Here is a 57,671-nt window from a genome sequence, read left to right as displayed (position 1 = left end):
GGGTCGACGTCGTCTTCGGCACCCACAACATCGGCTCGCTGCCGACGCTGCTCGAGCGGGCCCGGCACAACGAGACCGCCCAGGTCGAGATCCTCGAGGCGCTGGAGGTCTTCCCCTCGACGCTGCCGACGGCGCGCGACTCGGCCTACGCGGCCTGGGTCTCGATCAGCGTCGGCTGCAACAACACGTGCACCTTCTGCATCGTCCCGGCGCTGCGTGGCAGCGAGAAGGACCGCCGCCCCGGTGACGTCCTCGCCGAGGTCGAGGCGCTCGTTTCCGAGGGCGTCCTCGAGGTGACCCTGCTCGGCCAGAACGTCAACACGTACGGCGTCGAGTTCGGCGACCGCGGCGCCTTCGCCAAGCTGCTGCGGGCGTGCGGCGGCATCGAGGGGCTCGAGCGGGTCCGCTTCACGAGCCCGCACCCGGCCGCGTTCACCGACGACGTCATCGAGGCGATGGCCGCGACGCCCAACGTCATGCCGCAGCTGCACATGCCGCTGCAGTCCGGGTCGGACGCCGTCCTCAAGGCGATGCGCCGGTCGTACCGGTCGGAGAAGTTCCTCGGGATCCTCGACCGGGTCCGCGCCGCCATCCCGGACGCCGCGATCAGCACCGACATCATCGTCGGCTTCCCCGGCGAGACCGAGGACGACTTCCGGGCGACCCTCGACGTCGTCGCGAAGGCCCGGTTCGCCCAGGCGTTCACGTTCCAGTACTCCACGCGCCCCGGCACGCCCGCCGCCACGATGGGCGACCAGGTGCCCAAGGCCGTCGTCCAGGAGCGCTACGAGCGGCTCGTCGCCCTCCAGGAGCAGATCTCGTGGGAGGAGAACCGGGCCCTGGAGGGCCGGGTCCTCGACGTCCTCGTCGCGACCGGCGAGGGCCGCAAGGACGAGGCCACCCGGCGGCTGTCCGGCCGGGCCCGGGACAACCGGCTCGTGCACTTCGCCCTGCCGGCGGACGTCGAGCCCCGCACCGCGGCCGCCCCGCGCCCCGGCGACGTCGTCACCGTCGAGGTCACCTACGGCGCCCCGCACCACCTCGTCGCGGACGGCGTGCTGGCGGGCGGCCCGTTCGCCGTCCGGCGCACCCGGGCCGGCGACGCCTGGGAGCGCCGCGAGGCCGCGGCCACCGCCCCCGCGCCGTCCACCGCGCCGACCGCCCCGCCCGTCGTCACCCTCGGTATCCCCACCCTGCGCCCCTGACGGCCGTCAGGCGTCCAGGGACGTCATCGCGTGCAGGACGGCGCGGACGTGCGCGACCTCGTGCGTGCGGACGACGCCGACCCCGGCGAGCGCGGCGAAGACCGTGAAGAAGCCCTCGGCGGTGCGGAACTGGTCCTCGAAGAGGGCGAACGCGTGCGGCACCGACTGGCAGACCGGCAGCCCGAGCCGGCGCAGCCGTGACGAGCGCAGCAGCACCCGCATCTGGTGGTTCACCCGGACCGCGGGGTCGGTGAGGTTGCCGTAGTAGAAGCCCATCCCGGGGTCGAGGACGAGGTGCTCGACGCCGCAGGAGCGGGCGAGCGCGACCCGCCGCTCGAAGTGCCCGAGGATGCCCGGGAACGGGTCGTCGAGGTCGACGTCGGTGACCTCCCGGACGTCCGCGCCCGGTACGTAGCACAGGACGACGGTCGCCCCGGCAGCCGCGACGGCGCCGAAGACCTCCTCGTCGGCGGCGGAGCCGGTGTAGTTGACGACGGCGGCCCCGGCCGCGAGGGCCGCCTTGACGACGACCGGGTCGTAGGCCTCGGCGGAGACCGCGACCCCGGCCGCGACGAGGCCCTCGACGACGGGGACGAGCGTGTCGGCCTGCTCCTGCGGGTCGACCCGGGCGGCGCGGGCGGTGCTCGACTCGGCGCCGACGTCGACGAGGTCGGCGCCGTGCGCGGCGAGGACCCTGCCCTTGCGGACGGCGGCGTCGGTGCCCAGCGCGATGCTCTCGCGGTACGTCGAGTCCTTCGAGAGGTTGACGCAGCCCATGACGACCGGGGTCGCGTCGGTGTCGACGGTCCGGTCGCCGAGCCGCAGGGCGGCCACCGGGTGCCCGAGGTCCTCGCCGTGCGCCTGCGCGAGGGCCGCCAGCCCGCCGAGCGTGATCACCGGGTGAGCATAACTTCGAGGCCTCGGCGGCGGCCCGGCGGCGACGGTCCGTTCACACCCCGGCGGCGGTCGCGTCGTCGCGGCGCAGCATCCGGGTGAAGAGGAATCCGCCGTCCTCGAGCACGTGCGCGACGTCGAAGCCGACAGGAGCGGCGAACGGCGCGCCGGTGCCGATCTGCCCGCCTCCGACGTACAGCGGGGCGAGGGTGACGTCCGCCTCGTCCACGACGCCCGCGGCGACGAGCCGGGCGAGCAGCGTCGGCCCGCCCTCGCAGACCACCCGGTGCAGCCCGCGCGCGTGCAGCGCCGCGACGAGTGCGCGGGGGTCGAGGTCCGCGGAGCCGAGCACCTCGACGTCCGCGACCTCGCGCGCCCGGGCCAGCCGCGCCCCGTCCGCGGTGCGGGTCGTCACGACGAGCGGGGGCAGCGCCGACTCCCCGGCGAACATCGGCAGGTCCCAGGGCAGGTCGAGGGACGCGCTGACGACCGCGAGCACCGGGGCGTCGGCGAGGCCGAGCGCCCGGCGCTCCGCGACGGCGTCCGGCCGGGCCCGCATCGGCGAGTAGCGCTCGGCGCGCAGCGTGCCCGCCCCGATGAGGACGGCGTCCGCGAGCCGGCGGGTCTCGGCGAGCACGTCCCGGTCGGCCGGCGACGAGATCGACCGACTGTGCCCGTCCGGGCCGGCGAACGCTCCGTCGAGGGTGACGAGCATCANGCCGCCCGCGACGCGAGGTCACGGGCGGCCCGGGACGGTCGGCGGGGCCGACGGTCGAGGCGTCGGCGCTCAGTTGCCGATCGCGTCGTCGGCCTTCTGCGCGAAGCCGTCGATCTGGCTCGAGAACTTGCCGCCGGTCTTCTCGTCGGCGAGGTCCGCGGCCTTCTCGAGGATGTTGTCGCTGACGCCCTCGATCTTGTCGGGGTTGTCCTTGATGAAGTCCGTGGCCTTGTTCTTCAGCTCGTCGAACATGCTCATGGTGGTCTCTCCCAGGGTCCGCGGGCCCGCTGCGGCCCGCGACGGCGGTGCGTCGACGGGTCCCGCCGACGAGGTGATCGTATTCCGCCCGGCCGTGCGTGCGGGCACGTCCTGCGACCCGTCCGCATTCGTCCGATCCGGCGCCCTGCGAGACTTCCGACCGTGACCGTCCCGCCGCCGCGCCCCGTCGTCGCGGTCGTCGGCCCCACGGCGTCCGGAAAGTCCGACCTCGCCGTCGACCTCGCCCTGGCCCTGGCCGGCGAGGTGGTCAACACCGACGCGATGCAGCTCTACCGCGGCATGGACGTCGGCACCGCCAAGCTCCCGACCGCGCAGCGGCGCGGGGTGCCGCACCACCTGCTCGACGTCCTCGACGTCACGCAGGAGGCGAGCGTCGCGGCGTACCAGCGGGACGCGTCCGCCGTGGTGGACCGGCTGCTCGCGGCGGGCACGACCCCGGTGCTCGCGGGCGGGTCGGGGCTGTACGTCCGGGCGGCGCTCGACGTCCTCGACATCCCGCCGACCGACCCGGTGGTCCGGGCGCGGTGGGAGGAGCGCCTCGCGGCCGAGGGGGCGCCCGCGCTGCACGCCGTCCTCGCCGCCCGGGACCCGGTCGCGGCGGAGCGGATCCTGCCCACGAACGGACGGCGCGTCGTCCGCGCGCTCGAGGTCGTCGAGCTCACCGGTCGCCCGTTCAGCGCCACGATGCCGCGCGAGGAGTACGTCCGCCCCGCGGTCCAGGTCGGGCTCACGGTGCCCCGGGACGCCCTGGACGCCCGGATCGCGCTGCGGGTCGACCTCATGTGGCGCGACGGCCTCGTCGAGGAGACCGAGCGGCTCGTCGGGCAGGGGCTGCGCGAGGGCCGGACGGCGCCCCGCGCCCTCGGGTACGCCCAGGTCCTCGACCTCCTCGCGGGCCGCTGCACCGACGCCCAGGCCCGGGAGGAGACCGTCCGCGCGACCCGGCGCTTCGCCCGCCGCCAGGAGAGCTGGTTCCGGCGCGACCCGCGGATCGTCTGGCTGCCCCACGACGCCCCGGACCTGCTCGACCGGGCGCTGGCCGTCGTCCGCGCGGGTGCGGCGGGCACCCCGGCAGGGCCGACCCCTCAGCCGGCGGCCGACCACTCAGACCCGGGCCGCCGAACCCCTTAGGCCGCACCGCGCGGGCCGCGACGGGGACGGCGTGACCGCCCCATGCGCGCACCCCCGCCTCAGGACGACCGTGAGGTCATCACCTGAGGAGGATGCCGTGAACTGGAACAGTCACCTGACCTACGTCACCGCCCGCGCGCTCCACGAGGAGCGCGTCGAGCGCCTGCAGCGCTCGTGGGGCCCGAGCCTGACCGGCACGATCGGCGCGGCGCTGCGGCGGCGCAGCGCCCGCCGGGCCGCCGCCCGGGCGCGGGCCTACGACCTCGCCGCGTGAGCCCCGGTCCCCGAGCGCCGAGGTCGGCCCGGTGAGCCCGCAGACGCTGTCGGCGGTCGGTGCCACGATGGGGGACATGCCCCCGCTCGTCGCCGATGCCCCGTTCGTCGGCCGCGCCGAGCCGCTGCGCCGGCTCGCCGGGCTGCTCGACGGCGCCGCCGCCGGCCGCCCGGCGGCGGTCGTCGTCGGCGGCGACGCCGGGGTCGGCAAGACCCGGCTCGTCGCCGAGCTCGATGCGCTCGCCCGGGCGCGGGGCTTCGTCGTCGCGACCGGGCGCAGCGTCGACCTCGGCGCCGGCGGCCTGCCGTACCTGCCGTTCGTGGACGCCGTCCGCTCGCTGACCCGCACCGACGGCCCGGCGGCGGACGTCGTGCGGCACAGCACCGCGGAGTGGCCGGTCCTGCTCCACCTCGTCGGGCGCGCGGGCGACTCGCCCCGGCTCGACGACTCCGACCGGCTGCCGCTCTTCGACGCCGCGGCGTCCCTGCTCGCCCGGCTCGCCGAGGAGGTCGCGCCGCTCCTGCTCGTGCTCGAGGACGTGCACTGGGCCGACCCGTCGACCCGCGACCTGCTGCGGTTCCTGCTCTCCAGGCTGGGCTCCGAGCGGCTGCTCGTGACGTTGACCGTCCGCACCGACGACCTGCACCGCAGGCACCCGGTGCGGCCGCTGCTCGCCGAGCTCGTCCGGCTGCCCGGTGTCGAGCGGGTCGACCTGCAGCCCTTCGACGAGGCCGAGCTGGGCCGGCTGCTCACGTCGGTGGCGGGCGGGGCGGTCCCGGCCTCCCTCGTCGAGGACATCGCCCGGCGCTGCGGCGGCAACGCCTTCTTCGCCCTCGAGCTGCTCGCCGCGGCGGGCGCCGGGTCGGCGGCCGCCCCCGCAGACCTGCCGTGGGCGCTCTCCGACGTCCTCATGACCCGCGTCGAGGGCCTCTCGGCGCCGGCCGTGGAGGTCGTGCGGGCGGCGTCCGTCGCCGGCCGCTGCGTCACCGACCGGCTGCTGCGCGCCGTCGTCGCCGACGCCGCGCCGGGCACCGCGCCGGAGCCGGCGCTGCGCGAGGCCCTCGACTGGCACGTCCTCGTCGCGGACGGCGACGGCACGTTCTCCTTCCGGCACGCCCTGCTCCAGGAGGCCGTCTACTCCGACCTGCTGCCGGGCGAGCGGGTCCGGCTGCACGCCGCCTACGCCCGGGCGCTCGCCGCCGACCCGGGCGACGACGAGGAGGGCCGCTGGGCCGACCTCGCCGAGCACGCCCTGCGCAGCCACGACACCGCGGCGGCGCTCACCGCCTCCTGGCAGGCGGCGCTCGACGCCGTCGCCCGGCTCGCCCCGCTCGCGGCCCACGAGCACGCCGAGACCGCGCTGGGCCTGTGGGACGCCGTCCCGGCCGACCGCCGTCCGGACGGGCTCGACCACATCGCCCTGCTCGTGTTCGCCGCGACCGTGACGGGTCAGAGCGGCGACCGGCCCCGCGCCGTCGCCCTCGCGACCGCCGCCCGCGACGAGGCGCTCGCGACGGGGGACCGGCTGCGGGTCGCGCACGCCCGGCGGCACCTCGCGCGGCAGCTCTACGGCGCCGACCTCATCGACGCCTGCATCGAGGAGGCCTCCCTGGCCCGCGCGGCGCTGCTGGACCACCCGCCGTCGGAGGACCTCGTCTGGGCGACCGCGGTCCTCGCCAACGCCAAGTCGAACTTCGGGGACGGCGCGGTGACCGCGGACCTCGCGACGCAGGGCCTCCTCTGGGCCCGCGAGCTCGGGCTCGCCGCGGCCGAGGCGGACCTGCTCGTCACCCTGTCGCTCGTGCGGCCCGGCCCGTCCGACGGCACGGGCGCCGACGGCGGCGGGGCCGCCGCGGACGACGGGACCGCGTGGCTCCTGCGCGCACGCGAACGCGCCCGGGCCGCGGGCGAGCACTCGATCGAGCTCCGCGCGCTCTGGAACCTCGGCCGGGCCCGGCACGAGGTCGACGACCTGGCCGGTGCCGTGACGATCTACCGCGAGGTCCAGGAACGCGCCGCCCAGACCGGCCTCGGCGCGAGCCTGTACGCCGTCGAGGTGCGGCTGGCCCTCGTCGAGGTGCTCTTCCGCCGCGGGGAGTGGGACGAGGCGCTGCGGGTCGCCGCCGCGCCCGGGCTGCGGCTCGGCCGGCGCGACACGGCCTCGCTCCAGGTCGCCGCCCAGCGGGTCGTCGTCGAGCGGACCCCCGAGGCGTTCGCCGCCGTCGAGCAGCGGGTCCGCGCGGCCGGTCGGGACGAGACCGCAGCGCTCAACGCCTGGGCCGACATCTCCCTGCACGTCCACGGCGCGGTCGCGAGCACCTGGTGCGGCGCCCCGGACGCCGCCGTGGCGCACGTCGAGGCGGCGCTGGCCCGGCTGACCGCCGAGGACGACGAGCTGCACCTCGTGAGCATCCGGGCCGCCGCCCACGGTCTGGCGGCGCTCGCGCAGCAGGGTCACGCCGCCGACCCTGCCCGCGCCGACGCCTTCCTCGAGCGGGCCGAGCGCGCCTTCGCCGGCGCCCGCCCCCTGGCAGCCCGCGGCGTCGGTCCTGAGGCCGTCGCGTGGCTGACCCGGGCCCGCGTCGACCGGGCCCGCGTCGCCCGCGCCGGCCGCCCCGACGGCGCGGACGTCGAGCCCTGGCAGCAGGTGCTCGCGGTCGTCCCCGGCCAGCCCTACGAGGAAGCCCTCGCCCGCTACCGGCTCGCCGAGGCCCTCGTCGCGGCCGGGGACCGGGACGGCGCCGCGGCGCAGGCACTGCCCGCATACACGACCGCGGTGGCGTTCGGGGCCCGGCCGCTGCGCGCCGCCCTGGAGGCGCTCGGCCGCCGCGCCCGGCTCGACCTCGGGGCCGGTGTGCCGTCGTCCGACGGGCCGCTCACACCGCGCGAGGCGGAGGTGCTCCGGCTCGTCGCCGAAGGCCTGACGAACCGCGCGATCGGGGAGCGGCTGTTCATCAGCGAGAAGACGGCGAGCGTCCACGTCTCGAACCTCATGGCCAAGCTCGGGGCGTCCGGCCGGGCCGAGGCGGTCGCGATCGCCGGCCGTCGCGGGCTGCTCGCCGACGTGTAACGGCAGCACGACCTAGGCTGGGCCGGTGAGCACCCCGTCCGTCACCGGCCCCGCCGTCGACCTGCGCCCGGCCGGCGACCCGCTCGCCGGCCACCTGCCCGTCGCCAAGGGCCACGGCACGGAGAACGACTTCGTCCTCGTGCCGGACCCGGACGGCCGCGTCGACCTGCCGCCCGCCCTCGTCGCCGCGCTGTGCGACCGCCGCGCGGGCCTCGGCGGCGACGGGCTCATCCGCGTCGTCCGCTGCGCGGCGCTGCCCGAGGGGGTCGCGCTCGCCGGCGACGCCGAGTGGTTCATGGACTACCGCAACGGCGACGGCTCGGTCGCGGAGATGTGCGGCAACGGGATCCGGGTCTTCGTCCGCTACCTGCAGCACCTCGGCCTGGTCGACCTCGCGGACGGCGAGGTGCTCCCGATCGGCACCCGCGCCGGTCTGCTCTCGGTCCGCCGGGACGGCGACCTGCTCGCGGCCGACCTCGGCGCGTGGAAGGTCGTCGGCGGTGCGGCGGCCGTCGGGGCAGGCTCCGACGCGACCGTCGAGGTCCGCGGCATCGAGGCGACGGCACCGGACGGCACCCTCGGGACCGTCCCGCTGCCGGGGCTGTCGATCGACGTCGGCAACCCGCACACCGTCGTCGCGCTCGGCTCCCGCGACCTGCTGGCCGGCGCCGACCTGACCCGCGCCCCGCTCGTCGACCCGGTGCCGCCCGCGGGCACGAACGTCGAGATCACCGTGCCGCTCCACGAGTCCGGCTCGGACGTCGGGCACCTGCGGATGCGCGTCCACGAGCGCGGCGTCGGCGAGACCCGGTCCTGCGGCACCGGTGCCGCGGCCGCCGTCCTCGCGACCCGGGCCTGGGCCGGCCCGGCCGCGCCGCGGGTGTGGACCGTCGACGTCCCCGGCGGGCGGCTGCGCGTCACGGTCCCGGCGGACGACGTCCTCGCGGGCCCGGGTGTCGAGCTCGCCGGCCCGGCCAGGATCGTCGCCGAGGGCACCCTCGACCCGGCCTGGCTCGCCGCCGCCCGGGCCGCCTCGGCCTGACCCCGTCGGCCCGGGCCGCGTTACTCCCCGGTACGCCGCAAGGGGGACCCCCGCCCGACTCAAGTCGGAGCCCCCGGCGGGCGATATGGGTCTCACGAGGGACGCGGTATCACGGCGTCCACCGGTTGACTCTGTATCGCCAGGAGCAGCCGGACCGGCGCAGGGGAGGGACCGCACCATGGACCGCACGGCAACAGGTGCCACCGCACCGGCCAGCGACCGGCTCGTGCGCCGCGACCTGCTCATCCTCCGGCTCGAGGCCGGCCGGCGTCGCCGCAGCAGCGGCAACGGCCGGATGCGTCAGCGGGTGACCCGCAGCACCCGGTAGCCCTTCGCGCTGCCGGCCCGCGTGACGGTCCCGTCGAGGTTCTCCTGGAGCCAGGCGTGCAGGCTGTCCGCCCCGAGGTTGCGCTGCACCACGAGGTGCGCCGCGCCGTCGTCGGTCAGCCGGGGGAGCCAGCGCAGCAGCATCGCGTGCAGCTCGGCCTTGCCGACCCGGATCGGCGGGTTGGACCAGATCGCGGCGAACCGGACGTCGTCCGGGACGTCGTCCGGCCGCACGACGCGCACCCGGCCGAGCGTGAGCCGCGTCGCGTTGGCGGCCGTGAGCCCGAGCGCGTGGTCGTTGACGTCGACGGCCCACACGGTCGCCTCCGGCGACAGCAGCCCCAGCGTCAGGGCGAGCGGGCCCCAGCCGCAGCCGAGGTCGAGCAGGTCCCCGGTCGCCGGCGGCTCCGGGACCTCGCGCAGGAGCACCCGGGTGCCGAGGTCGAGGCGGTCGCCGCTGAAGACACCGCCCGCCGTCTCGACCTCGACGTCCTGCCCGGCGAGGGTGACGTGGATCGTGCGCGACCCGGTCGGGGCCCGCGGCGTCCGGAAGTAGTGCGCCTGGCCCTCGGTCATGAGCGTCAGGCTACCGGGGCGGGCCCGGCGCCCGGATCGTGCGGAATCCCGCTCGACCCCGCCTCGTTGGAATGGGAGTCTGGAGGCACATGACCGCGCACCGCGCACGACCCGGCACCCGCACGACCCAGGAGGACATCACGGAACCCATGACGCAGCCCCAGGACCAGCCCCTCACCACGAGCGGGCCGACCGACGGGGGCGACGGCGTCGTGGTTCCGCTGACCGGCTCCGCCGTCGTCTCCCGCATCCTGTCCCGCCATGCCGAGGCCACCTCCGGGGACGGCACGACCGTGCACCGGGACCAGGACGGCGACCAGCAGGACCTCTCCGACCGGCAGGCGCTGCGCAGGGTCGCAGGCCTGTCGACCGAGCTCGAGGACGTCACCGAGGTCGAGTACCGGCAGCTCCGGCTCGAGCGGGTCGTCCTCGCCGGGCTCTGGACGTCGGGCACCGCCGCGGACGCCGAGAACTCGCTGCGCGAGCTCGCCGCCCTCGCCGAGACCGCGGGCTCCGAGGTGCTGGACGGCGTCCTGCAGCGCCGCGACACCCCGGACCCTGGCACCTGGCTCGGCTCGGGCAAGGCCGAGGACCTGCGCGGGCTCGTCGCGAGCACGGGTGCGGACACCGTCGTCTGCGACGGCGACCTCTCGCCGTCCCAGCGGCGCAGCCTGGAGGACGTCGTCAAGGTCAAGGTCGTCGACCGGACGGCGATCATCCTCGACATCTTCGCCCAGCACGCGAAGTCCAAGGAGGGCAAGGCGCAGGTCGAGCTCGCCCAGCTCGAGTACCTGCTCCCGCGCCTGCGCGGCTGGGGCGAGTCGATGTCCCGGCAGGCCGGCGGCCGGGTGGCCGCCGGTGCGGGGATCGGGTCGCGCGGTCCCGGTGAGACGAAGATCGAGCTCGACCGGCGACGGATCCGCACCCGGATGGCCAAGCTCCGCCGCGAGATCAAGGAGATGAAGACGGCGCGCGTCACCAAGCGGGACAGCCGCAAGCGCAACGCCGTCCCGAGCGTCGTCATCGCCGGCTACACGAACGCCGGCAAGTCGAGCCTGCTCAACCGGCTCACCGGTGCGGGCGTGCTCGTCGAGAACGCCCTCTTCGCGACCCTCGACCCGACGGTGCGCCGCGCCGTCACCCCGGACGGCCGCCAGTTCACGCTCGCGGACACCGTCGGCTTCGTCCGGCACCTGCCGCACCAGCTCGTCGAGGCCTTCCGGTCGACGCTCGAGGAGTGCGCTGACGCGGACCTCGTGCTCCACGTCGTCGACGGCGCCCACCCGGACCCGGAGGGCCAGCTCTCCGCCGTCCGTCAGGTGCTCGGCGAGGTCGGTGCGGTCGACGTCCCCGAGCTCGTCGTCGTCAACAAGGCGGACGCGGCCGACCCCGAGGTCGTCGACCGGCTGCTGCGGCGCGAGAAGAACGCCGTCGCCGTCTCCGCGTGGACCGGCGCCGGGGTCGACGAGCTCGTGGCCCGGATCGCCGACGCGGTGCCGCGGCCGGACGTCGAGGTCGACGTCCTCGTCCCGTACAGCCGCGGCGACCTCGTGAACCGGGTCCACGTCGAGGGCGCCGTCCTCACCGAGGAGCACACGGGTGAGGGCACCCGGCTGCACGCCCGGGTCCGCCCGGGCCTCGCGGGCGAGCTCGCGCAGTTCCAGCCGGCGGCGCAGCACTGATCGACCGGACGACGGGGACGGGGTGACCCCCGCGGCGCACCGCCGCGGAGGTCACCCCGTCGCCGTCGTGACGGGTCAGACCCGCGACAGCAGGTCGGGCGGCGGCTCGGTGTCCTGGGGCCAGTCGGCGTAGACGCCCATCGTGCCGTCGGCGAGGCAGCGCAGCGCGAGGTGCACGTACGAGACGAGACCGCCCGCGCCGAGCGTGAACCCGACGGCGACGTCGAACACCTCGCCGCCGCAGGGGCAGGCCGCCTCGACCGGCCGGGCCGCGGCGGCGTGCACGTCGGAGTCGAGCATCCAGCGCCGGTCGCCGCAGCGCAGGCAGACCCGGCCCGCGACGCCCTCGGCGTCGTCGACGAGCACGTGGAAGGCGCCGTTGCCGCAGAGCGCGCAGACCGCGTGGACGATCCGGCTCAGCGTCTGCCGCTCGGAGCAGTAGTCGGCGAGGAACGCGTCCAGGTCTCGGGCCTCGGTGCCCTGCCAGGAGTCCTCGCCGCGTGCCGTCACCACCACGGCCCGGACTCTAGCCCGGTCCAGGCCCGCGGCCGGGCGTCGGGCGGGGGCGTCAGGCCCGGCGCGCCTGGCACGTGATGCAGCGGGTGGCCCACGGCAGCGCCTCGAGCCGGTCGGCGGCGATCGGCTCGCCGCAGCCGTCGCACACGCCGTACGTGCCGTCGTCCGCCTTCGCCTGGGCCCGGAGCACGTCGGCGTGCAGCGCCCGCAGCCGGTCGTGCGCTGCCACCTGGGAGAGCCGCTCGACGGCCAGGGCCGTGCCCTCGCCGACCCGCTTGCCGAAGCCGATCCCGCCGAGGTCGCCGGACGGCGCGGTGAGGACGGCGATCTCCGCCTCGAGCTCGGCCCGCTTCGCCGCGAGTACCGCGTGCACGTCGTCCGTCATCCCCGCAGCATGCACCCGCGGGCGGCGGACGGCGAGGGCTGTTCCGCACGCCGGCGGCGGGCCTGCGAGCATGGACGGCGATGACCACCTCCCCGGCCCGCGCCCCGTCGGCGCTCGGCGACCTCGTCGGCCCCGGCGGCGCGCTCGACCCCGCGGCCCCCTTCGACCCCGACGCCACCTACGAGGCGTTCGCGGCATGGACGGCGGCCCAGGGCCTCACGCTGTACCCGGCGCAGGAGGAGGCGCTCCTCGAGATCGTCACGGGGAGCAACGTCGTCCTCGCGACCCCGACCGGCTCGGGCAAGAGCCTCGTCGCGCTCGGCGCCCACCTCACCGCGCTCGCGCAGGGCCGCCGGACGTTCTACACCGCCCCGATCAAGGCGCTCGTCTCGGAGAAGTTCTTCGCCCTGTGCGACGCGCTCGGCGCCGACCGGGTCGGCATGCTCACCGGCGACGCGAGCGTCAACGCCGACGCCCCGGTCATCTGCTGCACCGCCGAGGTGCTCGCGAACCTCGCGCTGCGCGAGGGCGGGGCCGCGGACGTCGGCCAGGTCGTCATGGACGAGTTCCACTTCTACGCCGACCCCGACCGCGGCTGGGCCTGGCAGGTGCCGCTGCTCGAGCTCACCGACGCCCAGTTCCTCCTCATGTCGGCGACCCTCGGCGACACGAGCCGGTTCGAGACCGACCTGACCCGGCGCACCGGCCGCGACACGGTGACGGTCGCGTCGGGGGAGCGGCCCGTGCCGCTGACCTTCTTCTACGCGATGACACCGATGCACGAGACGCTCGAGGAGCTCCTCCAGACGAACCAGGCGCCGGTCTACGTCGTCCACTTCACCCAGGCCGCGGCGCTCGAGCGGGCCCAGGCGCTCATGAGCGTCAACGTGGCGACCCGCGCCGACAAGGACCGGATCGCGGAGTTCCTCGGCGGCTTCCGGTTCGCCGCCGGCTTCGGCAAGACCCTGTCCCGGCTCGTCCGGCACGGGATCGGCGTCCACCACGCCGGGATGCTGCCGAAGTACCGCCGGCTCGTCGAGCAGCTCGCCCAGGCCGGGCTGCTCAAGGTCATCTGCGGCACGGACACCCTCGGCGTCGGCATCAACGTGCCGATCCGCACCGTCCTCATCAGCGCCCTGAGCAAGTACGACGGCACCCGGGTGCGGCACCTCAACGCCCGCGAGTTCCACCAGGTCGCCGGCCGCGCGGGCCGCGCCGGGTACGACACCGCGGGCACCGTCGTCGTCCAGGCGCCGGACCACGAGATCGAGAACGAGAAGCTCCTCGCCAAGGCCGGCGACGACCCGAAGAAGCGCCGCAAGATCGTGCGCCGCAAGCCCCCCGAGGGCTTCGTCGCGTGGAGCCGGTCGACGTACGACCGGCTCGTCACCCTCGAGCCGGAGCCCCTCCAGTCGAGCTTCGCCGTCTCGCACGCGATGGCGCTCAACGTCCTCGCCCGGCCCGGGGACCCGGTCGCCGCGATGCGGCACCTGCTCGAGGACAACGACGAGCCCCGCCCGAAGCAGCGCGCGCACATCCGCCGGGCGATCCAGATCGGCCGGGCGCTGCTCGCCGCCGGGATCGCCGAGCGGGTGCCGGCCGCCGGGGTCGTCGGGGAGACCGGCCCGGACGGCGTGCTCCGCGGCGCCGACGGCCGCCCGCTGCGCGGCGCGGACGTGACGCTGCGCCTCACCGTCGACGTCCCGGCCGACTTCGCGCTCAACCAGCCGCTCTCGACGTTCGCGCTCGCGGCCCTCGAGCTGCTCGACGTCGAGTCGCCGACGTACGCGCTCGACGTCCTGTCGGTCATCGAGGCGACCCTGGAGGACCCGCGCCACGTGCTGTCGGCGCAGCGGTTCAAGGCCCGCGGCGAGGCCGTCGCCGAGATGAAGGCCGAGGGCATCGAGTACGACGAGCGGATGGAGCTGCTCGAGGAGATCGGCCACCCGCAGCCGCTCGCCGAGCTCCTCGGCGCCGCGTACGAGATGTACCGGCGCGGTCACCCGTGGGTCGCCGACTACGAGGTCAGGCCGAAGACGGTCGCCCGCGACCTCTACGAGCGGGCGATGTCCTTCACCGAGTACGTCGCGTTCTACGGGCTCGCCCGCACCGAGGGGCTCGTGCTGCGCTACCTCGCCGACGCGTACAAGGCGCTGCGGCAGACCGTGCCGGAGACGGCGCGCACCGAGGACGTCGAGGACGTCACCGAGTGGCTCGGCGAGCTCGTCCGGCAGACCGACTCGAGCCTGCTCGACGAGTGGGAGGCGCTGCGCAACCCGTCGGCCACCGAGTCGGCCGTCGAGCAGGCGGCGCACCACCACACGCCGCCGCCGGTCACGGCGAACCGGCGCGCGTTCCGGGTGCTCGTCCGCAACGCGATGTTCCGCCGGGTCGAGCTCGCGGCGCTGCGGCACTGGACGCCGCTCGGCGAGCTCGACGGCCCCGCCGGCTTCGGTGAGGACGACTGGCACGAGGCGCTCGACGCGTACTTCGCCGAGCACGACGAGATCGGCACCGGCGGCAACGCCCGCGGCCCGGCGCTCTTCGTCGTGAACGAGACCCCGGAGCCCGACCCGGACGGCGTCCTGCCGGCCCGGCGCTGGAAGGTCCGCCAGGTCGTCGACGACCCCGAGGGCGACCACGACTGGGCCGTCGAGGCGGTCGTCGACCTCGACGCGTCCGACGAGGCCGGCGAGGCGGTCGTGCTCGTCACCGGCTTCCGACGGCTGTAGGTGACCGTGGCACCGGACGGGTCCTCGCCGGGCGTGCAACCGGACGACGCGGCGCGGCGTCCTGTCGGCATGATCCGGCGCGTGCTCGTCCTCCTCGCGGTGCTGCTCGTCGCCGCGGTCGTCGCCCTCGCGGCCGGTCCCACCGCCCTGCAGTGGTGGTCGGTCCGGCGCAGCGCGGACCCCGACGTCGCGCTCGCGGCCCTGACCTGCCAGGCCGGCGGCGGCCGGGTCGTCACGTCCGTGGAGTCCCGGCCGTGGGGGTGGGTCGTCCGGACGCAGCAGTGGCGGGTCGCCTACCTCGGCGCCGACGACAACGCCAGCGGCGCCCCCGCGACGTACGTGACGAAGGAGGACGGCGTCCTCGTGCCGTGGCAGAGCGGGTCCTCGCCGCCGACCGACCCGGCGACCGGGGCCGTGCTCACCGCCCCCGGGGCCACGGACCCCTGGGAGGCGGACCTGGCCCTCGCTGCCGCCGCCGGACGCGACCCCTACGTCGCGCAACGGTGCGTCGTGGAGCGGATGTAGTCCGTTCCTGCCCGAATTCGGGCAAGGATTTGGCACTGATGAGTGACCGGGGGAGTATTGGGCCGTGCCCGACCCCGAGCTCGTCCAGCGTGTCGCCGCGTCGACGGGGCTGAGCAGCGCCGAGGCCGCCCGGGTCGTCGACGACGTCCTCGCGTTCCACCGGGAGACCGTCGAGGACTACGTCCGCCGCCGGCACGCCCACCTGCAGACCTACGGCGCGAAGAACCCCGAGATCTTCGCGACGGTCGCCGCCGAGCTGCGTGGCCGGCTCGTCGCGGCCCCCGACCTCAGCGAGCGGCAGCTGCGCCGCATCGTCTACGGCTGACCCGGCCCGGCACCGCAGCGTGCCGGCCCTCGCCCCCAGCACCCGAACCACCGACCCGAAGGAGACCGCCCGTGTGCGGCATCGTGGGATACGTCGGCGGCCAGCACGCCGCGCCGATCCTCGTCGAAGGCCTGTCCCGTCTGGAGTACCGGGGGTACGACTCCGCCGGCATCGGCGTCCTCACGAGCGGCGCCCCGCGCGTCGTCCGGACCGTCGGCCGGGTCCGCGACCTCGTCGACGCGCTGCCGAAGCGGCTCGCCGGCACCGTCGGCATCGGCCACACCCGCTGGGCGACGCACGGCCCCGCGACCACCGCGAACGCGCACCCGCACCGCAGCGAGGACGGCCGGATCGTCCTCGTGCACAACGGGATCATCGACAACGCGGCCGCGCTGCGGGAGCGCCTGGAGGCCGCAGGCGTGACGTTCGCCTCCGAGACCGACACCGAGGTGCTCGTCCACCTCGTCGCCCGCTCGTCCGCCGTGACCCTCGAGGACAAGGTGCTCGACGCCGTCTCGCAGGTCGTCGGCACGTGGGCCGTCGCCGTCGTGAGCGCCGACCACCCGGACCGGATCGTCGTGGCGCGCAACGGGTCCCCGCTCGTGCTCGGCATCGGCGAGAAGGAGATGTTCGTCGCCTCCGACGTCTCGGCGCTCGTGCGGCACACGAGCCAGGTCGTCCACCTCGAGGACGGCGAGCTCGCGAGCGTCACGGCGGACGGCTTCCGGACGTTCACGGCGCAGGCCCGCGACGTCCCCAAGACCACCGAGACGGTGACGATGACCGCCGACGAGCTCGAGCTCGGCGGGCACGGGACCTTCATGCACAAGGAGATGCACGAGCAGCCGCAGACCCTGCTGCGGATGCTCGGGGGCCGCCTCGACGACCGGTTCGCCACCGCCCGGCTCGACGGGCTGCGGATCGAGCCGCGCGAGCTGCGCCAGTTCCGCCGGGTGAAGATCCTCGGCTGCGGGTCGGCGTACTACGTCGGCCAGATGGGCGCCTCGATGATCGAGGACCTCGCGCGGATCCCCGCCGACGCGGAGCCGGCGTCCGAGTTCCGCTACCGCAACCCGATCATCGAGCCCGACACCCTCTACGTCGCCGTGAGCCAGTCCGGCGAGACCGCGGACACGCTCTTCGCCGTCCGCGAGATCCAGCGCAAGGGCGGCCGGGTCGTCGGGCTCGTCAACGTCGTCGGCTCGTCGATCGCGCGCGCCTGCGACGGCGGCGTCTACCTGCACGCCGGGCCCGAGGTCGCCGTCGCGTCGACGAAGGCGCTGACCCACATGGGCGTCGGCTTCGCGCTCCTCGCCCTGCTCCTCGGCCGGCTGCACGACCTGTCGTTCGCCGACGGCGCGCGGATCGTCGAGGGCCTCAAGAAGCTGCCCGACCAGGTCGCGGCGGTCCTCGCGGAGGAGAAGGCGATCGCCGAGGTCGCGGCCACGGTGGCGCAGGCGCCGAGCCTGTTCTTCCTCGGCCGGGTCCGCGGCTACCCGGTGGCCCGCGAGGGTGCCCAGAAGTTCAAGGAGATCTCCTACCGCCACGCCGAGGCCTACCCGGCGAGCGAGCTCAAGCACGGACCGCTCGCCCTCGTCTCGCCCGAGCTGCCGACGGTCGCGATCGTGCCGGACGACGAGCTGCTCGAGCGCAACGTCGGCGCGCTCCACGAGGTCTCGGCGCGCGGCGGTCCGCTCCTCGTCGTGACCCACGAGGGTGTCGACCTCGGCGTCGCGTGCGCCCGGATCGACGTCCCGAAGAACGAGCCGGAGCTCGACCCGGTGCTCCTGACGATCCCGCTCCAGCTGCTCGCGTACCACGCGGCGCTCGTGCTGGGCCAGGACATCGACCGCCCGCGCAACCTCGCGAAGTCGGTCACGGTCGAGTAGGGCGCCGATGCGTCAGGGGCGGCGGCCGGCCCGTCGGGTCAGTCGCCGTCCCCGGCGCGGAGCAGGATCCGCCGGTCGCCGACCCGGACGATGTCGCCGGCGAAGAGCTGCCGGCCCCGCCGGGTCTCCTCCTCGCCGTTGACGGCGACCTCGCCGTCCGCCAGCAGGGACTTGACCTCGGCCCCCGAGTCCACGACGTCCGCGTACTTGAGCAGCTGCCCCAGCCGGATCCCGTCGTCGCCCACGGTCACGTCGGTCGTCTCGTCGGTCGTGTCGTCGGGGTTCACCCGGCCATCATCCCCTGCCCGGCGCGGGCGCAGTACCGGCGTCCTCCGCCGCGGCGGTGTCGCGTCCGCTCCCGAGCGAGAACGACGCGAAGAGGCCGAGGAGCACGAGCCCCGAGGCGACGAGGCCGACCTGGCGCGTCGCAGCGACGTACGCCTCCTCGAGGGCCACGACCGCCGGGGCGTTCGCGCCCTGCTCGGCGCGCAGGGCGCCGATCGCCGCGCCGGCGCTCGACGTCGTGGCCGTGACGAGCGCCTTGGTCTGCGCCGCAGGCACTCCCGCGGCCTCGAGGCGGTCGGTCGCCGACGACGTGAGCGTCGTGACGAGGACCGCCCCGATGATCGCCACGCCGAAGGCCGAGCCGACCTGCCGGGCGGTGCTCTGGGTGCCGGACGCCTGACCGGACTTGGCGACCGGGACGTCGGCGAGGATGACGCCGGTGAGCTGGGCGGTCGCGAACCCGACGCCGAGGCCGTAGAGGAACAGCCACGGCACGAGCCGCCAGACCGAGATGTCGACGCCGACGGACAGGGCGATCCCGAGGATCCCGAGGATCTCGGCGGCCAGCCCGATCCGGACGACGGCGCGCGGCCCGAGCCGGTTCGACAGCTGCGGCGCCACCGGGGCGGAGAAGAACGAGCCGGCCGCGAGCGCGACGAGCACCACCCCGGTGCGGGTCGCCGAGAGCCCGAGGATGTTCTGGATGTACAGCGGCAGCAGGAAGAGCAGCCCGAACTCGCCGAGGCTGATGATCATCGCGGCGATGTTGCCGTTGCGGAAGCTCGGGACGCCGAAGAGCGCGAGGTCGAGGACGACGACCCGGCCCTGCCGCTGCCGGCGCCGCTCCACGGCGACGAACGCGGCGACGGCGATCACCGCGAGGGCGGCGACCAGGACGATCGGCGAGACGGACGCCGTCCAGCCGAGCTCGGCGGCCGCGGCCTCCGAGGCGTTCCACCAGCCGTAGCGCTGGCCCTCGATGAGGCTGAAGACGAGCCCTCCGAGGCCGACGACGGACAGCGCCGTGCCGGGCAGGTCGATGCCCTTCGTCGCGCCGTCCTCCTTCGTCTCCCGGACGTACAGGAGCAGCCCGGTGACGATGACCGCCCCGACGAAGACGTTGATCCCGAACGCCCAGCGCCACGAGAACGTCGTCGTGAGCCAGCCGCCGAGCAGCGGCCCGACCGCTGCCATGCCGCCGATCGTCGAGCCCCACACCGCGAACGCGATGCCGCGCTCGCGGCCGCGGAAGGTCGCGTTGAGCGTCGACAGGGTGGACGGCAGGATCATCGCGCCGCCGATGCCCTGGAGCACCCGGGCGGCGATGAGCAGGGCGCCGCTCGGCGCGAGCGCGCAGAGCACGCTCGCCGCGACGAACACGACCGTGCCGGCCAGGAGCAACCGGCGGCGGCCGTAGAGGTCGCCGAGCCGGCCGACGGTGATGAGCAGGGCCGCGAAGACGAGCGAGTAGACCGACGTGATCCACTCGGCCTGCGTCGTCGAGATGCCGAGGTCGGCGATGACGCTCGGGATGGCGACGTTGACGATCGTGGCGTCGGCGATGATGAGCGCCACCGCGAGCGAGATCGTCACGAGCCCGAGCCAGCGCTTCGGGTCGGCGGCGGGGGAGCCCTCGGCCATGGCGCCGGTGGTGGACGGGTCGGACGTCATGCCAGCCTCCTGCGGAATGTTCAGCAGGCTGACTATAGGACGATCACGCCCCGCTGCCAGCCACGGGCACCGCGCGCACCTCGTCGATCGTCGGGAACGACGGCTGCGCCCCCTGCTTCGTCACCGCGAGCGCCCCGACGACGACGGCGGTCCCGAGCGACTCGGTGACCGACGCGCCCCGGGCGAGCGAGGCCGCGAGCGCCCCGACGAACGCGTCACCGGCACCCGTGGTGTCGACGACCTCGACGGCCGGCGGCCGGGCCCAGGCGTCGCCCGCGCCGTCCTGGGCGTAGGCGCCCTGCGCGCCGAGGGTGATGACGGCGGCCCCGGGGCCGAGCGCGCGCAGCCGCCCGGCCGCCTCGGCCGGGGCGAGCCCGCCGTCCCCGACGGGCTCACCGATGAGCAGCGCCGCCTCGTGCTCGTTGACGACGAGGACGTCGGTGCGGGCGAGCAGCGCGTCGGGCACCGGCCCGGCGGGCGCGAGGTTGAGGACGACGGTCCCGCGGGCGTGCTCCGCGGCGGCCAGGCTCACCTCGGCCGGGACCTCGCGCTGGAGCACGACGACCGTGGCGCCCGCGACGGCGTCGCAGCGTGCGTCCTCCGGCGTGACCGCGGCGTTCGCGCCGGGGGAGACGACGATCGAGTTGTCGCCGTCGGGGTCGACGAGGATGAGGGCGGCCCCGGTCGCCCGGTCCGCGGTCGCGAGCAGGGCGACGTCCACCCCGGACGACGCGAGCGAGGCCCGCAGCATCGCGCCGTGCTCGTCGTCCCCGACCCGACCGACGAACCGGACGGCGACCCCGGTGCCCTGCGCGACGCGGGCCGCCGCGACCGCCTGGTTGGCGCCCTTGCCGCCGGGGATCGTCGCGACGTCCCCGCCGAGGACGGTCTCCCCGGCCCCCGGCCGGCGCTCGACCCGGATGACGAGGTCGGCGTTGGCCGACCCGACGACGACGACGTCCACGGGACCTCCTGGCTGGGCACGACGGGCGAGTCGCACCGTAGACCAGTGACGAGACCGTTGGCGCGTCCCTGTGGACGGCGCGGCCCGCTCGTCGGACGCTCGGGCTAGGGTCTTCGGGTGGCTGCCGGACCCTCGACGCGTGACCTGCTCGCAGCGGCCGTCGGCGCGGTCGGCGGCTCCCCGCGGCCGGGCCAGGAGGAGATGGCCGTCGCCGTCGCCGACGCGGCCGCCTCCGGCGAGCACCTCCTCGTGCAGGCCGGCACCGGCACCGGCAAGTCGCTCGGCTACCTCGTGCCCGCGATCGCGCACGCCGTCGAGACGAGCACGCCCGTCGTCGTCTCGACGGCGACCCTCGCGCTCCAGGCGCAGATCGTCGACCGCGACCTGCCCCGGGTCGCCGACGCGCTCGCGCCGCTGCTCGGCCGCCGCCCGACCTGGCAGCTCGTCAAGGGCCGGCGCAACTACGTCTGCATGCACAAGGTCGAGGGCGGCTTCCCCGACGAGGACGACGCGCTCTTCGACGTCCCGGGCTCCGAGGCGGACGACGGCGTCACCGCCGGCGGCAAGGTCTTCGCCGCCCCGACCTCGCGCCTGGGCAAGGAGATCGTCCGGCTGCGGGAGTGGGCGGCGGCGACCTCCTCGGGCGACCGTGACGAGCTCGTCCCCGGGGTCAGCGAGCGGGCCTGGCGCCAGGTGTCGGTGAGCGCCCACGAGTGCCTCGGCGGCACCCGCTGCCCGAGCGCCGCGGACTGCTTCAGCGAGGCGTCCCGCGAGCGCGCCCACCACGTCGACGTCGTCGTGAGCAACCACGCGTTCGTCGCGATCGACGCGTTCGAGGGCCGCCAGATGCTGCCCGACCACGAGCTGCTCGTCGTCGACGAGGCGCACGAGCTCGCCGACCGGGTGACGTCCGTCATCACCGACGAGCTGACGGTCTCGGCGGTCGAGGCCGCCGCGAAGCGGGCCCGCAAGGCGGGGTCCGGTGACACCGGTCCGCTCGACACCGCCGCGGACATCCTCGCCGCGGCCCTCGAGGAGACCGAGGAGGGCCGGTTCACCGGTGACCTCCCGGAGTTCCTCCAGGTCGCGGTCGGCGCTGTCCGGGACGCCGCCAAGACCGTCTTCTCCGGGCTCAAGCCCGAGCCCGGCGCGACCGCCCCCGACGGCTCGCGGCAGGTCGCCCGGGCCGCCGTCCAGGAGGTCTTCGACGTCGCCGAGCGGCTCGCGTCCGGCTCCGCCGGGCCGCAGGGGCCGGACGTCGCGTGGCTGTCCCGGTACAAGCGCCCGGACGGCGCCGTCCGCACGGCGCTCGACATCGCGCCGCTCACGGTCGCCGGGCTGCTGCGCGAGCGGCTCTTCGGCGAGCGCACCGTCGTCCTCACGTCCGCGACCCTCACCCTCGGCGGCACGTTCGACGCCGTCGCGGGCAGCGTCGGGCTGCTCGGTGAGAAGACGCCGACGTGGCGCGGCCTCGACGTCGGCAGCCCGTTCGACTACCCGAAGCAGGGCATCCTCTACGTCGCCAAGCACCTGTCCCCGCCGGGCCGGGACGGCATGTCGGCCGCCGTGCTCGACGAGCTCGCGACCCTCGTCGAGGCGGCGGGCGGGCGCACCCTCGGGCTGTTCTCCTCGCGGCGGGCCGCCGAGTACGCCGCCGAGGAGCTCCGCGAGCGGCTCGACGTCCCGATCCTCTGCCAGGGCGACGACGCGACCCCGACGCTCGTGCGTGCCTTCGCCCGGGACGCGCAGACGTGCCTGTTCGGCACCCTCTCGCTCTGGCAGGGGGTCGACGTCCCGGGCAGCTCCTGCCAGCTCGTCGTCATCGACCGGATCCCGTTCCCGCGGCCCGACGACCCGCTCGCGGCCGCCCGCAGCCAAGCCGTCGCCCGGGCCGGCGGCAACGGCTTCATGCAGGTCGCGGCGACCCACGCCGGGCTGCGGCTCGCCCAGGGCGTCGGCCGGCTCATCCGCACCTCCGCCGACCGCGGTGTCGTCGCCGTCCTCGACAGCCGGCTCGCGACCGCGCGGTACGGCGGCTTCCTCCGCGGCTCGCTGCCGCCGTTCTGGTCGACGACCGACCGGGACGTCGTCCTCAAGGCGCTGACCCGGATCGGCGAGACCGCCCCCGAGGTGCTGCCCGTCGCCGACCCGGTCGACCGCGCGCTCGCCGCGGGCAACGGCGCGAAGACGCCGGCCCCGCCCTCGTCCCGGGCGGGGGTCACCGCCGGGCGCGGCTGGACCCCCGAGGAGGACGCCGGCCTGCGCGCCGCCGTCGAGGCCGGCCGGCCGCTCGCCGTCCTCGCCGAGCGCTACGACTGCGGCCCGGACCAGGTCGCGGCCCGGATGGCGGCCCTCGGGCTGGCTGTCGAGGCCCCGACCGAGGTCGACGTCGCCGCGGCCGCGCGGGCCGAGCAGCACGCGCCGGACGACGACGACGGCCTCATGCTGCTCACCTGACCGTGCCGCCCGTCTGACGGTCCGTCCCGACCCGAGCCCGGAGGTGCCCGAGTGCCGACGTGGGACGACGCAGCGCAGTGGTACGTCGACGGTGTCCGTGGTGCGGGCCGCGGGTTCAACGACCTCGCGGCCCGGGTGACCCTCGACCTGCTCGGCGGGCCGGACGGTGTCGCGGGTCGCCGGGTGCTCGACCTCGGCTGCGGCGAGGGACACGTCGCCCGGCGGCTGGCCCGGCTCGGCGCCCGGGTCGTCGCCGTCGAGCCGACGGTGGCGCTGCTCGACGCGGCCCGGGCGGCCGAGCGCGCCGGGCCGCTGGGGATCGACTACCGCCCGGGCGCCGCCGAGGACCTCGGCCCGGCGGGGCCGGGCCTGGGGGACGCCACTCTCGACGCGGTCTGCGCCGTCCTCGTGCTGCACCACGTCGCGGACCTCGACACGGCGCTCGGGCACGTGCACCGGGTGCTGCGGCCCGGGGGAGCGCTCGTCGTCGTGCTCCCGCACCCGTGGACCGACCACGACGGTGCCTGCTGGGTGCCGGGGCCGGGCGGGGAGCAGCGCGCCGCCGGGGCGTACGCCCGTGAGGGGTACTGGTCGTCCGGCCCGGCCGTGGGGGCGGCCCAGCCCGCGCCGCTGACGTCGGTCCGCGAGATCGGGTGGTACCACAGGACTCTCGGCACCTGGCTCACCGCACTGGCCCGCGCCGGGCTCGTCCTCGACGAGGTGCGCGAACCCGCGGGGGACGACGTCCCGGGCGCCGACCCGCGCTGGGCGCAGGTGCCGCGGTTCCTCGCGCTGCGTGCCGTCCGGGCCTGACCCTCAGAGCGAGAGCGCGGCGTCCGAGAGCGCGTCGACGGTCGCGGCGACCGCGGGCACCCGCATGAGGTCCGGTGTCGTCACCGTCGAGACGGCGCGCGGCGACGTGCCGCCGACCGCGCGGACGGCGACGCCCGGGTGCCGGGCCGCCGTGGGCAGCACGAGCCCGGGAAGCAGCGCGACGCCCAGCCCGGCGGCGACGAGACCGAGCACGGCCACGTAGTCGTCGGTCGCGTAGGCGATGGACGGCGTGTAGCCGGCCGAGGCGCAGGCCTGGAGCAGGTGGCCGCGGCAGCGCGCGCACCCGGCGATCCAGGTCTGCCCCGCGAGGTCGCGCAGATGCAGCCTGCGGGACTCCGCGAGCGGGTGCCCGGCGGGCAGCGCGAGGACGGGCGGGTCCTCGAGGAGCAGGCGGACCTCGAGGCCGGCGAGGTCGTCCTCGCCGCGGCCGAGGTCGGTGCCCGGGTACGAGAACGCGATGGCGATGTCGCACGCGCCGGCGCGCAGTCGCTGCAGCGACTCCGGCGGTTCGCACTCGTCGAGGCTCACCCGCAGGTCGGGGTGCTGGGCGCGCAGCGTCGCGAGCGCCGTCGGCACGAGGGTCGCGGACGACGAGGGGAAGGCGAGCAGCCGGACCCGGCCGCCGCGCAGGCCGGTGAGCGCCGCGACCTCGCTCGCCGCGGCGTCCAGCGCCGCGGTCACCGTGGCGCCGTGCCGGGCGAGGACCTGCCCGGCCTCGGTGAGCCGGACGCCGCGACCGCGGCGCTCGAGCAGGGCCGTCCCGAGCCGCCGCTCGAGCCGCCGGACGTGCTGGCTCACGGCGGGCTGGCTGTACCCGAGCGCCGTCGCGGCCGCGGTGATCGTGCCCGCGTCGGCGATCGCGCGGACGATCCGCAGGGACTGCACGTCGAGGTCCTCGGGCATGGGCGGATGCTAGCGCGTGCATAACGTGCCGTTATGGCTCTCCTCAGCATCTTGTCGTTGTGTGATGCGAGCGCGGAGGGGAGACTCGGGCGCATGATCTCGTCGTCCGCCGCCTCGTCGTCGCTCCCCCCGGCGCCCGTGGCCTCGTCGTCCGTCGCCGCCGCGCCGTCCCCCGGTCCGGCGCTCGAGGCGCTCAGGGCGTCCTTCGCGCCCGTCCCCGGCTACCTCAACGCGGCGACCCTCGGCCTGCCGCCGGCGCCGGTCGTCGCCGCGCTGCGCGGGGCGCTCGACGACTGGCAGGCCGGTCGCAGCGACGCGGCCGCGTTCGACGAGGACGTCCGCCGGGCGCGCGCGGCGTACGCCCGGATCGCCGGTGCCGCGGTGTCGGACGTGGCGGTCGGCTCGCAGGCCAGCGTGCTCGTCGGGACCGTCGCGTCGTCCCTGCCGGACGGTGCCGAGGTGCTCACGGTGCACGGCGACTTCGCGTCGGTCGTCTTCCCGTTCCTCGTCCACGCCGACCGCGGGGTCACGGTGCGGCAGGTGCCGCTCGAGGCGCTCGCGACCGAGGTCCGTCCCGGCACCTCCGTCGTGGCCTACTCGCTCGTGCAGTCCGCCGACGGCCGGGTCGCGGACGCCACCGCGGTCCGGGAGGCCGCCCGCGCTGTCGGGGCCAGGACGATCTGCGACGTGACCCAGGCGGCCGGCTGGCTCCCGCTCGACGCCGGGGCGGACGACGTCACCGTCTGCTCGGCGTACAAGTGGCTGTGCTCGCCACGCGGGACGGCCTTCCTCACGGTGCGCCCCGAGGCGCGGGCGTGGCTGCGGCCGACCGCGGCCGGCTGGTACGCGGGTCAGGACGTGTGGTCCTCGACCTACGGGCCGGACATGACGCTGGCCTCCGACGCCCGGCGCTTCGACGTCTCCCCGGCGTGGCACGCCTGGGTCGGCACGGCGGTCGCTCTCGAGCTGCTCGCCGCTGTGGGCACCGAGGAGGTCCGGGCCTGGGACGTGGCGCTCGCCGACGGGCTGCGGGCCCGGCTGGGGCTGGCCCCGGCCGGCAGCGCGATCGTCTCGCTGCCGGACCCGGACGGCGCGCGGCGCCGCGCGCTCGACCTCGCCGGGTGTGCCGTCGCCGGCCGGGCCGGGCTGGTGCGGATGTCGTTCCACGTCTGGAACGACGAGGCGGACGTCGACCGCGCGGCAGCCGCCCTGCAGGCGGCCGGGCTCGGCTGAGGGCCGCGAGGCCGCCGGTGCGGGGCCGTCCGGTCAGCCGCCGACGGCCACCCGGACGGCGGTCGTGAGCTCGCCGTAGGTCGTCACGCCGTCGAAGAAGTCGTCCGGGAAACGCACGTCGAGGGCCTCCTCGACGGCGACGAGCAGCTCGAACGCGCAGTCGTCGTCGAGGCCGAGGTCGCCGAGCGCGAGGTCCCCGGTGAGCACCTCCGGGGCGAGGTCGAGATGCGCTGCGACGACGTGCCGGACGGTGCCGTCGAGGTCGGGTGCCTGCACGGGGGATCCTCCAGACCCGGGAAACGGGACGTCGACTCGGCGGTCAGACTAGCCGCCCCGCGGCACCTCCCGCCGGTCGGTGACCCAGATTGATCGACATTGAGTCACAGACCGACCGCACAGGGTGACCGATCGTCGAAGGTTCACCCGTTCACCGGGCGTCGCCCCCGGTACGAAGAGGCGACGCCGGTGCGCGAGCGGCTCAGATCCGCCGCAGGACCGCCGTGACGCGCCCGAGCACGGTCGCGTCGTCACCGGGGATCGGCTGGTACGCGGGGTTGTGGGGCATGAGCCAGACGTGCCCGTCCCGGCGCTTGAAGGTCTTCACGGTCGCCTCGCCGTCGATCATCGCGGCGACGATGTCGCCGTTCTCGGCCACCGGCTGCTGCCGGACGACGACCCAGTCGCCGTCGCAGATCGCGGCGTCGACCATCGAGTCGCCGACGACCTTGAGCAGGAACAGCTGCCCGTCGCCGACGAGCTGGCGGGGCAGCGGGAAGACCTCCTCGACGGCCTGCTCGGCGAGGATCGGGCCACCGGCCGCGATCCGGCCGACGACGGGGACGTAGGACGGCGTGGGGCGGTCGTCGCCCGCACCGGTCTCGTCGACACCGGCGTCCTCGACCGCGGCCGACCCGGCGCCGGGGATCATGACCTCGATCGCCCGCGGCCGGTTCGGGTCCCTGCGCAGGAAGCCCTTGCGCTCGAGCGTCGTGAGCTGGTGGGCGACGCTGCTCGGGCTCGTGAGCCCGACCGCCTCGCCGATCTCCCGCATGCTCGGGGGGTACCCGCGCCGCTCGACGGAGTCGCGGATCGTCTCCAGGACGAGCCTCTGCCGGGACGTGAGTCCGTCGCCGCCGGCCGGGCCGTCCGGGAAGGCGTGCACCCGGGCTCCCGGCTCCTGCGTCGCGTCGGGCTCCGGTTGCTGGTCGCCGCGGCTCATGTGCGCCTCCTCCTCGGTGGGGTTGCCGGTCGTAACGCTAGGGCCCGCCGCGACACGTTTCAAACACATGTTCGAACGTGTCTCGACTCTGTCGGTGCCCGGTGATAGAACCGTACAGACGTTCGATCGAACACGGGTTCGATCCTTCCCCCGCGTCGGAGGCTGACATGAGCACCTACGTTCTCGGCACCACCGCCGTCCGCGGCACCAGTGCGGTCGCCCGGGCGGCGACCCGCCCGGTGGCCGTCCCTGCGGGCCGCCCCCAGGCGCGCCCCGACCTGCGCCTGGTCACCGCGCCCGCGCCGGCCGGGCGCCGTGAGGTCGGCACCCGGCCCGCCCGGCTCCGCCTCACGCGTCGCGGCCGGGCCGTCGTCCGCCTCGCCATGGTCCTGCTCGGCCTCCTCGTCACCGCGGTCGTCGTGCTCGGCGGCGGGCGCGTCGCCCACGCCGACGAGTCGGCGACGCCGGTCCCCGTGGCCTATCACGTCGTCCAGCCGGGGGAGAGCCTCTGGCAGATCGCCGGCCGGGTCGCCCCGGGCGTGGACCGGCGCGACACCGTGGCCCGGATCGTCGAGCTCAACGCGCTCGAGAGCGGGTCCCTGGAGGCCGGTCGCCGGATCGCCGTCCCGGTCGCGGGCTGAGACGTCCGTCACCTCTCGTGTCGAGCCGGATCCGCTCCGTCCACATCCTGCGGCGGCCCCTCGCTCGGACCTGGGTGTGATCTCTCTCAGTAGTCAGATCGGCACGCCGAGTGACCAGCGACGTTCTCGCGACACGCGTGTCGGGCTTGCACGGCCCCGACGACAGGCTTAGCGTTACCCCTACATCTAGTAGTTACACCGATGTAAGCCGTCCACATCTAGTCCCCAGGGTCATCCCCAGAAAATCGGGGGTTCCCCACAGGAACTCCCCAGGTCTGTCCACAGGCGGGCGGGGGAGCGACTGGCGGGAGCGGAACGGACGGCGCCGTCGGAGCGACGTCGGGAGCGCGGCGACGCGGAAGGAGGGGTGCACGATGAACTGCCCGTTCTGCAGGAACTCGGACTCGCGGGTCGTCGACTCGCGCAGTGCCGACGACGGCACGGCGATCCGCCGGCGGCGGCAGTGCCCCCAGTGCGGCCGCCGCTTCAGCACCGTCGAGACCGCGAGCCTCACCGTCGTGAAGCGGGCCGGCGTCTCCGAGCCGTTCAGCCGCTCGAAGATCGTCAGCGGCGTCCGCAAGGCCTGCCAGGGTCGCCCCGTCGGCGAGGACGACCTGGCCCTCCTGGCCCAGCGCGTCGAGGAGGCGGTCCGGGCGACCGGCGTCGCGGAGATCGACGCCCACGACATCGGGCTGGCGATCCTCGGGCCGCTGCGCGAGCTCGACGAGGTCGCCTACCTGCGCTTCGCGAGCGTCTACCAGGCGTTCGACGACCTCGAGGACTTCGAGACGGCCATCACGATGCTCCGCGCCGAGCGCGAGCCCACCGGCGTCGAACCGGGGCCTGTCGCCCCCGGTCCCGTCGGTCCCCCCGGCGGGGCCCCCTGATCACCGCCGGCGGCGACGCAGGGGAAGGCGACGCCGCCGGCGGTTCCACCGCACGGCCAGGATCCACCGCACGGAGCACGGCACCAGGCACGACGGCGTCAGGCACCACGCACGGCAGCACCGCAGGGCAGCACCGCACCACCCACCCCGAAACACCGCACCGCACCCGAACCGCCCACCGCACCTGCGCCGTCCGTCGGCCCCCGGCCGCCGGACCTGCCCGTGCGGGCCCGACGGCTCCGGATGCAGCACCGGGGGCATGCACCAGAGCCAGTGGCACGCAGCGATTCGCACGACAGGCAGAGCACCGACAGACCCGATCGGGCCGGCAGATCCAGCCGTCTCGAGTCCAGGCGGGCGCCGACGCGCCCGGAGACAGCACGAGGGGAAGCAGCAGACATGACGGAGACCGCGTCCGGCCCCGGGGCCCGCAAGACGCGGGGTGGAGACACCCCGAAGATCCAGCGGAAGGGCCTGACGATCGAGCGCGTCTACACCACCGCGGGGGTCCACCCCTACGACGAGGTGACGTGGGAGCGACGCGACGTCGTCCAGACGAACTGGAAGTCCGGCGAGACGATCTTCGAGCAGAAGGGCGTGGAGTTCCCGGACTTCTGGAGCCTCAACGCCTCGACGATCGTCACGACGAAGTACTTCCGCGGTGCCGTCGGCACCGCACAGCGGGAGTGGAGCCTGCGCCAGCTCATCGACCGGGTCGTCCTCACGTACACGAAGGCCGGCAAGGACTACGGCTACTTCGGGTCCGAGGCGGACGCCGAGGTGTTCGAGCACGAGATGACGTGGATGCTCCTGCACCAGGTCTTCAGCTTCAACTCCCCGGTCTGGTTCAACGTCGGGACGCCTGCGCCGCAGCAGGTCTCGGCGTGCTTCATCCTCGCCGTCGACGACTCGATGGACTCGATCCTCAACTGGTACAAGGAGGAGGGGTTCATCTTCAAGGGCGGCTCCGGCGCCGGCCTCAACCTCTCCCGGATCCGGTCCTCCAAGGAGCTGCTCGCCAGCGGCGGGACGGCGTCCGGGCCGGTCTCCTTCATGCGAGGTGCCGACGCGTCCGCGGGCACCATCAAGTCCGGCGGGGCGACCCGGCGCGCGGCGAAGATGGTCGTGCTCGACGTCGACCACCCCGACATCGAGGAGTTCATCGAGACCAAGGCGCGCGAGGAGGACAAGATCCGCGCGCTGCGGGACGCCGGGTTCGACATGGACCTCGGCGGCCGGGACATCGTCAGCGTCCAGTACCAGAACGCGAACAACTCGGTCCGGGTGAGCGACGAGTTCATGCGCGCGGTGGAGAACGGCGAGCGGTTCGGCCTGCGGGCCCGCACGACCGGCGAGGTCATCGAGACGGTCGACGCCAAGGAGCTCTTCGGCAAGATGGCCAAGGCGGCGTGGGACTGCGCCGACCCCGGCATCCAGTACGACGACACGATCAACGACTGGCACACGACGCCCGAGTCGGGCCGGATCAACGCCTCGAACCCGTGCTCGGAGTACATGCACCTGGACAACTCGTCGTGCAACCTCGCGTCGCTCAACCTCATGAAGTTCGTCAAGGACGACGGCGCGTTCGACGCCGAGCTCTTCGTCAAGTCGGTCGAGCTCGTCATCACGGCGATGGACATCTCGATCTGCTTCGCGGACTTCCCGACCGAGCCGATCGGTGACACGACCCGCAAGTTCCGCCAGCTCGGCATCGGGTACGCCAACCTCGGTGCGCTCCTCATGGCGTCGGGTCTCGGGTACGACTCGGACGGCGGCCGCGCGCTGGCGGCGTCCATCACCTCGCTCATGACGGGGACGGCGTACCGCCGCTCCGCCGAGCTCGCCGGCGTCGTGGGCCCGTACGAGGGCTACGCCCGCAACGCGGACGCGCACCGCCGGGTCATGCGCAAGCACGCGGCGGCGAACGACGCCGTCCGCACCGTGACCTCGCTCGACAAGGACGTGCACCGCGTGGCGTCCCGGGAGTGGGAGCTGGGCAACAAGATCGGCGAGAAGAGCGGCTGGCGCAACGCGCAGGCCTCGGTGCTCGCGCCGACCGGCACCATCGGCTTCATGATGGACTGCGACACGACGGGCATCGAGCCCGACTTCTCGCTCGTCAAGTTCAAGAAGCTCGTCGGCGGCGGCTCGATGCAGATCGTCAACCAGACGATCCCGATGGCCCTGCGCAAGATGGGCTACGCCGAGGAGACCGTCGAGGCGATCGTCGAGTTCATCGCCGAGCACGGGCACGTCATCGACGCCCCCGGTCTCAAGCGGGAGCACTACGACGTCTTCGACTGCGCGATGGGCGAGCGGTCCATCAAGCCGATGGGCCACGTGCGGATGATGGCGGCCTGCCAGCCGTTCCTGTCCGGCGCCATCAGCAAGACGGTCAACCTGCCCGAGACGGCGACGGTCGAGGAGATCGCCGACGTCTACTTCCAGGGCTGGAAGCTCGGCATCAAGGCCCTCGCGGTCTACCGGGACAACTGCAAGGTCGGCCAGCCGCTGTCCGACGCGAAGGCGAAGAAGACCGACGCGACGGCCACCGAGACGGTCGTCGAGACCCGTGTCGAGTACCGGCCGATCCGCAAGCGCCTGCCGAAGCGTCGTCCGAGCCAGACGATCTCGTTCGCGGTCGGCGGCGCGGAGGGCTACCTCACGGCCGGCTCCTACCCGGACGACGGCCTCGGCGAGCTCTTCCTGAAGTTCGGCAAGCAGGGCTCCACGCTGGCCGGTGTCATGGACGCCTTCTCCATCGCGGTGTCCATCGGCCTGCAGTACGGCGTGCCGCTCGAGACGTTCGTCGAGAAGTTCACGAACCTGCGGTTCGAGCCGGCGGGTCTCACCGACGACCCGGACGTCCGGATGGCGCAGTCGATCATGGACTACGTGTTCCGCCGGCTCGCGCTGGACTACATGGACTTCGACACCCGGTCCGCGTACGGCATCCACAGCGCCGCCGAGCGGGCCCGCCACCTCGAGACGGGCTCGTACTTCGAGGACTCCTCCGAGGACGTCTCCGAGGAGGACCTCGAGACGCTCGCCCAGTCGGCGCCGTCCGTGAAGCCGAAGGCGGAGGTGAAGGCCGAGAAGCCCTCGGCCGTCGCGAAGCCGGCGCCGGTCGAGGTGCACTCCTCGGCCGAGCTCCTCGAGAAGCTCGTCGGCATCGCCTCGGACGCGCCGATGTGCTTCACCTGCGGCACGAAGATGCGGCCCGCGGGCTCGTGCTTCGTCTGCGAGGGCTGCGGGAGCACGAGCGGCTGCAGCTGAACCTGACGACCGACAGCGCCGTCCGCCCCGTTCCCGGGGCGGGCGGCGCTGTCGTTCCGGGACGGTGCGATCATCGCGTCCGCCGGACCGGGCGGCGGCTCGTGCGGTAGGAATCGTGGTGCTGGCTCGAGGATCCGCGACCGGAAGGGCGACCCGTTGACGACCACTCAGACCGAGGTGGGGGAGGCGCGGTTCACCGCGCTCGTCGCCGCCTCGTGGAAGCGCTACAACGCCTGGGAGTACTCGCGCCGCGCGGACGACGTCGCGCTCGGCGCGGTCATCACGTCGTACGTGTCGGGCGGCTGGCGGCTCATCGACCTGGAGTCGGACGGCACCTCGCACATGGTGCGGTTCCAGGCCGGCCAGGGCACGGACCGCCTCCTGGTCCGTCTCGTCGCGCTCTGCGAGGACCCGGTGCGGGCGAAGGCGCTCGGCCGGCTCGTCGAGGTCCAGGTCGCGTACGGGCTGCGGGCCGACGACTTCTCGGCGATCAAGCAGGCGATCAAGGACGAGCTGAAGTCGAACATGGTGGAGAACGCGTCCGAGCCGGGCGTCATCACGGTCGACGGCGACATGTCCACCGGCTACGTCTACGCGACCGTGCCGCTCATCCTCGACCTCGACGACTACTTCGACGGGTTCACGGTCAGGGCGCCGATCGCCGGTGACCTGCACGTCGCGGCGCAGTCGCTCCACAAGTACCTCACCGGAAGGCTGGCCGGCTGATGCTCAAGCTCCTCACCGACTTCGCGGCCCGCTCGGAGGCCCGCGAGTCCCGCGACGAGGCCGTCGTCGGGCAGATCATCGCGGCGATGGGCCGTCGCGGTTTCCCGACGATCGGGTTCAGCACCGGCCTCGCGGAGGACAGCGGCTTCCAGGCCGTCCAGTTCGCGACCCCGGCCGACCCGGTCCTCCACACGCTGACGGTCGTCCTCGACCGCAAGACCGGCGGCGGGGCGATCCAGGAGAAGATCATCGGCTCCAAGGCGACGCTGCGCATGGTCGCCGAGGTGAAGAACTTCATCGCCGACCCCGACGACCTGCTCGCGATGTGGCGCACCGACGCGAGGAACATCCTCCGGATGCCGATGATGGGCCAGGTCCGCCTCGACCATCAGCTCAACACCGTGACCGCGACGAAGCAGATCCTCGTCGAGCTCACCGAGTACGACGGCCCGGAGGACACCCAGCGCGTCGAGCAGACCCTGTGGGCGCTCTACGGCGAGCTGCGCGACGCCCTCGTGCCGTACAAGCGGGCCTCGATCGTCGACGACCCCATGTGAGTTGCTCAGGACGCTCGCCGTCTGTGGGGTAAGGACTACGGCAACCCGCCGTCGTCCTTACCCCACAGTGGTGGTCGGGCGGCGGGGAGGTGCCGTCGTCGCGCGCTCGACGAGCGCCGCCGGCAGCACCGTGTGCCGGGCGCGGGTGCGCCGGCCGTCGATCCGGTCGAAGAGGCGCTCGGCGGCGAGGCGGCCGATGTCGGCGAGCGGCTGCGCCACCGACGTGAGGCCGATCGAGCGCAGGCCGCTGAGCCGGGTGCCGTCGAACCCGACGACCGACATCTGCCCGGGCAGGTCGAGACCGGCGTCGGCGACGGCCGCCAGTGCACCGAGCGCGGCGAAGTCGTTCACGACGAACAACGCCGTCGGTCGATGCCGCTGAGCGAGCGCGGCGCGGGCCGCGGCGTAGCCGGCGGCGTCGTCGAGACCCCCTGGCAGCACGGTGATCTGCCGCTCCAGGCCGGCGGCGGCCATCGCGGCCCGGTAGCCGGCCTCGCGGTCCCTGGCGACCGGGTCGTCCCCGCCGCCGAGGTGCGCGATCCGCCGGTGCCCGAGCGCGACGAGGTGCCGCACCGCGAGCTCGGCCCCCGCCCGGTCATCGGTGCAGACGGTGTCGATCCCCGGGCCGGTGACGTCCCGCCGGGTGGCGACGACGACCGCCGTCTCCGCCGCGATCGCGCGCAGCGTCGCGGCGTCGAGCCGGTGCGAGACGAGGACGAGTCCCTCGACCCGGAACTCGAGGAGCTTGTCGAGCTCGGGCCGCTCCTGGGCGGCGTCGCTGCCCGTGACGACCATCGTCCGGTAGCCGCGGGCGCGCACCCCGGCGAGCACCCCGTCGAGGATCTCGGCGAACACCGGGTTGTGCAGGTCGAGCACGAGGACGCCGACAGTCCGGCTGGACCGGGCGACCAGCGCCTGCGCGGCGGCGTTCGGCCGGTAGCCGAGCTCGGCGGCGGCCGCGAGGATCGCCTCCCGGCTCGCCGGCGCCACCGCCGCCGAGCCACGCAAGGCCAGCGACACCAACGACTTCGACACCCCGGCCCGGGCTGCGACGTCGATGATCGTCGGGCGGCCGCGAGGTGCGGCGGAGGCGGCCGTCAATGCTCCTCCGCGCTGATCGTCGTGACGTCCACCGGACCGCCCCGCAGGACCGACAGCTCGCAGCCGATCGCGGCCCGCAGCGCGTCGAACGCGGCCTCGGGCGGGCAGGGGTTCGGTCCGCCGGCGACGAGGCCGACGAAGGCGGACGTCTCCGCGCGGAACGCCTCCCGGAAGCGGTCGACGAAGCCGCCGTAGGGTGCCGGGCCCGGTGGAGGACCGTCGAGGGCGAGCAGCGGGGTGCGCTCGTTGAGCCCGGCCGCGACCGAGTCGCCGGACCCGTACAGCTCCGCCCGGACGTCGTGCCCGCGCGGGTCGTGCCGGGCCTCGTGCAGGCTCACCTGGACCCCGGAGGCGGTCACCGCGTGGACGACGGCGACGTCGCCGTCCGGGACGGGGCCGGCGGCGCTCGGGTGCCGGACGTCGAAGCGCCGGTGCTCGCGCACCGCGACGGTCGCGTGCACCGTGGCGACCGGTGAGCCGGTGAGCCAGGCGACGAGGTCGAGGTCGTGCACCGCGAGGTCGCGGAAGATGCCGCCGCTCGTGGCGATGAACTCCGGCGACGACGGCTCGTGGTCGTGCGACAGCAGACGCAGCGCGTACAGCGTGCCGAGCGCGCCGGTGCGGGCGAGGTCGTGCGCCGCGCGCAGCCCCGCGTCGAAGCGGCGCTGGAAGCCGACCTGCACCGCGGTCCCGTGCGCAGCCGCGCGGTCGACCGCCCGCCGGGTCTCGGCGAGCGTCGTCGCGATCGGCTTCTCGCACAGCACCGGCCGGCCCAGGGGGAGGACGGCGTCGAGCACCTCGGCGTGGGCCGCCGTCGCGGGCGCGACGACGACCGCGTCGACCTGCGCCGCGGTCCGCGCCAGGTCGTCCCAGGCGACGGCCGCGCCACCGGTGCGGGCGGCGACCCCGGCGGCACGGTCCGGCGTCCGGTTCGTCACGAGCACCTGCTCGACGCGCGGGTCGGCCGCGAGGTCCTCGGCCCGCAGTGCACCCATCCGGCCGGCCCCGACGACGAGGATCCGCATCCGTGCCCCTCTCCCGCGCGGGCGGCGCCGGAGCCGGTGCGGCACCGCGCGGTCTCTTGCCCGTCGCCGGTCAGGATGCCAGACTGCGGCCGTTGTTGGAACGCTCCAACGACACGGTGCGACGCGGCGCCACGGTGCCCGTCGCAGCCGTCCGACGACGGGACCGGGAGCACCGATGTCCGACTTCATCGAGCGGGTCGCCTCCGCGCCGATCTCCTGGGGCGTGTGCGAGGTGCCCGGCTGGGGCGAGATGCTCCCCGCGGAGCGGGTGCTCGGCGAGATGTCGGGCCTCGGCCTGCGCGGCACCGAGCTCGGCGCGCCCGGCTTCCTCCCGTCGTCCGCCGCCGGCATCCGCGCTCTGCTCGACCGGTACGGGATGAGCCTGCTCGGCGCCTTCACCCCGATCGTCCCGCACGACCCGGCGCTCGTCGAGGCGTCGATGGCGAACGCCCGGGAGGTCGCCGGGCTCCTGCGCGACGCCGGGGCGACGATGTTCATCAGCGCACCGGTCATGGACCCGGACTGGTCCGTCCCGCGCCCCCTCGACGCCGACGAGCGGCGCCGGATGCTCGGGACGCTGGCGCGGCTCGACGACCTGTGCGCCGAGTTCGGCCTCACCCAGGTGCTGCACCCGCACGTCCAGACCCTCGTCGAGACGGCGGACGACGTCGCGGCGGTGCTCGACGGCTGCGACGTCCGCTGGTGCCTCGACACCGGTCACCTCGCGATCGGCGGCGTCGACCCCGTCGCCTTCGCCCGGGACGCCGTCGACCGGGTCGGGCACGTGCACCTCAAGGACGTCCGGATGGCGCTGGCCCCGGCCGTCCTGCGGCGCGAGACGAGCATCATGGCGGCCACCCAGGCCGGGCTGTTCACCCCGCTGGGGCAGGGCGACGTCGACATCGCCGGGGTCGTCGAGACCCTCGAGGCGGCCGGGTACCGCGGCCGGTACGTCATCGAGCAGGACACCGCCCTGACGACCGGGGCGCCCGCGGCGGGGGAGGGCCCGGTCACGCAGGTACGCGCCTCGCTCGACTACCTGCGCGAGGTCGTCGCGCCGCGGCTCGCGCCGGGGACGCCCCGGTGACGGCGTGACGACGGCGCCGACCACGGTGACGATGCCCGAGCTCGTCACCGTCGGCCGGGTCAGCGTCGACCTGTACGCGGAGCAGCCCGGCGCCGGCTTCGAGGCGCAGCAGAGCTTCGTCAAGTCGGTGGGCGGCAGCCCCACGAACGTCGCCGTCGCCGCCGCGCGGCTGGGCGTCCGTACCGCCGCGGTCACCGCGGTCGGCGACGACGGCTTCGGGGCGTACGTCCGGTCCCGGCTCGCCGCGCACGGCGTCGACACCCGCTGGGTCCGCACCGTGCCCGGGACGCTCACGCCGCTCGCGGTCGTCGCGCTCGACCCGCCGGAGTCGCCGACCGTCGCCTTCTACCGCGGCGCCGCCCCGCCCGACACGCAGGTGACCGCCGACCTCCTGCCCGAGCAGGTCGTCCGCGACCTGCCGGCGCTCTGGGTCAGCCACGCGACGCTCGCCGGCGGCCCCGTCGCCGACGCGGTGCGCGCCTGGCTCGCCGTCCGCGGCCGGGCCCGGTACACCCTGCTCGACCTCGACCACCGGCCCGCGCTGTGGCCGGACCCCGCCGCCGCGCGGCGCAGCGCCGCCGCGGCCCTGGCCGCCTGCGACGTCGTCATCGGCAACCGCGAGGAGTGCCGGGTGGCGGTCGGCACGGACGACCCCGACGCGGCCGCGGACGCCCTGCTCGCCGCCGGTGTGGGCCTCGCCGTCGTCAAGCTCGGGCCGGACGGCGTCCTGCTCGCGACCCCGCGGCACCGGGTCCGGGTGCCGGCGCCGCACGTCGACGTCGTCTGCGGGCTCGGGGCGGGGGACGCGCTCGGCGGCGCGCTCGTCCACGGGCTCCTCGCCGGCCCGCCGCTGTCGGGCCTCGCCGCGGACGAGGAGCGGCAGCGGCTCACCGACCTCGGCCGGACCGCTTCTGCCGCAGGCGCTTTCGTCGCTGCCCGGCTCACGTGCAGCGACGACATGCCGACCCTCGACGACCTGACCGCCGCGCTCGCCGACGACCCCGAGGAGCACGTATGACGGACGGGACCGGGCTCTCCCGCCGGCGCTACGAGGACCTCCTCGACGCCCGCGTCCGCCGCCCCCGGTCGCTGCGCGACGCGCTGCGGCAGCGGGAGCGCCGCGACCTCGTCGGCCCGGACGGCCGGCTGCTCGTCGTCGCCGCAGACCACACCGCGCGCGGCAAGGTCGGCGTCGGCGGCGACCCGCTCGGCGCCGCCGACCGGTTCACCCTGCTCGACCGGCTCGTGCGGCTGCTCGCGGTGCCCGGCGTCGACGGCGTCCTCGGCAGTGCCGACGTCCTCGAGGACCTCGCCTGGCTCGGCGCGCTCGACGGCCGCCTCGCGATCGGTGTCATGAACCGCGGCGGCATCGTCGGCGCCCGGTGGGAGCTCGACGACCGGATGACGGCGTACGACGCGGAGCGGGTCGCGGCCTCCGGGCTCGACGGCGGCAAGGTCATGATCCGGCTCGACGTCGCCGACCCCGGTGTCCCGCGGACGCTCGAGGCCGTCGCCGCCGCCGTCACCGCCCTGTCCGACCGGGAGCTCATGGCCGTCGTGGAGACCCTGCCCTACCGCACGGACGACGCGGGCCGCGCCGTCCTCGACACCTCGCACGAGCGGATGGTTCAGGCGGTCGCCGTCGCCTCCGGGCTCGGCGCGAGCTCGGCCCACACCTGGCTGAAGATCCCGCCCGTCGAGCGGATCGCGGAGGTGGCCGCGACGACGAGCCTGCCGATCCTGCTGCTCGGCGGCGACTCCGGCCCTGGCGCCGCTGCGCTCGCCGCGGCGTGGGCCCGCGGTCTGCGCGAACCCAACGTGCGCGGTCTCATCCCCGGCCGCGCGCTGCTCTACCCGCACGACGGGGACGTCGAGGGCGCGGCCGTCCGCGCCGTGGAGGTGGTGCACGGATGAGCACGTCCCGCAGCTGGTACCGCAGCGCCCGGGCCCTGGCCGAGGAAGGTCCGGCCGGGCACCTGTGCACCGTCACGCCCGAGGACGCCGGCTGGGCGTACAGCGGGCTGCGGGTCCACGACCTCGCAGCCGGGCCGGTGAGCATCACCCTCGACCGCGACGAAGCCGTCGTCGTCCCGCTGTCCGCGCGCGACGTCACGGTGACGGTCGACGGCACCGAGCACCGGCTCGCCGGCCGCGACGGTGTCTTCGCCGCCGTGAGCGACTGGCTCTACGTGCCGCTCGGGTCGCGGCTGACCCTGGCCGCGTCCGGCGGCGAGGTCGCCGTCTGCACGGCGCGGGCGCAGCGCGTCCACCCGGTCCGCTACACGGCGGCGGACGACGTCCCGGTCACCGTCCGCGGCGCGGGCGCGGCCACCCGGCAGGTCACCGACATCGCCACCCCGGACTCGTTCTCGGGCGCCGACCGGATCATGGTGTGCGAGGTCGTCACCCCCGGCGGCAACGTCTCCTCCTGGCCGCCGCACCGGCACGACGGGCTCGACGGCTGCCCGACGGCGAACGAGGAGATCTACTACTTCCGGATCGGCCGGCTCGACGGCCCGCACGGGCATCCCGACGGCCACGGGCTCTTCCGCGTCTACACCGTCGACGGCGCGCACGACGAGACGGTGACGATCCGGGACGGCGACGTCTACCTCGTCCCCGAGGGCTACCACGGGCCGTCCGCGGCGCCGCCGGAGTACCCGATGTACTTCCTCAACGTTCTCGCCGGCCCCGGTCAGGAGCGCACGATGACCTTCTGCGACGACCCGTCCCACGCCTGGATCCGGGCCGGTTGGGCGTCCGGCGCCGCCGACCCGCGGCTGCCGTGGACGTCCGCGGCCGGACGGGTGCGGCCGTGACCGCCGGCGGCCGCCGGGTCGGCATCGCCGTCCTCGGCCTGGGCTGGATGGGCCAGGCGCACAGCCGGTCCGCCCTGCGTCTCCCGTCGCTGTTCCCGGACCACGCCTACGCGCCCGAGCTCGTCGTCTGCGCCGACACCGACCCCGGACGCCGCGAGCGCGCCGTCCGCGACTTCGGGTTCGCCCGGGCGACCGCGGACTGGCAGGAGGCCGTGGCGGCGGACGACGTCGACGCGGTCTGGGTGACGGCGCCGAACATGCTCCACGTGCCGATGATCGAGGCGGCCTGCGCGGCCGGGAAGGCCGTGTTCAGCGAGAAGCCGATCGGCGGCAAGCCCGAGCACGCGGTCGCCGCGTACCGGGCGGCGCTCGCCGCGGGCGTGCCGTCGGGGGTCGGCTACAACTACCTCTGGGCGCCGCTCGTGCTGCACGCCCGGGCGATGGTCGCGCAGGGCCGACTCGGCCGGATCACCCACTACCGCGGGCGTTTCCTGTCGATGTACGGCAGCGACGAGCTGGGCCTGCTCACGTGGCGGTTCAAGCTCGCGGAGGCCGGCTACGGGGTGACGAGCGACATCCTGAGCCACAGCGTCTCGATGGCCCGGTTCCTCCTCGGGGACGAGATCAGCGAGCTCGTCGGCATGCGCGAGACGACGATCCCGCGCCGTCCGCTGCCGACCGGCGCCGCGTCGCACTACGGCCGCGGCCGGCCCGAGGACCCGCACGGCGACGTCGAGAACGAGGACTTCGCGTCGATGCTCTGCCGGTTCGCCGGCGGTGCCACCGGCACGTTCGAGTGCAGCCGGACGATGGTCGGCCCGGAGAGCCAGAACGCGTTCGAGATCTACGGCACCGAGGGGTCGCTGGCCTGGAACCTCGAGCGGGTCAACGAGCTGCAGTACTACCGGCGCGGTCCCGAGGACGAGACCGGCTGGACGACGGTCTTCGGCGGCGACCGCTTCCCGTACCACGGCGCCTTCGTCCCCGGGCAGGCCAACGCGATCGGCTTCGAGGACCTCGTCGCGATCGAGGACCACGCGTTCCTGCAGAGCCTCGTGACGGGTGAGTCGTTCTCGCCGTCCTTCGGCGACGCGGTCGACGTCGTCGCCGTCCAGCAGGCGCTCGTCGACTCGTGGAGCAGCCGCACCTGGGAGAGCGTCCCGGCGCTGCGGGCGCAGGCGGACGGCGCGCACGCGGCAGCCACCACGGCACAGGAGGACTGATGCAGCACAGCAGCGACGGCACCGTGCGGGTCACGACGGCGGAGGCCCTCGTGCGCTACCTCGTGGCGCAGCAGGTCGTCCAGGACGACCTGCCCGGCGCACCCGCCGGCCCGATGTTCCCCGGGGTCCTGGCCATCTTCGGCCACGGGAACGCGACGAGCCTGGGGCACAGCCTCGAGCGGCACCGCGACGAGCTGCCCGTGTGGCGGGGCCAGAACGAGCAGGGGATGGGTCTGGCCGCCGCGGCGTTCGCGAAGGCCCGCCGTCGCCGTCAGGTCATGGTCGCGACGTCGTCGATCGGCCCGGGCGCGACGAACATGGTCACCGCCGCCGGCGTCGCCATGTCGAACCGGCTGCCGGTTCTCTTCGTCGCCGGCGACACCTTCGTCAGCCGGCTGCCCGACCCGGTGCTGCAGCAGGTCGAGCACTTCGGCGACCCCTCGCTGACGGTCAACGACGCCTTCCGGCCGGTCGTGCGCTACTGGGACCGGATCACGCACCCCGCCCAGCTCCTCGCGAGCCTGCCGCAGGTCGTCGGCACCCTGCTCGACCCGGCCGACTGCGGGCCCGTCTTCCTCGGTCTCCCGCAGGACGTGGCCGCCGACGCGTACGACTTCCCGGCGTCCTTCTTCGACGTCCGCGTGCACGAGATCGCCCGGCCCCGGGCCGACCTCGGACAGCTCCGCCGGGCGGCGCAGGCGCTGCGCGAGGCCCGGCGTCCCGTGGTCGTGGCCGGCGGCGGGGTGCACTACTCCCTGGCCGAGACCGAGCTCGCGGCGTTCGCCGAGCGCTTCTCGATCCCCGTCGTGGAGACGGTGGCCGGGCGGTCGAGCCTGCTCGCCGACCACCCCTGCTACGCGGGCGCCATCGGCGTCACCGGGGCGGACGCCGCGAACGCCGTCGCGGCCGAGGCCGACCTCGTGCTCGCGGTCGGCACCCGGCTGGAGGACTTCACGACGAGCTCGTGGACCGGCTTCGCGCCGTCCGCCCGGGTCGTCACCCTCAACGCCGCGCGCTTCGACGCGCTCAAGCACCACGCGGTCGCCGTCGTCGGGGACGCCCGCGAGTCGGTCACCGCGCTCGGCCCGCTGCTCGACGGCTGGGCCGTCGACCCGGAGTGGGCCGGGCGCGCCAGGACGGCGCAGGTCGAGCTGGACGCCTTCGTCACGGCGCGGACCGCCCCGGACGGCGCGTGGCCGCCGAGCTACGCGCAGGTCGTCGGGGCTCTGCAGGACGTCGCGACCGCCGACGACTACGTCATGACCGCCGCGGGCGGTCTGCCCGGAGAGCTGAACATCAACTGGCGCAGCCAGGCGGTGGCCTCCTTCGACTGCGAGTACGGCTTCTCCTGCATGGGCTACGAGATCGCCGGTGGGTGGGGCGCGGCGTTCGCCCGCGACCGCGGGCGGGTCTTCTCGCTCGTCGGCGACGGTTCGTACCTCATGCTCAACTCGGAGATCTACTCGGCCGTCCAGTCCGGCAAGCCGTTCGTGCTCGTCGTCTGCGACAACGCGGGCCACGCCGTGATCTCCCGGCTCCAACGGGGCCAGGGCGGCCAGTCCTACAACACGATGCTCGCCGACAGCAGGGGTCCCGGGGCGGACGCCCGGGTGAGCTTCGCCGCGCACGCCGCCGCCCTCGGCGCGGACGCCGCCGAGGTCTCGTCGCTCGACGACCTGCGGACGGCGCTGCGCGTGGCGAGGGAGTCCGACCGCACGTGCGTCATCGTCACCGCCGTCCGCGCGGACGACTGGACGCCGGCGTCCGCGTTCTGGCAGGTGGGCGTCCCCGAGGTGAGCGAGCTGGACGGCGTCCGGCAAGCGCGGGCGGCCCTCGACAAGGGGCTGGCCGGGCAGCGCCGCGGGGTGTAGCCCGTAGGGCGAGACGGCCGTACCGCAGAACGTCACAACGGCCCAGGAAAGCGCGACACGCCGTGCTGCGGGGGCGTTGGTGCGTCCGGGGGTCCGCGCGTCTCGTGATCCGGATGTTCTGCGGCCGACGAGGCGGGCTCCGGGAACCACGCAAGCGATCCTGCTAAACTAAATAGAACGACATCCTTCTTAGCATGTTTAGTGGATGGGGTCGGCGTCCGTGAAGTCCTTCGAAGACCTCGACGCTCTGGCGGGATCCGTGCCGTTCGCCGTGGTCACGGACCTGCGCAGGATCGATGCCGGCAGTGGGAGCGAGGCCCTGTACCGGGACAAGCTGCCGGCGCTTCTGACCAGCCTCGCCGATCGCGCCCGGGTGGCCAGCATCGAGGCGTCGTCCTCGATCGAGGGCGTGGTCGTGCCTGACCGGGCGCGCGCGGCGGACATCCTCTCCGGCAGCAACGAGCAGCTGAGGGATCGCAGCGAGCAGGAGCTCGCCGGGTACCGGTCGGTGCTCGACTACCTCTACCGGGAGCAGTGGCGGCCGCTCGACGTCGGTCTCGTGCTGCATCTGCACCGGCTGCTGTTCCAGTACACCGAGGTCCCGGGCGGGCAGCTGAAGCAGGTCGACAACCTCGTCGTCGACACCTTGCCGGACGGGACGAGGGTCAAGCGGTTCACGCCGGTGTCGACCGCGCTCACGCCGCTGTACCTCGACGAGCTGATCGCCCGTTACTCGGCAGCCCAGGCCGCTGGACGTCACCATCCCGTGATCGTCATCGGGCTGTTCGTGCTCGACCTGCTGACGATCCACCCCTTCGTCGACGGGAACGGTCGCATCGCACGGGCGCTCACGAACGCGTTGCTCCAGGACGCCGGGTACGACGTGACCCGCTACGTCTCGTTCGAGACCTCGATCGCGGAGTCCGCCGACGCGTACTACGCCGCCCTGCTGGCATCGACAGCGCAGTGGCACGAGGCGGAGCACGACCCCTGGGTGTGGCTCCGGTACTTCGTCGGGCTGCTGGCACGCTCCTACGACGACTTCGCGACCTTGACCTCGCGCGCCCGCGCGGGCGGCAGCAAGCAGGACCGGGTCCGCGACTACGTGCTGCACCACGCGCCGTCCGTGTTCCAGATCGCGGACGTCCGGACGGCGCTGCCCGGTGTCTCGGACCCGACCATCCGGCTCGCCCTGAACCACCTCAAGGCCGAAGGGAGGATCGAGCCCGACTCGGTCGGGCGCGCCGCCTCGTGGACCCGGCGCGGCCCCGGGGGCGGCGCCAGGGACCCCGGCGCCGGTTCCTAGGCTGTCGGCGTCGGTCCCTAGGGTGTCCGGCGGGACCGGACGTCGTAGGGGAGGGGCATGAGCCAGATCGCGGGGGAGCTCGCGCGCGTCTCCGGCGCGTTCGAGCAACCCACCCTGACGCTCCTGCACCGCCGTGACGCACCCGTGGTCATCGCGCTGTTCCGGGCTGCGTTCGCCCGGGATGCCCGCAACGTCCCGGCGGCGCGGCTGCACGGGATGGTCGAGACGTACACCGCGGAGCTGCGCGCCGCGGGCGCGCCCGACGTGCCGGGCGGTTCGGGCCGTGACCTGTGCCTGCGGTGGATGCGGGGCCAGTGGCTCGTGCGCAGCGTCGAGGACGACGGCACCGAGGTCTACACGCTGACCAGCCACGCGCGGGACGCGCTGAGCCTCGTCGCGAGCCTCATGCGCGAGCGGGCCAGCCTCAGCGAGCACCGGATCGCGACGATCGTCAACGCCGTCCGCCGGTTCAACGCCGAGGCCAACCCGGACAAGTGGGCGCGCATCGACATCCTCGACGCCGAGATCGACCGGTTGAAGCGCGAGCGGGACAGGCTGCTCTCCGGCGAGGCGCTCCCCGAGGTCTCCGACGACTACATGGCCGAGGGGTACGGCGAGCTGCTCGCCCTCGTCGCCGGCCTGCCGAGCGACTTCGCCCGCGTCGAGGAGGCCTTCACCGCGCTGCGCGGCCAGATCCTCGCCTCGTTCCGGGAGGAGGACCGCTCCGCCGGCGCCGTCGTCGACGACTACCTGCGGCGTGCCGAGACCCTGACCACCGCGACCGCCGAGGGCCGCGCGTTCGAGGGCGCCTTCGCGCTCCTGCGCGACGACGAGCTGCTCGTCCAGCTCACCGAGGACCTCGGCGCGCTGCTCACCCACCCGAAGGCCGAGGGCCTGCTCGACGCGGCCGACCGGCGCGACCTGCGCGGCACGGTCACGCTGATCCGCCGCGGGATGGACAACGTCCTCAACCAGCGCACCCGCGTGACCCGGACGCTGCGCGACTACATCACGACGCACAACGTGGCCCGCGACCGCGAGCTCGACGCCACCCTGCGCCAGCTGGACGGCGAGCTGCAGCGCTGGCTGGCGGCCTCCGGCCCGCGGGCGAACGTCGACCTGCCGCTGCTGCCGGGCCGGGTCGAGGTCGACCACCTGCGCGAGCGGTTCTACAACCCGGCCGAGGACGCCGCCGTCCCGGCCCTGCGCGACCTCACCGAGGAGCGGCCGCCCGAGCTCTCCCTCGAGCAGCTCCGGGCCCTGGGTGGCCCGTCGCTGGGGCGCCTGCGCTACGTCCTCCAGGAGGCGATCGCCTCCGCCGGGCCGGTCGGCTCGCTCGGCGAGCTGTTCGCCGGCCTCGACGACGACCTGCGGCGGCCCGTCGAGATCCTCGGCCTGCTCCACCTCGCCGCCAACACCAAGGCGCTGTCCGAGGCCCGCGACGAGCGCGAGACGTTTGTCGCCGTCCGGCCCGACGGCACCCGGCGCGAGCTGCTCGTGCCCGTCGTCCCGTTGCCCACCGACCCGCCCGACGACGGCCCGCCCGGCCGTGCGAACGGCAGCACCCCGGGCCGGCCCGCGCGCCGGCGCGGCCGGTCGAAGACCTCTGGAGACACGACCTCATGACGACCACCCACGACGACAGCGAGGTCCACGTCGAGGTCGAGCTCGAGGACGCCGACCGCGAGCTGACGAGCACCGTCGTCCTCTTCGAGGGCGACGAGGGCCGGCTCGAGATCGGCCAGCGAAGGGCCCTCGTCGCGCTGCTCAAGCACCGGTTCATCACCGCGCGCACCCACCCCGCCGAGTGGCGCGCCCTCGTCGCCGCCCCCGACCTCGCCCGGTCACGGCTCAACGACCTCTTCCTCGACCTGCACCTCGACCTGCGGCGCGAGGTCGCCTTCAAGCGCCAGGCGGTGCCGGACGGCGGCGGCCGGTTCCCGACGCTGCTCTTCGACACCGCGTGGTCGCGCGAGGAGACGATCCTCATGGTCTACCTGCGCTCGCGCAGCCGGGCCGAGGAGGCCTCCGGGGTGACCCGGGTCTACGTCGACCGCGAGGAGATGCTCGACCACGTCGCCTCCCTGCGGCCCGACCACGCCACGGACCAGGCGAGCGACGTCAAGCGCGCCGGGAACGCCGTGGAGAACCTCACGAAGGCGGGCCTGCTCATCGGCCCGCGCGGCGGCGACCGGTTCGAGGTCAGCCCGGCCATCGACGTCGTCCTGCCGCTCGAACGGCTCCAGGAGCTGCTGCGCTGGCTCCAGGAGCAGAACACGCCGGACGGCGTCCAGGACGTCATCGACGACGAGGCCGACGACGTGCCCGCCGCCGTGCCCACCGACGACGAGGCCACGGAGGAGCAGCTGTGACCGACACCGACCTCGACACCCCGTCGCTGGACGTCCTGGCCGACGAGCTCACCCTGCTGCCCGACTACGCGCTGCGGGCCACCGGCCCGGGCCGTGGGCAGAGCGACGCGCCGCTGTTCTACGTCGACGGCGCGACCGAGGGCACCACCCAGTGGAAGGCGCTCACGCTCCAGGTCGTCAACTGGGGCGGCTTCGAGGGCGCCGTGCGGGTGCCGTTCCACTCCGGGTCGACGCTCGTCTCGGGCGCCTCCGGCAGCGGCAAGAGCACGCTCCTCGACGCGTACATCGCGCTCATGATGCCCTCCGACATCGCCTTCAACGGCGCGTCGAACGACGCCGTCTCCGGCCGCGCCCGCAGCGCCGGGCAGCGCAACCTCCTGTCCTACCTGCGCGGGCAGACCGACACCGTGCCCGACGAGTCCGGCCGCGAGAAGCCGAAGCTCCTGCGCGGGGACGGCGTCCCGACGTGGGGCGCGGTCTCGATGACGTTCGTCGACGACCACGGCCACCGGTTCACGGCGTTGCGTGTCTACTACGTCCCGGCCCGGGCGACGGCGTTCGCCGACCTCGTCTCCCGCTTCGCGACCTACGAGGGCGACCTCGACCTCGCCGGGCTCGCACCCCTGGCGCACGAGCAGTTCCAGCCCAAGGCGCTCAAGCTCGCGTTCCCCGGACTGCTGACCCACGACGGCTACAGCGCCTTCGCCACCCGCCTGCACACCCGGCTCGGCATCGGCGCCAACGGCGACGGGTCCAAGGCGCTCAAGCTGCTCGCCCGGATCCAGGCCGGGCAGCAGATCCGAACCGTCGACGACCTCTACAAGGACATGGTCCTCGAGCGCCCGGGCACCTACGAGGCCGCCGACCGGGCGATCGCCCACTTCGACGACCTCGACGCCTCCTACCAGGCGATGCAGACCGAGCAGGAGAAGGCCGACCTGCTCGGCCCGATCACGAAGAAGCACGACGACCTGACCCGGGCCCGCGCGGTCATCGAGCAGATCGACACCTTCGGGCTGAGCCGCCAGGGCGGCAACCCGGTGCAGCTGTGGAGCCGGTACCGCGAGCTGGCCCTGCTCGAGGCGGCGGTCACCGACACCCAGGCCCGGCGGCGGACGGCGAGCGAGGACCTCGCGGCGGCCCTTACCGCCGAGTCGGGGCTCGAGACGGAGCTCGCCGGGGCGCTCGAGGAGCACCGGGCGTCCGGCGGCGCGGACCTCTCGAGCCTCGCCGAGCAGATCGTGGCGGCGACGACGCTGCGCGACACCCGGCTCGCCCGGCGCGGCGCGCTGGCCGACGCCACGGACGTCCTGGACCTCCCGCTCGACGACCCCGCGCTGTTCGCCCGTGCCCGGCAGGACGCCGAGGCGTTCCTCGAGGCGTTCGACGCCCGGTCGCAGGCCCTCGTCGAGGAGCGCGAGGCGCTGCGGGACGACGAGTACCCGCTGCTCCAGCGGCGCGGCGACCTGACGAAGGAGCGCACGTCGCTCGACGGCCGGGCCAGCCGGATCCGCGGCCGGCTGCACGAGATGCGGCTCCAGGTCGCGCAGGCGGCCGGGACGGACGTCGACGAGCTGCCGTTCCTCGCCGAGCTCGTCGACCTGCGCGACGGCGAGCAGCGCTGGCGCGGCGCCGTCGAGACGGTGCTCGGTGCGAGCGCCCGCACCCTGCTCGTGCCGCAGGACCGCCTCGCGGCGTTCAGCCGGGCGATCGACCCGGTCCGGCTCGGCGGCCGGCTGACCTTCCAGGGCGTGCCGCTCGGCGTGGACGGTCCGGCCGCCCTCGACGGCGACCGGGTCGCCGGCAAGCTCGTCTTCAAGGACTCGCCGTTCGCCGGCTGGGTCCGGCGGCACGTGTCCGAACCCGCCCGCAACGCGCTCTGCGTCGAGACGGCGAAGGACCTCGACGGCGACGGGTACCGGGTGACGCTCGCGGGCCAGACCCGGCAGGGCAGCCGCGGGACGCACGGGCGCGCCGACGCGGCGAACATCATCGGCTTCTCCAGCGAGGAGGCGCTCGCCGAGATCGACGCCGAGCTCGCGCGGATCGAGGAGCAGCTCACCCGGATCGGCGCCGCCCGGGCCGACGTCGACGGCCGCCGCCGCGACCTCGACGCACGGCGCAAGGCGTACGAGGCGCTCCACGCCACGGCGTGGGACGACGTCGACGTCGCGGGCGCGGAGGCGCACATCGCCGCGCTCACGCAGGCCCGGGAGGCGATCCTCGGCTCGAACGACCGGCTCAAGGCGGTGCAGGAGCGGATCGACGGCCTGCGGGCCGACCTCGAGCGGGCACGGGAGAACCGGTACCGGCTCAAGGGCCTCAGCGAGCGGCTCGACGCCGACCGCGAGCGCCTCACCGACGCGCAGGACGAGGCGACCCGCGACGTCGACCGGCTCGAGGGCGACCCCCTCGTCGGGCTGACGCCGGAGCAGTCGGCGGCGCTCGACGGCTACTTCGTCGAGGCGGTCGGCCCGGCCGACCCGGACTCCCTGGACGCGTTCACCGAGAACCTGGCCCGGCTGCACAAGCAGCTCAGCGAGGCGTTCGCCGCCGCGCAGGGCGCAGCGACCGGTGCCGAGGCCGACCTCGAGGCGATCTTCGCGACCTACCTGCGGCGCTTCCCCGACCCGAACCTCGGGCGGTCGTCCGCGTCGTACCCGGACTACGCGGCGATCCTCGACCGGATCCTCACGACCGGCCTCCACGAGCAGAAGGAGACCTGGCGCGGCAAGCTCATGAAGTGGTCGGGGGAGGACCTCGTCCCGCTCTCGGGGGCGATGGAGTCCTGCGTCCAGGAGATCGAGGAGCGGCTCGAGCCGATCAACGAGATCCTCCAGCACCTGTCCTTCGGGGCCACCGGTGACCGGCTGCGGATCCGGCTGCGGCGGGTCGTCCCGGAGACCGTCGTCCTGTTCCGGCGCGCCCTGCGCGAGCTCGCCTCCGGTGCCACCCGCGAGCTCACAGAGGAGCAGCTGCAGGCCCGGTTCGCGGCGCTGCAGACGTTCATGGCGCGGATCCGGCGCCGGCAGGACCCCCGCTGGGACGCCGAGCACGGGGACCGGGACGCGCTCCTCGACGTCCGCCGGCACGTGTTCGTCACGGCCGAGCGCTACGGCCCGGACGGCGAGGTGCTCAGCACCCACTCGTCGCTCGGCGACAAGAGCGGCGGTGAGAGCCAGGAGCTCGTCGCGTTCATCGTCGGTGCCGCGCTGCGGTTCCGGCTCGGCGACGAGCTGCGCGCCCGCCCCCGGTTCGCCCCGGTCGTCATCGACGAGGGCTTCATCAAGTCCGACTCGGAGTTCGCCGGCCGCGCCGTCCAGGCCTGGAAGGGCCTGGGCTTCCAGCTCATCGTCGGCGCCCCGCCGGACAAGGTCTCGGCGCTCGAGCCCCACATGGACGCCATGATCATGGTCACGAAGAACACCCGGACGAGCTACTCGTTCGTCGCGCCGGTCGACGACGCCCAGACCGGTGCCTGACCCGGGGGCGGCGCGCAGGAGCACGGAGCACGTGCTCGCCGACGTCGGACGGCGACTGGCCCGCACCTGGGCGTCGGACGTCGTCCTGCCCGGGCCGGGGGAGGGCCCGTCCGGGTGGCCGCACGCCTTTCCGCTCGGGCAGCCGGACGCCGTGTCGCTCGCGAGGGACTTCCCCGCGGTCGTCGACTGGGTCGCGGGCTGGCGTGCGTTCTCGGCCGGCCGGGACGTCGGCCTGCGCCACCGGTCCCGCCGCGTCCACGGCACGGAGCAGCACCTGCCCACGCACCTCGAGGTGCCTGACGTCGACACCGCGGCGGCGCTCGTCGGCGGCGGGTGGCCGGACCGCCCGGCCCGCGGCCGCGCCCGGGCCGGGCTCCTCGATGCCCGGTTCCCGCACCTGCGCACCGCGGGGCTGCTCGCCCCGACCGTCGCGGCGGTCGACGACCTGTCCGACACGGACCTCGACCTGCTCGCCCGCGCCGGCGCGTGGTTCGCCGCGCACGACGCGACCGGGCTGACCCCGCGGCAGGTCCCCGTCGAGGGGCTCCACGCGAAGTGGCTCGACACCCGGCTGCACCTCGTCCGCCGGCTCGCCGACCGGGCGGACCTCGGGCTCGCGCCTCGGCACCCGGCGCGCGTGCACCTGACGTACCTCGACCCGGCGCACCGGGCGGCGGGCGGTCGTTGGCACGACTGCGTGACGGTCGGGGACCCGATGACGCCCGCGTACCGGCCCCGGGTCGTCGTCATCTCCGAGAACAAGGACACCGCAGTGCACTTCCCGCCCGTCCCGGCCGCGGTGAGCGTCGAAGGCGTCGGCCGCGGAGGTGCCGCCGTCGCGGCCGTGGACTGGCTCGCCGGCGCAGACGTCGTCGTCTACTGGGGTGACATGGACGCCGACGGCCTGGAGATCCTCGACGGGTTCCGCGCCGCCGGCGTGCCCGCGACGTCCCTGTTCATGGACCTGCCGGCCTTCGAACGGTGGGAACGGTTCGGCACGAATGAGGACCCGCGCGGGCGCCCCCTCCAGGGCCGTGCACCGCGGTCCGTGCCGCACCTGACACCGGCCGAGTCCGAGCTGTACGAGGCCCTCACCTCGCCGACGTGGCCGCGGGTGCGCCGCGTGGAGCAGGAACGCATCCCGCTCGACGTCGCCGCGGCCGCGGTGCGGCGGCTGGTCACGTCTTCCCGTTGATGCCCACACGGCCGGGCCGGACGCCGGCCGGCGAGTACGTTGGCCGGATGACGACGCGACGCCGGACGGCCCGGCGGTGACCGCCGCGGCACGACCCGGCTGGGTGGAGCACGCGATCTGGTGGCAGGTGTCCACCCTGGGGTTCGTCGGCGCGGAACCGACCGCCCTCCCGGCCGGGGAGCCCGTCCGGCACCGCCTCGGGCACCTCGTCGGCTGGCTCGACCACCTCGTGGAGCTCGGCGCCTCGGGGCTGCTCCTCGGCCCGGTCTTCGCCTCGAGCAGCCACGGCTACGACACCACCGACTACTTCACGGTCGACCCGCGCCTCGGCGACGACGCGGACTTCGACACCCTCGTCCGGGAGGCGCACGCGCGGGGCGTCCGGGTGCTCCTCGACGGGGTGTTCAACCACGTCGGCTCCGAGCACCCGACGTTCCGGGCCGCACTGGCCGGCGGGCCGGGAAGTGCTGCGGCGCAGTGGTTCCACCTCTTCTGGCCGGAGGACGGCACGCCCGTCGGGCCGGACGGCCCGGAGTACGCGCACTTCGAGGGCCACCGCACCCTCGTGACGCTGAACCACGCGTCCCCGGCGGTCCGCGACCACGTCGTCGAGGTCATGTGCCACTGGCTCGGCCGCGGTGCGGACGGCTGGCGGCTCGACGCCGCGTACGCCGTCCCGAACGACTTCTGGGCCGCGGTCCTGCCGCGGGTCCGGGAGCGGCACCCCGACGCGTACTTCGTCGGCGAGGTCATCCACGGGGACTACCCCGCGTTCGTCACCGAGGGCGGCCTCGACTCCGTCACCGAGTACGAGCTGTGGAAGTCGGTCTGGAGCTCGCTCAACGACGGCAACTTCCACGAGCTCGCCTGGACCCTCGGCCGGCACGACACGCTGCTCGACACGTTCGTGCCGCTGACGTTCGTCGGCAACCACGACGTCACCCGGATCGCCTCGAAGCTCGACGACGCCAGGCACGTCCCGCATGCGGTGGCGACCCTCATGACCCTCGCCGGGACGCCGTCGGTGTACTACGGCGACGAGTACGCGCTGCGGGGCGTCAAGGAGGACCGGGCCGGCGGGGACGACGCCGTGCGCCCGGCGTTCCCGCCGGTGCCGGTGGCCGACGACGCGCTGCCCGACGAGGCCGCCCGGACGTACCGGATGCACCAGCAGCTCATCGGCGTCCGCCGCCGGCACCCGTGGCTCCAGGGCGCCCGGACCGAGGTCCTCCACGTGACGAACACGGCCGTGGTCTGGCGGTCGGGCAGCGACGACCGGCACCTGCTCACGGCTCTGAGCACTGACGAGGGGGAGCTGACGCTCGACGTCCCCGGGGCGACGCAGGTGCTCGCCGGCGCCGGCCGGCTCGCCGGGGACGGGCCTCAGGCGGCGGTCACCCTGGAGCCGCACGGGTGGGTCGTTCTCGGCGTCGCCTGACGCGAGCGGCGGGGCGCGCGTACGATCGGCCGCGGCCGGGGCCGATGGGTGTCCCGGGGACGCTTGAGGGCGGTCGCCTCGCTGCCGATGACGATCACATGGGCCTCGACGAGATGAGCCCGCCGACGGCGTCGCGCCCTCGCGGGGCAGGTGCCGTCGCGATCTACGGCAGCTACCGCTACGGGCAGTACTTCGACGACATCCTCACCGGGGTCGTCACCGCGGCGCACGACGCCGGGAGCAGCGTCGTGTGCGTGCAGAACTCGCTCGGGGTCAGACCGTCGAGCGACGAGTCGTCGGGCCAGGACGCGGTGACCCGGGTCGGCTGGGACCACTTCGACAGCGCGATCGTCGTCCTGCAGGCAGCCTCCCGGGACTACGTCGCGCGGCTGCGGGACGCCGGCAAGTTCGTCGTCGCGATCGGTCCGGAACCGCGCGGCGGCCACGCGGTCATCGCGCTCGACAACGACCGCGGGGTCCGGGACGCGATCGCGCACCTCGCCGGTCACGGGCACACCGCGATCGGGTTCCTCTCGCCGCGGTGGCAGATCGACACCGGAGAGCGGTACGCGGCCTACGCCGCACAGATGACCGAGCTGGGCCTGGAGCCCCGCCCGCTGCTCGGGGGCGACCAGTCCTCGGACGTCACCATGGACGAGCAGGGCTACCTGGCCGGCCGGGAGTTCGTCGCCGCGCGGGACCGGTGCACGGCCGTCATGCTCGGGACCGACCTCATCGCCCTGGGCTTCGTGCGCGCGCTGGCGGAGGCCGGGGTGTCCGTCCCGGGTGACGTCGCCGTCGTGGGGATCGACGACATCGACCAGGCGGCCGTGAGCAGCCCGCCGCTCGCGACCGTCGCCTTCAGCTTCGAGAGCCTCGGCGCGCTCGCGTTCGACGTGGCCCTCGCCGGCAGCCGCGGCCTGCGGCCGCAGGAACGGCATCTGCTGTCCCCGCGCTTCGTCGCACGCGAGTCGTGCGGCTGCCCGAGCGGGTCCGGGGCGGCCTCCTGGGCGGCGACCGGGTCCGCGGCGCAGATGTTCGCCGCGGCCCTCGGGACTGCGGCCCAGGAGGGCCGCTTCCGGGTAGCCGTCGACGTCCGCGAGGTGGTGCACGTCGCCTCGGACGTGGTGGCGCACCTGACTCAGCCGCCGACGGCCGGCGGACCGGCCCGGGACGCGGCGCTCACCCTGGCCGCGCGCATCGTGCGGCTGTGCCCCCTGGACCGCTCGGTCGAGTCCGCGCTGCGCGCCGTCCGGGCGGTCGTCGCCGCCGTCGTCGACGACCTCCCGGACGACCCCGCCCGGCTGCGTGCGACGTCCGGGGCGGCCCTCGACCTCTGCGACGCCATCCGCTCGGAGCAGCTCCAGCGGCGGATGCGCGAGTACGTCGAGCTCAAGCGGGCGCAGCGGAGCCACTACGTCGTCGGGAACGCCCTGCTGGGGCACGACCCGGACGAGCTCCGGTCGCTGCGCTGGCTGCGCCACACGGCGGCGGAGGCGGCGGCCCTGGGGCTCTGGACGCCGTCGGGCCAGGTCGCGACGATCCGGCTCGAGGGCGTCTTCGAGCGCACCGCGGTGAGCGGCGAGGGGCCGGTGGGGCGCCTCCGTGCGCACCCTGCGCAGCCCGGGGCGGCGCCCGTCGAGTCCTTCCCGCCGGTGGAGCTGCTCGCCGGGCCGTCCGGCGGCCCGACGCTCGTCGTCGTCACGCACGTCCGCTCGGAGGGGTCCGACTGGGGTCTGCTGGCGGCCGCGGGAGGGGAGAGCATCCGCTCCTCGCTCGTGCAGGAGACCTTCCAGCAGTGGGCGGTCCTCATGTCCGCCGCGCTCGACCTGGAACGGGCCGACGAAGGGCTCGCCCGGCAGGCCGCCGCCCTGACGAACGCGTACGAGACGGAGGTCGCGCTCCTCGAGGAGGTCCGGATCAGCGAGGAGCGCTACGCCATCGCCGCGGAGGCCGCCCAGGACGCGGTGTGGGACTGGGACCTCGGGCACGACGAGGTGTTCTACTCCAGCCGCTGGAAGGCCATGCTCGGCCACCGCGACTCCGAGGTCGGGCCCGGCCCGGGGGAGTGGCTGGAACGGGTGCACCCCGAGGACGCCGCCGGCCTGCGCGAGCAGCTCGACGAGGTGCTCGCCGGGGCCAGGGTCCACCTCGACGTGGAGCACCGGCTGCGGGCGGCGAACGGCGACTACCGCTGGGTCGCGTGCATCGCGCGCACGGTCACCGACGAGGCCGGGCGGCCCGTCCGCCTCGTCGGCTCGACGACCGACATCACGGTGAGCCGGCTGCTCAAGGAGCAGCTCCTCCAGGAGGCGCTGTTCGACGGCCTCACCGGGCTGGCGAAGACGACGCTGTTCAGGGACCGGCTCGCGCAGGCCGTCGAACGGGTCCGGCGGCACCCGCAGGCCCGGTTCGCGGTCCTGTTCGTCGACCTCGACGGCTTCAAGGCCGTCAACGACACGTTCGGCCACGGCGTCGGCGACGGGCTGCTCGCGAGCGTCGCGGTGCGGCTGCGGGAGTCGTTGCGGGGCAACGACACCGCGGCCCGGCTCGGCGGTGACGAGTTCGGCGTGCTGCTCGCCGACGTCGGGGACGCCGACGAGCTGGCGACCGTCGTGGACCGGATCCGTGCCCGTGTGACGGCACCGCACCGGATCGGGCACCGGGAGGTCAGCGTCGGGGCGTCGATCGGCGTGGCCATGGCCGGCTCCGACGCGACCGCGGACTCGCTGCTGGAGGCGGCGGACGCCGCCATGTACCGGGAGAAGCACGCGCGTCGCGGCGCCGTCGGCCACGGCCGCTGACGGGGCCGCGTCGACCTGCAGCGCCCGCGGGGCGCGGCGAGCATGGCAGCCATGCGCATCGTCGTCGCGGGGGGCCACGGGAAGATCGCCCGTCTGCTGCACCCGCTGCTCGCCGCCCGCGGGGACACCTCCGTCGGCCTCGTCCGTCACCCGGCGCACGTCGCCGACCTGACGTCGGACGGCGCCCGGGGCCTGCTGCTGGACCTCGAGACCGCGACGGTCGAGGAGGTCGCCGCGGCGCTCGCCGGTGCCGACGCGGCGGTCTTCGCCGCCGGCGCCGGGCCGGGCAGCGACCCGGCCCGCACGCTCACCGTCGACCGGGACGGTGCCGTGAAGCTCGCCGACTCCGCCGTCCGGGCGGGGGTGCCCCGGCTCGTCCAGGTGTCCTCGATGGGGACCGACGACGTGGACCGCGACAGCGGCGACCGCTTCCAGGTCTACCTGGGTGCGAAGGCCGACGCCGACGCGCACCTGCGCGGCACCGACCTGGCCTGGACCGTCGTCCGGCCCGGGCGGCTCACCGACGAGCCCGGCACGGGGCTCGTCGAGGCGGGCCCGTCCGTGACCCGCGGCGCCGTCCCCCGGGCCGACGTCGCGGCCGTGCTCGCCGCGGTCCTCGCGGACGACGCGCCGGCCCGGCGCCAGTTCGAGGTCGTCGGCGGCCGGACCCCGGTCGGTGAGGCGGTCGCCCGGCTGACCGCGGGCTGACCCGCGCGGGCGGGCACGGGCCACGGCCCTGCCGGCGGACCCCTCCCGCCCGGGCTCCCGCAGGTGCATGATCGTCCGCATGCGACGACGCGTCACCGGCCGGGGGACGGCCGCGCTCCTGGGTGTGCTCCTGCTCGCCGGCGGCGGGCTCGTCGCGGCCGCCGGCCCCGCGGCCGCGGTCGCGTGCGACCCCGAGAACCGGTTGCCGGACAGCGACGTGGACGGGGACTCCGTCCACGACACCGTCGTCGGGATGCCCGCGGTCGACGACGCGACGGGCGCCGTCGACGTCCGGGGCAGCGGGACGGCACCGCTCGTCCTCACGGCCGAGGCGCTCGGCGCCGGCACTGGGCCGGGGCAGCGGTTCGGTGCCGCGGTCGTCATGACCGACCTCGACGACGACGGCTGCTCGGACCTCGTCGTGTCGGCGCCCTTCGAGGGGCAGTCCGCGGCGTCCGACGGCGCCGGCGGTGCCGAGGGCCAGGTGCACATCGTCTTCGGCAGCCCGACCGGACTGCTGACGACCGGGGCGATCACCCTGCCCCACCCCTCGGTGCCCCTCGACGAGTTCGGCACCTCGCTCGCCGTGGTGTCCCGCACCACCGGCACCGGGGAGGTGCGGGACCTCTACGTCGGCGCGCCCGGCGCACACATCGGGGCGGGGGCCGCTGCCGGTCAGGTGTTCCGCTACGTCGTCCGCCCCGACGCCACGCACCGGGTCTCGGTGACGCTCGCCGAGGTCCGGCACCAGGGGTCGGCGGGGGTCCCCGGCGTCGCCGAGGCGGGGGACCGGTTCGGCTCCGTCCTCGCCCCGGCCCGGGGCGGCGTCCTGGTCTCCGCCCCGCTCGAGGACATCGGCACGGTGGTGGACGCCGGCGCGGTGTGGCACCTCGCGGTGACGGACGACGGCGCACCGACGACCTCGCGGAGCTGGTCGCAGGACACCGCGGGCGTCCCCGGCACGGCCGAGGCGGGGGACCGCTTCGGCTCCTCGCTCGACGCCCGGGGGTTCACCGCCGTCGTCGGCGTGCCGCGCGAGAACGTCGGCCGGCTCGTCGACGCCGGTTCCGTGCAGGTCCTGCGCTTCAGCCCGGGCCGGGGGCGCTACGTCCCCGGGCCCGGACTCACCCAGGACTCGCCGGGCATCCCCGGCGTCGCCGAGGCCGGTGACCGCTTCGGCGAGGCCGTCGCGACGGGAGTGTGGTTCCTCTGCCAGGAGAACGTCGACCTCGCGATCGGGGCGCCCGGCGAGGACGTCGGCACGAAGGCCGACGCCGGGACCGTCACCCTCGTCGCGGACGGCGTCCCCGCCGGGACGCCGGGCTGCGCGCCGAAGGTGCTCCGACAGGGCTCCGGTCTCGCCGGGGCCGGCGAGACCGGGGACGCCGTCGGCTCCGTGCTGGGCCACCTCACGTCCCCGAACGACGTCGACGAGGACGCCCGGGATCCGTTGCTCCTCGGTGTCCCGCTCGAGGACGTCGGGGCGGCCCCCGACGCGGGCGTGGTCCAGCCGGCGAGCGGCGGGCTCGTCGCGAACGGTGTGCCCGGCCCGGCGCTGACCTACTCCGGCGGCGCCCGGCGCTCGCAGCGCTACGGGGCCGTCCTCAGCCGCCCCGCCGGGTAGCCCGCCGCCCCGGGCGCGGCGTCTAGAGTGCAGGCACGGAGGCGACGGGCGTCCGTCACGATCCGGCAAGCAAGGGCGTAAACTTGTTCAAGCGAATCGGCTGGTGCCGGCGGTGACCGGCCCCGCCGAGCTGCTCGCGATCGGCGCCGCAGCCGCCCGGATCGGGGTCGCCGCGTCGACGCTGCGCACCTGGGAGCGGCGCTACGGGCTCGCCCCGACCGGGCGCAGCGCCGGCGGCCACCGGCGCTACACCGGCGACGACCTCGCCCTGCTCGAGCGCATGCATGCCCTCACCCTTGCCGGCCGCACTCCGGCCCGGGCCGCGCTGGAGGCCCTGCGCGGCGCGGACGCGGACGACGGCCCCGGGGCCGGCGGGCCGGTCGGTGACGA

The 57,671-nt window shown here is 75.0% G+C and carries 49 protein-coding genes (1 of these 49 running past the window's edge); 35 read left to right on the top strand and 14 right to left on the bottom strand.

Annotated elements, in window-relative coordinates; genetic code table 11:
* On the top strand, positions 1-1,205 hold the 3' portion of the coding sequence (gene miaB / locus EDJALFJO_RS27375; protein WP_088289489.1) for a tRNA (N6-isopentenyl adenosine(37)-C2)-methylthiotransferase MiaB. 325 nt of this gene lie to the left of the window's left edge; 1,205 of the gene's 1,530 nt are visible here — the last part of the coding sequence; the start codon falls outside the window, past its left edge; it ends in the stop codon at positions 1,203-1,205.
* Between the two features lie 6 nt (positions 1,206-1,211).
* Here miaB and EDJALFJO_RS27370 read toward each other — a convergent pair whose 3' ends face one another.
* From EDJALFJO_RS27370 to EDJALFJO_RS27360, 3 genes are all read right to left on the bottom strand, one after another.
* Positions 1,212-2,102 (bottom strand): dihydropteroate synthase, encoded by an 891-nt coding sequence (locus EDJALFJO_RS27370; RefSeq protein WP_088289488.1) that lies wholly within the window; start codon positions 2,100-2,102, stop codon positions 1,212-1,214.
* 52 nt (positions 2,103-2,154) lie between these two features.
* A complete protein-coding gene (locus tag EDJALFJO_RS36570) occupies positions 2,155-2,814 on the bottom strand; it encodes a dihydrofolate reductase family protein (protein WP_088289487.1) in 660 nt (219 codons plus the stop codon).
* A 72-nt stretch (positions 2,815-2,886) separates the two neighbouring features.
* Positions 2,887-3,075, bottom strand: coding sequence for an antitoxin (locus EDJALFJO_RS27360; protein ID WP_088289486.1), 189 nt, complete (start codon positions 3,073-3,075; stop codon positions 2,887-2,889).
* A 162-nt stretch (positions 3,076-3,237) separates the two neighbouring features.
* Here EDJALFJO_RS27360 and miaA point away from each other — a divergent pair, with 162 nt between their 5' ends.
* The 5 genes from miaA (at position 3,238) to EDJALFJO_RS34580 (ending at position 8,941) form a co-directional block, all read left to right on the top strand.
* Positions 3,238-4,227, top strand: coding sequence for a tRNA (adenosine(37)-N6)-dimethylallyltransferase MiaA (gene miaA, locus EDJALFJO_RS27355; RefSeq protein WP_088289485.1), 990 nt, complete (start codon positions 3,238-3,240; stop codon positions 4,225-4,227).
* Positions 4,228-4,324: 97 nt separating this feature from the next.
* Positions 4,325-4,501: a hypothetical protein gene (locus tag EDJALFJO_RS34585; RefSeq protein WP_158220588.1), complete on the top strand. Its 177-nt coding sequence runs from the start codon at positions 4,325-4,327 to the stop codon at positions 4,499-4,501.
* A gap of 31 nt (positions 4,502-4,532) precedes the next feature.
* A complete protein-coding gene (locus tag EDJALFJO_RS36160; protein ID WP_088289484.1) occupies positions 4,533-7,571 on the top strand; it encodes a LuxR family transcriptional regulator in 3,039 nt (1,012 codons plus the stop codon).
* A 25-nt stretch (positions 7,572-7,596) separates the two neighbouring features.
* A complete protein-coding gene (gene dapF, locus EDJALFJO_RS27345) occupies positions 7,597-8,613 on the top strand; it encodes a diaminopimelate epimerase (protein ID WP_233150064.1) in 1,017 nt (338 codons plus the stop codon).
* A gap of 178 nt (positions 8,614-8,791) precedes the next feature.
* Positions 8,792-8,941, top strand: a complete 150-nt coding sequence (locus EDJALFJO_RS34580; RefSeq protein WP_158220587.1) for a hypothetical protein — start codon at positions 8,792-8,794, stop codon at positions 8,939-8,941.
* On the opposite strand, the gene EDJALFJO_RS27340 is transcribed toward EDJALFJO_RS34580, so the two are convergent.
* A complete protein-coding gene (locus EDJALFJO_RS27340; protein WP_088289483.1) occupies positions 8,914-9,516 on the bottom strand; it encodes a class I SAM-dependent methyltransferase in 603 nt (200 codons plus the stop codon). The genes EDJALFJO_RS34580 and EDJALFJO_RS27340 overlap by 28 nt on opposite strands.
* Before the next feature lie 149 nt (positions 9,517-9,665).
* On the opposite strand from EDJALFJO_RS27340, the gene hflX reads away from it, so the two are divergent.
* Positions 9,666-11,198, top strand: coding sequence for a GTPase HflX (gene hflX, locus EDJALFJO_RS27335; RefSeq protein ID WP_198950700.1), 1,533 nt, complete (start codon positions 9,666-9,668; stop codon positions 11,196-11,198).
* A 75-nt stretch (positions 11,199-11,273) separates the two neighbouring features.
* On the opposite strand, the gene EDJALFJO_RS27330 is transcribed toward hflX, so the two are convergent.
* Both EDJALFJO_RS27330 and EDJALFJO_RS27325 read right to left on the bottom strand, forming a co-directional pair.
* The gene (locus tag EDJALFJO_RS27330; RefSeq protein WP_143448817.1) at positions 11,274-11,714 is read right to left on the bottom strand and encodes a hypothetical protein; all 441 of its coding nucleotides are present in this window, start codon (positions 11,712-11,714) and stop codon (positions 11,274-11,276) included.
* Between the two features lie 52 nt (positions 11,715-11,766).
* Complete coding sequence (locus EDJALFJO_RS27325; RefSeq protein WP_198950699.1) at positions 11,767-12,099, bottom strand: TraR/DksA C4-type zinc finger protein; 333 nt, start codon at positions 12,097-12,099, stop codon at positions 11,767-11,769.
* Between the two features lie 80 nt (positions 12,100-12,179).
* On the opposite strand from EDJALFJO_RS27325, the gene EDJALFJO_RS27320 reads away from it, so the two are divergent.
* From EDJALFJO_RS27320 to glmS, 4 genes are all read left to right on the top strand, one after another.
* Positions 12,180-14,831 carry an RNA helicase gene (locus EDJALFJO_RS27320; protein WP_088289481.1) on the top strand — a complete coding sequence of 884 codons (2,652 nt, stop codon included), beginning with the start codon at positions 12,180-12,182 and terminating at the stop codon, positions 14,829-14,831.
* Positions 14,832-14,900: 69 nt separating this feature from the next.
* Entirely contained in the window at positions 14,901-15,356 is a 456-nt protein-coding gene (locus tag EDJALFJO_RS27315) for a hypothetical protein (protein WP_143448816.1), read from the top strand.
* A 64-nt stretch (positions 15,357-15,420) separates the two neighbouring features.
* Entirely contained in the window at positions 15,421-15,681 is a 261-nt protein-coding gene (locus EDJALFJO_RS27310) for a hypothetical protein (RefSeq protein WP_088289479.1), read from the top strand.
* A gap of 71 nt (positions 15,682-15,752) precedes the next feature.
* Complete coding sequence (gene glmS / locus EDJALFJO_RS27305) at positions 15,753-17,570, top strand: glutamine--fructose-6-phosphate transaminase (isomerizing) (protein ID WP_088289478.1); 1,818 nt, start codon at positions 15,753-15,755, stop codon at positions 17,568-17,570.
* A 38-nt stretch (positions 17,571-17,608) separates the two neighbouring features.
* Here glmS and EDJALFJO_RS27300 read toward each other — a convergent pair whose 3' ends face one another.
* Genes EDJALFJO_RS27300 through EDJALFJO_RS27290 form a run of 3 tightly spaced genes read right to left on the bottom strand, consistent with a single transcriptional unit; the run spans position 17,609 to position 20,490 of the window.
* Positions 17,609-17,857 carry an RNA-binding S4 domain-containing protein gene (locus EDJALFJO_RS27300; protein WP_088289477.1) on the bottom strand — a complete coding sequence of 83 codons (249 nt, stop codon included), beginning with the start codon at positions 17,855-17,857 and terminating at the stop codon, positions 17,609-17,611.
* Between the two features lie 7 nt (positions 17,858-17,864).
* Positions 17,865-19,526 carry an MFS transporter gene (locus EDJALFJO_RS27295; RefSeq protein ID WP_198950698.1) on the bottom strand — a complete coding sequence of 554 codons (1,662 nt, stop codon included), beginning with the start codon at positions 19,524-19,526 and terminating at the stop codon, positions 17,865-17,867.
* Between the two features lie 43 nt (positions 19,527-19,569).
* Positions 19,570-20,490, bottom strand: a complete 921-nt coding sequence (locus EDJALFJO_RS27290; RefSeq protein WP_088289476.1) for a ribokinase — start codon at positions 20,488-20,490, stop codon at positions 19,570-19,572.
* A gap of 117 nt (positions 20,491-20,607) precedes the next feature.
* On the opposite strand from EDJALFJO_RS27290, the gene EDJALFJO_RS27285 reads away from it, so the two are divergent.
* Both EDJALFJO_RS27285 and EDJALFJO_RS27280 read left to right on the top strand, forming a co-directional pair.
* On the top strand, positions 20,608-22,947 hold the full coding sequence (locus EDJALFJO_RS27285; RefSeq protein WP_233150063.1) for an ATP-dependent DNA helicase: 2,340 nt from the start codon (positions 20,608-20,610) through the stop codon (positions 22,945-22,947).
* Positions 22,948-22,998: 51 nt separating this feature from the next.
* The gene (locus tag EDJALFJO_RS27280; protein ID WP_088289475.1) at positions 22,999-23,760 is read left to right on the top strand and encodes a bifunctional 2-polyprenyl-6-hydroxyphenol methylase/3-demethylubiquinol 3-O-methyltransferase UbiG; all 762 of its coding nucleotides are present in this window, start codon (positions 22,999-23,001) and stop codon (positions 23,758-23,760) included.
* Positions 23,761-23,763: 3 nt separating this feature from the next.
* On the opposite strand, the gene EDJALFJO_RS27275 is transcribed toward EDJALFJO_RS27280, so the two are convergent.
* Entirely contained in the window at positions 23,764-24,684 is a 921-nt protein-coding gene (locus tag EDJALFJO_RS27275; RefSeq protein WP_088289474.1) for a LysR family transcriptional regulator, read from the bottom strand.
* Between the two features lie 93 nt (positions 24,685-24,777).
* Here EDJALFJO_RS27275 and EDJALFJO_RS27270 point away from each other — a divergent pair, with 93 nt between their 5' ends.
* Positions 24,778-25,917: an aminotransferase class V-fold PLP-dependent enzyme gene (locus EDJALFJO_RS27270; protein WP_088289473.1), complete on the top strand. Its 1,140-nt coding sequence runs from the start codon at positions 24,778-24,780 to the stop codon at positions 25,915-25,917.
* A gap of 33 nt (positions 25,918-25,950) precedes the next feature.
* On the opposite strand, the gene EDJALFJO_RS27265 is transcribed toward EDJALFJO_RS27270, so the two are convergent.
* A complete protein-coding gene (locus tag EDJALFJO_RS27265) occupies positions 25,951-26,193 on the bottom strand; it encodes an acyl carrier protein (protein WP_088289472.1) in 243 nt (80 codons plus the stop codon).
* A gap of 202 nt (positions 26,194-26,395) precedes the next feature.
* Positions 26,396-27,136 carry a transcriptional repressor LexA gene (gene lexA / locus EDJALFJO_RS27260; protein ID WP_198950697.1) on the bottom strand — a complete coding sequence of 247 codons (741 nt, stop codon included), beginning with the start codon at positions 27,134-27,136 and terminating at the stop codon, positions 26,396-26,398.
* Positions 27,137-27,303: 167 nt separating this feature from the next.
* On the opposite strand from lexA, the gene EDJALFJO_RS27255 reads away from it, so the two are divergent.
* The 5 genes from EDJALFJO_RS27255 (at position 27,304) to EDJALFJO_RS27235 (ending at position 33,226) form a co-directional block, all read left to right on the top strand.
* Complete coding sequence (locus tag EDJALFJO_RS27255; RefSeq protein WP_088289470.1) at positions 27,304-27,777, top strand: LysM peptidoglycan-binding domain-containing protein; 474 nt, start codon at positions 27,304-27,306, stop codon at positions 27,775-27,777.
* 374 nt (positions 27,778-28,151) lie between these two features.
* The gene (nrdR, locus tag EDJALFJO_RS27250; RefSeq protein ID WP_088289469.1) at positions 28,152-28,664 is read left to right on the top strand and encodes a transcriptional regulator NrdR; all 513 of its coding nucleotides are present in this window, start codon (positions 28,152-28,154) and stop codon (positions 28,662-28,664) included.
* Between the two features lie 399 nt (positions 28,665-29,063).
* Entirely contained in the window at positions 29,064-31,943 is a 2,880-nt protein-coding gene (locus EDJALFJO_RS27245) for a vitamin B12-dependent ribonucleotide reductase (protein WP_088289468.1), read from the top strand.
* 156 nt (positions 31,944-32,099) lie between these two features.
* Positions 32,100-32,669 carry a hypothetical protein gene (locus EDJALFJO_RS27240; RefSeq protein WP_143448815.1) on the top strand — a complete coding sequence of 190 codons (570 nt, stop codon included), beginning with the start codon at positions 32,100-32,102 and terminating at the stop codon, positions 32,667-32,669.
* Complete coding sequence (locus EDJALFJO_RS27235) at positions 32,669-33,226, top strand: hypothetical protein (protein WP_088289466.1); 558 nt, start codon at positions 32,669-32,671, stop codon at positions 33,224-33,226. Before EDJALFJO_RS27240 ends, EDJALFJO_RS27235 begins: the two co-directional genes overlap by 1 nt.
* A gap of 57 nt (positions 33,227-33,283) precedes the next feature.
* Here EDJALFJO_RS27235 and EDJALFJO_RS27230 read toward each other — a convergent pair whose 3' ends face one another.
* Together EDJALFJO_RS27230 and EDJALFJO_RS33775 are read right to left on the bottom strand one after the other, a co-directional pair.
* The gene (locus EDJALFJO_RS27230) at positions 33,284-34,327 is read right to left on the bottom strand and encodes a LacI family DNA-binding transcriptional regulator (RefSeq protein ID WP_198950696.1); all 1,044 of its coding nucleotides are present in this window, start codon (positions 34,325-34,327) and stop codon (positions 33,284-33,286) included.
* The gene (locus EDJALFJO_RS33775; protein WP_158220586.1) at positions 34,324-35,352 is read right to left on the bottom strand and encodes a Gfo/Idh/MocA family oxidoreductase; all 1,029 of its coding nucleotides are present in this window, start codon (positions 35,350-35,352) and stop codon (positions 34,324-34,326) included. Before EDJALFJO_RS33775 ends, EDJALFJO_RS27230 begins: the two co-directional genes overlap by 4 nt.
* Before the next feature lie 175 nt (positions 35,353-35,527).
* Between EDJALFJO_RS33775 and EDJALFJO_RS27220 the strand changes: the two genes are divergently transcribed.
* From EDJALFJO_RS27220 to EDJALFJO_RS27145, 16 genes are all read left to right on the top strand, one after another.
* Positions 35,528-36,439, top strand: coding sequence for a sugar phosphate isomerase/epimerase (locus EDJALFJO_RS27220; RefSeq protein ID WP_088289465.1), 912 nt, complete (start codon positions 35,528-35,530; stop codon positions 36,437-36,439).
* 4 nt (positions 36,440-36,443) lie between these two features.
* Complete coding sequence (locus tag EDJALFJO_RS27215) at positions 36,444-37,457, top strand: PfkB family carbohydrate kinase (RefSeq protein WP_233150062.1); 1,014 nt, start codon at positions 36,444-36,446, stop codon at positions 37,455-37,457.
* Positions 37,454-38,353 (top strand): hypothetical protein, encoded by a 900-nt coding sequence (locus tag EDJALFJO_RS27210; RefSeq protein WP_088289464.1) that lies wholly within the window; start codon positions 37,454-37,456, stop codon positions 38,351-38,353. Before EDJALFJO_RS27215 ends, EDJALFJO_RS27210 begins: the two co-directional genes overlap by 4 nt.
* Positions 38,350-39,258 carry a 5-deoxy-glucuronate isomerase gene (gene iolB / locus EDJALFJO_RS27205; RefSeq protein WP_088289463.1) on the top strand — a complete coding sequence of 303 codons (909 nt, stop codon included), beginning with the start codon at positions 38,350-38,352 and terminating at the stop codon, positions 39,256-39,258. Before EDJALFJO_RS27210 ends, iolB begins: the two co-directional genes overlap by 4 nt.
* Positions 39,255-40,481: a Gfo/Idh/MocA family protein gene (locus EDJALFJO_RS27200; RefSeq protein ID WP_143448813.1), complete on the top strand. Its 1,227-nt coding sequence runs from the start codon at positions 39,255-39,257 to the stop codon at positions 40,479-40,481. The genes iolB and EDJALFJO_RS27200 overlap by 4 nt, the downstream gene beginning before the upstream one ends.
* Positions 40,481-42,352, top strand: a complete 1,872-nt coding sequence (gene iolD / locus EDJALFJO_RS27195) for a 3D-(3,5/4)-trihydroxycyclohexane-1,2-dione acylhydrolase (decyclizing) (protein ID WP_088289461.1) — start codon at positions 40,481-40,483, stop codon at positions 42,350-42,352. The genes EDJALFJO_RS27200 and iolD overlap by 1 nt, the downstream gene beginning before the upstream one ends.
* Before the next feature lie 220 nt (positions 42,353-42,572).
* Positions 42,573-43,658 carry a Fic family protein gene (locus tag EDJALFJO_RS27190; protein ID WP_088289505.1) on the top strand — a complete coding sequence of 362 codons (1,086 nt, stop codon included), beginning with the start codon at positions 42,573-42,575 and terminating at the stop codon, positions 43,656-43,658.
* A gap of 57 nt (positions 43,659-43,715) precedes the next feature.
* Positions 43,716-45,284, top strand: a complete 1,569-nt coding sequence (locus tag EDJALFJO_RS27185; protein ID WP_088289460.1) for a DUF3375 domain-containing protein — start codon at positions 43,716-43,718, stop codon at positions 45,282-45,284.
* Positions 45,281-46,030, top strand: a complete 750-nt coding sequence (locus EDJALFJO_RS27180; RefSeq protein ID WP_088289459.1) for a DUF4194 domain-containing protein — start codon at positions 45,281-45,283, stop codon at positions 46,028-46,030. Before EDJALFJO_RS27185 ends, EDJALFJO_RS27180 begins: the two co-directional genes overlap by 4 nt.
* Positions 46,027-49,512, top strand: a complete 3,486-nt coding sequence (locus EDJALFJO_RS27175; protein ID WP_198950694.1) for an ATP-binding protein — start codon at positions 46,027-46,029, stop codon at positions 49,510-49,512. The genes EDJALFJO_RS27180 and EDJALFJO_RS27175 overlap by 4 nt, the downstream gene beginning before the upstream one ends.
* Positions 49,505-50,707: a DUF3322 and DUF2220 domain-containing protein gene (locus tag EDJALFJO_RS27170; RefSeq protein ID WP_088289458.1), complete on the top strand. Its 1,203-nt coding sequence runs from the start codon at positions 49,505-49,507 to the stop codon at positions 50,705-50,707. The genes EDJALFJO_RS27175 and EDJALFJO_RS27170 overlap by 8 nt, the downstream gene beginning before the upstream one ends.
* 76 nt (positions 50,708-50,783) lie before the next feature.
* Positions 50,784-52,145, top strand: coding sequence for an alpha-amylase family glycosyl hydrolase (locus EDJALFJO_RS27165; RefSeq protein WP_198950693.1), 1,362 nt, complete (start codon positions 50,784-50,786; stop codon positions 52,143-52,145).
* Between the two features lie 98 nt (positions 52,146-52,243).
* Positions 52,244-54,949 (top strand): diguanylate cyclase domain-containing protein, encoded by a 2,706-nt coding sequence (locus EDJALFJO_RS27160; RefSeq protein WP_158220585.1) that lies wholly within the window; start codon positions 52,244-52,246, stop codon positions 54,947-54,949.
* 51 nt (positions 54,950-55,000) lie between these two features.
* On the top strand, positions 55,001-55,657 hold the full coding sequence (locus EDJALFJO_RS27155; protein ID WP_088289502.1) for an NAD(P)H-binding protein: 657 nt from the start codon (positions 55,001-55,003) through the stop codon (positions 55,655-55,657).
* 79 nt (positions 55,658-55,736) lie between these two features.
* Complete coding sequence (locus EDJALFJO_RS27150; RefSeq protein ID WP_143448812.1) at positions 55,737-57,281, top strand: integrin alpha; 1,545 nt, start codon at positions 55,737-55,739, stop codon at positions 57,279-57,281.
* A 112-nt stretch (positions 57,282-57,393) separates the two neighbouring features.
* Positions 57,394-57,671 (top strand): MerR family transcriptional regulator (locus tag EDJALFJO_RS27145; RefSeq protein ID WP_198950692.1); only part of this gene is annotated, 278 nt, incomplete at its 3' end.

Source organism: Kineosporia sp. A_224, assembly GCF_002198655.1.
GTDB lineage: Bacteria > Actinomycetota > Actinomycetes > Actinomycetales > Kineosporiaceae > R-H-3.
The sequence above is the reverse complement of the archived record's forward strand: the minus strand, read 5'-3'. Positions and strand labels throughout refer to the sequence as shown.

What these genes read in the sequence shown, in the direction of transcription:
- EDJALFJO_RS27210 (WP_088289464.1), top strand. Translation starts at nt 37,454, where the DNA reads ATGACGGACGGGACCGGGCTCTCCCGCCGGCGCTACGAGGACCTCCTC.
- EDJALFJO_RS27360 (WP_088289486.1), bottom strand. Translation starts at nt 3,075, where the DNA reads ATGAGCATGTTCGACGAGCTGAAGAACAAGGCCACGGACTTCATCAAG.
- EDJALFJO_RS27155 (WP_088289502.1), top strand. Translation starts at nt 55,001, where the DNA reads ATGCGCATCGTCGTCGCGGGGGGCCACGGGAAGATCGCCCGTCTGCTG.
- EDJALFJO_RS27340 (WP_088289483.1), bottom strand. Translation starts at nt 9,516, where the DNA reads ATGACCGAGGGCCAGGCGCACTACTTCCGGACGCCGCGGGCCCCGACC.
- EDJALFJO_RS27245 (WP_088289468.1), top strand. Translation starts at nt 29,064, where the DNA reads ATGACGGAGACCGCGTCCGGCCCCGGGGCCCGCAAGACGCGGGGTGGA.
- EDJALFJO_RS27220 (WP_088289465.1), top strand. Translation starts at nt 35,528, where the DNA reads ATGTCCGACTTCATCGAGCGGGTCGCCTCCGCGCCGATCTCCTGGGGC.
- iolD (WP_088289461.1), top strand. Translation starts at nt 40,481, where the DNA reads ATGCAGCACAGCAGCGACGGCACCGTGCGGGTCACGACGGCGGAGGCC.
- EDJALFJO_RS36570 (WP_088289487.1), bottom strand. Translation starts at nt 2,814, where the DNA reads ATGCTCGTCACCCTCGACGGAGCGTTCGCCGGCCCGGACGGGCACAGT.
- EDJALFJO_RS27185 (WP_088289460.1), top strand. Translation starts at nt 43,716, where the DNA reads ATGAGCCAGATCGCGGGGGAGCTCGCGCGCGTCTCCGGCGCGTTCGAG.
- EDJALFJO_RS27255 (WP_088289470.1), top strand. Translation starts at nt 27,304, where the DNA reads ATGAGCACCTACGTTCTCGGCACCACCGCCGTCCGCGGCACCAGTGCG.
- EDJALFJO_RS27295 (WP_198950698.1), bottom strand. Translation starts at nt 19,526, where the DNA reads ATGACGTCCGACCCGTCCACCACCGGCGCCATGGCCGAGGGCTCCCCC.
- EDJALFJO_RS27275 (WP_088289474.1), bottom strand. Translation starts at nt 24,684, where the DNA reads ATGCCCGAGGACCTCGACGTGCAGTCCCTGCGGATCGTCCGCGCGATC.
- EDJALFJO_RS34580 (WP_158220587.1), top strand. Translation starts at nt 8,792, where the DNA reads ATGGACCGCACGGCAACAGGTGCCACCGCACCGGCCAGCGACCGGCTC.
- EDJALFJO_RS27315 (WP_143448816.1), top strand. Translation starts at nt 14,901, where the DNA reads ATGATCCGGCGCGTGCTCGTCCTCCTCGCGGTGCTGCTCGTCGCCGCG.
- EDJALFJO_RS33775 (WP_158220586.1), bottom strand. Translation starts at nt 35,352, where the DNA reads ATGCGGATCCTCGTCGTCGGGGCCGGCCGGATGGGTGCACTGCGGGCC.
- lexA (WP_198950697.1), bottom strand. Translation starts at nt 27,136, where the DNA reads ATGAGCCGCGGCGACCAGCAACCGGAGCCCGACGCGACGCAGGAGCCG.
- EDJALFJO_RS27180 (WP_088289459.1), top strand. Translation starts at nt 45,281, where the DNA reads ATGACGACCACCCACGACGACAGCGAGGTCCACGTCGAGGTCGAGCTC.
- EDJALFJO_RS27160 (WP_158220585.1), top strand. Translation starts at nt 52,244, where the DNA reads ATGGGCCTCGACGAGATGAGCCCGCCGACGGCGTCGCGCCCTCGCGGG.
- EDJALFJO_RS27150 (WP_143448812.1), top strand. Translation starts at nt 55,737, where the DNA reads ATGCGACGACGCGTCACCGGCCGGGGGACGGCCGCGCTCCTGGGTGTG.
- iolB (WP_088289463.1), top strand. Translation starts at nt 38,350, where the DNA reads ATGAGCACGTCCCGCAGCTGGTACCGCAGCGCCCGGGCCCTGGCCGAG.
- EDJALFJO_RS27235 (WP_088289466.1), top strand. Translation starts at nt 32,669, where the DNA reads ATGCTCAAGCTCCTCACCGACTTCGCGGCCCGCTCGGAGGCCCGCGAG.
- EDJALFJO_RS27270 (WP_088289473.1), top strand. Translation starts at nt 24,778, where the DNA reads ATGATCTCGTCGTCCGCCGCCTCGTCGTCGCTCCCCCCGGCGCCCGTG.
- hflX (WP_198950700.1), top strand. Translation starts at nt 9,666, where the DNA reads ATGACGCAGCCCCAGGACCAGCCCCTCACCACGAGCGGGCCGACCGAC.
- EDJALFJO_RS27325 (WP_198950699.1), bottom strand. Translation starts at nt 12,099, where the DNA reads ATGACGGACGACGTGCACGCGGTACTCGCGGCGAAGCGGGCCGAGCTC.
- EDJALFJO_RS27320 (WP_088289481.1), top strand. Translation starts at nt 12,180, where the DNA reads ATGACCACCTCCCCGGCCCGCGCCCCGTCGGCGCTCGGCGACCTCGTC.
- nrdR (WP_088289469.1), top strand. Translation starts at nt 28,152, where the DNA reads ATGAACTGCCCGTTCTGCAGGAACTCGGACTCGCGGGTCGTCGACTCG.